Origin of the sequence: Acinetobacter junii CIP 64.5 (genome assembly GCF_000368765.1) — a bacterium.
GTDB classification, from domain to species: domain Bacteria; phylum Pseudomonadota; class Gammaproteobacteria; order Pseudomonadales; family Moraxellaceae; genus Acinetobacter; species Acinetobacter junii.
In genome coordinates, this window is sequence record NZ_KB849655.1 from 1,484 (window position 1) to 59,154 (window position 57,671).

Below are 57,671 nucleotides of genomic sequence, written 5' to 3' on the forward strand. Positions count from 1 at the left end.
CTAACTAAGTCCATATGTTGACTATATGGTTTATCTAAAACAGTATCATCAATACTGACTATAAGTTTGTTATTATTAATATGTTGAATTGATTCTTGATATAGGTCGTGAGGTGTGTAATCTTCACGCTCTAGAAAGCGATTTACACTATCATGCGAGATATTATAAGTCTCGGCAAGTTGTGTGCAGCTAATAGAGTTCGGTTCTGTCATGAGAAAGCCCATATAAATGGGTAGAGTACAAGTTGCTGTAGAAGCATGTTTAATTCGTCTGATCACAGATACTTTATAAAGTATTTTAGTACTTTTTTGAATCCGTCAATGCGTAAGTCCTATGACTGTAAGAGTAGTAGGTTAGCCTTTCGTTGTCCGGTAGATTTTAGGTATAGGCTTATTCATTTGGGAATTATATTGCTGAATAAGCTTTCAAGAATAGGTTTGTGCAACAAAACCATGTATTACTTAAGTTTTTAATAATGTATAAGATTTTAATAGATTCTAAAATTGGTCACACCAAAAAATAAATTAAAGCTTGTCTATTGCGTTTTTCGGCTAATATTTCTAATATAAAATGTACATTTTATCTCTTAATTACTAAATTGGTCATACCAGTTTAGTATATAAGTGTAATAAACTATTCAATCTAGTAGTTAAGCATTTCAAGGAGTAGACAATGCTTCAACAGTGGCAACAAATTTATGATCCCATGGGCAATATTTGGATTTCGAGTGTAATAGCGCTAGTTCCTATTGTTTTCTTTTTTTTGGCATTGGCTATTTTTCGTATGAAGGGGAGTGTAGCCGCGACAATTACCGTTTTTTTAGCCTTTCTGGTCTCATTATTTTTATACAAAATGCCAATCGGAATGGCATTGGCATCAATGGTCTATGGATTCTTCTACGGACTGTGGCCAATTGCATGGATTATTATCGGTGCAGTTTTTATATATAAGATTTCAGTAAAAACAGGACAGTTCGATATTATTCGCTCCTCTATTCTGTCAATTACAGAAGATCAGCGTCTGCAAATGCTATTAGTTGGGTTTGCTTTTGGTACGTTTTTAGAAGGTGCGGCAGGTTTTGGTGCGCCAGTCGCAATTACTGCGGCATTGTTGGTGGGACTCGGTTTTAAGCCTTTATATGCGGCTGGGCTATGCCTGATAGTTAACACTGCACCTGTTGCTTTTGGTGCAATGGGAATTCCGATCATTGTCGCTGGGCAGGTTTCAGGTGTTGACACTATGGAAATCAGTCAAATGGTGGGTCGTCAGTTACCCTTTATGGTGCCAATTGTATTGATCTGGATCATGGCAATTATGGATGGCTGGCGTGGGGTTAAAGAAACTTGGCCTGCTATTTTAGTCGCCAGCTTATCTTTTTCTTTAGCGCAATATTTAACATCAAATTTTGTTGGTCCTGAATTACCCGATATTACTGCTGCAATTGCAGCATTGGTCAGTTTGACAATCTTACTTAAGTACTGGAAGCCAAAACATATTTTTCGTTTTCAGGATAAAGATTTACAAGTAGATGAAACTATTATTGAGCAAGTTCGTAAGCAATACAGTGTGGGGCAGATAGCTAAAGCTTGGTCTCCATTTTTGATACTTACAGCAATGGTGACGGTCTGGAGCATCAAACCTTTTAAAGATTTATTTGTTAAGGACGGTGCACTAAGTGATTTAGTAGTTTCAATTAAAGTGCCGTATTTGCATCAATTGATTCAAAAGCTACCGCCTGTCGTGTCTGAAATTAAAGATTATGATGCGATTTATAAGTTTGATTGGTTATCGGCAACGGGTACGGCGATTATGTTGGCGGCATTGATCACGATCATTTATTTAAAAATGAAACCTAAAGAGGCAGTTTCGACATTCTTTGAAACCGTGAATGAACTAAAAACACCAATTTATTCGATTGGTATGGTGCTCGCTTTTGCCTTCATTGCAAACTATTCAGGTCTGTCAGCAACGCTTGCTTTAGCACTGGCACATACGGGTCAGGCTTTTACCTTCTTCTCACCATTCTTGGGTTGGGTTGGGGTGTTTCTTACAGGTTCAGATACTTCAGCTAACGCATTGTTTTCAGCGTTACAAGCCACTACAGCACAGCAAATCGGTGTGCCTGAAGTCTTGTTAGTTGCTGCCAATACCAGTGGTGGGGTAACAGGTAAGATGATTTCCCCTCAATCAATTGCGATTGCTTGTGCGGCAGTGGGTTTAGTTGGTAAAGAATCTGATTTATTTAGATTTACAGTAAAACACAGCATTATCTTTACGGTGATGATTGGTATTATTGTGGCCTTACAAGCTTATGTTTTCCCGTGGATGATTCCATAAACGGGTCAAGGAAAAAAATGAAAGTCTCCGACAAAGTGGTACAGCGTTTACGTCTATTGATTGAAAAAAATAATGTGCAAGTCGGAGAGCGATTGCCTGCTGAACGGCAACTCTGTGAACAGTTGGGTGTGTCTCGTAGCTCTTTACGTGAGGCGATTCAACAGCTGATTACCGCAGGGATTATTCAGAGCAAAGCGGGTGCAGGCACCTATTTAAAGCAGTTGCCTGCACATTGGTCACAGCATCAAATCGTTGAGCCATTATTCGGTTTGATAGATCAGGATCCTGAATATCGTTTTGATGTACAAGAAGCTCGTATGGTGCTTGAAGGTGGTACAGCATGGTATGCCGCACAACGTGCCACACCCAGTGATTTGATCAATATTCGTCAGTGTTTTGAGCAGATTAGCCATTTTCAGGCTTTAGGTGATGATGCCCACGCAGCAATAGCAGATGCGAAGTTTCATCTAGCGATTGCAGAAGCATCCCACAATTTAGTACTGATCCAAATGATGCGTAGTTTGTTTGATTTATTGCAAGACAACGTGATGTTAGGGCGACGTAAAGTCTACACTACACCACAACATTTTGAACAATTGCATGACCAGCACTTTGAGGTGATGGACGCAATTGAACGTCAAGACTCAGAGACTGCACGTAAAGCAGCTTGTGGGCATATTGAATTTGTTGTTCAACGCGTACGTATGATCGATGAAGAAGAAGCTCGTCGTCAACGTTCGAGTCGATTAAATAGGACATAAGTTATGATTATTTCTTCTGCAAATGACTATCGTGAAGCTGCGAAACGTCGTTTACCGCCATTTTTATTTGAATACATCGATGGTGGCGCCTATGCGGAATATACCTTAAAGCGTAATGTAGAAGATTTATCAAAAATCGCTTTACGTCAACGTGTGTTAAATGACATGTCTGAGCTGAGCTTAGAAACGCAATTGTTTGGTGAAAATTTGGCGTTGCCAGTGGCATTGTCACCTGTAGGTCTAACGGGTATGTATGCGCGTCGTGGTGAAGTTCAAGCCGCAGTTGCCGCAGATAAAAAGGGCATTCCATTTACCTTATCAACAGTTTCAGTTTGTCCGATTGAAGAAGTGGCACCTGCGATTCAACGTCCAATGTGGTTTCAACTGTATGTACTACGTGACCGTGGATTTATGAAAAATGCCTTGGAACGTGCTAAAGCCGCAGGCTGTTCTACCTTAGTATTCACAGTCGATATGCCTGTTCCAGGTGCGCGTTACCGTGATGCACATTCAGGAATGAGTGGTAAAAATGCTGCAATGCGTCGTTATATGCAATCGTGTATGCACCCACACTGGGCTTGGAATGTCGGTTTATTGGGTCGTCCGCATGATTTAGGTAACATTTCGAAATATTTAGGTAAGCCGACAGGTCTGGAAGATTATATCGGTTGGCTGGGCAATAACTTTGACCCTTCAATTTCTTGGAAAGATCTTGAGTGGATTCGTGATTATTGGGAGGGTCCCATGGTTATTAAGGGGATTTTAGATCCTGAAGATGCCAAGGATGCAGTACGTTTTGGCGCAGATGGAATTGTGGTCTCCAATCACGGTGGTCGCCAGCTTGATGGTGTTTTGTCTTCTGCTCGTGCGCTTCCTTCAATTGCAAGTGCGGTCAAAGGTGACATCAAAATTTTAGCAGATTCAGGGATTCGTAACGGTCTTGATGTAGTACGTATGTTGGCTATGGGTGCAGATATTTGCATGCTTGGTCGTGCATTTGTATACGCACTTGGTGCTGCCGGCGGTGCTGGGGTAAGTAATTTACTAGATTTGATTGAGAAAGAAATGCGTGTGGCAATGACATTGACTGGTGCAAGAACCATTGCAGATATTACATCGGATTGCTTGGTCAAGTTAGAGAAAGAGTAAGCGATTTAATTACTCACATTAGTAAATTTCTGCCAACTTTCCTTTGAAAAAAGAGATTCTTATCCGAATAATTTAGGTAAACAAAGCTTTCTTTTGAAAAAGGGGCTTCGATAGTTTAGAAAGAATCTCTTCTAATCTTCACTTGTGCTGAATTTTAAAGCCGTGTTTTAAAAGATACCTAGGAGAGAGAATTATATTATTTGGGCATTTATACAATAGAAGACTTAAAAATGATAAACACTCAATCCTCTTCTCGACAGACTATTCAAAAACTAATAGATATTGTTGGTAAAAACAATGTGCTGACTGATGAGAAAGATACTCGTTTGTATCGCCAAGGCCGCCGTTACGGTACAGGAAACGTCTTAGCTGTCGTTGTTCCTGGGACATTGGTCGAACAATGGAAAGTGCTTGAAATAGCGGTAGATGCTGGTTGTATCGTAATCATGCAAGCCGCTAATACAGGACTCACAGGTGGCTCAACTCCATTTGGCGATGATTATGATCGTCCAGTATTATTAATGAGTACCCGTCGTCTAAGGGGCATTCAAGTAATCAATGAAGGTAAGCAAGTCATTTGTTTACCAGGTGCGACTTTGGATCGTTTAGAAAAAGAATTAGCAGTTTTTAATCGTGAACCTCATTCAGTCATTGGTTCATCTTGTATCGGTGCTTCAGTTTTAGGCGGCGTATGTAATAATTCTGGTGGAGCATTGGTGCGTCGTGGGCCTGCGTACACAGAGCTTGCATTATATGCGAGAGTGAATGATCAAGGCTCGCTTGAATTAGTCAATCATTTAGGTGTGAATTTGGGTCATTCTTCTGAGGAAATCTTATCGAATTTGGAACAACAAAAATATCAAATTGCCGACATCGAAAATGAGAGTCAGTGCTGTGCATCAGACCATCGTTATATTAAAGATGTGGCGAAAGTTGATGAAAACACGCCGGCACGTTTTAATGCTGATCCATCCCGTTTATTCGAAGCATCGGGCTCAGCGGGTAAAGTCTGTGTGTTTGCAGTGCGTTTAGATACGTTTGAGAGAATTTCAAGCCAAGTGTTTTATGTGGGGAGTAATCACCAAGAAGATTTAACCAAAATCCGTCGTTTTTTACTGAAAGATTTGCCGCGTATTCCTATTGCTGGTGAGTATATTCATCGTGTTGCTTATGACATTGGTGCTGAATATGGTAAGGATACTTTTATGTTTATCGAGAAGTTCGGTACAGCCAAAGTGCCTGCTGCGTTTGCGATGAAAGATAAAATAGATGGTTATCTTGAAAAAATGAAAATGCGAGGTCTTTCTGATAAATTTCTGCAATTGCTGACAAAATTTCTACCGTCACACTTGCCGAAGCGTATGAATGCATTTCGAAATTTATATGAGCATCATTTGGTACTACGTATTGAAGATCAAGATGTTGCTGCGGTAGAGGCATTTTTAGAAAGCTACTTTGATCATCACGAAACTGGTGATTATTTCCTTTGTGATGAAGATGAAGGGCGAAAAGCATTTTTACATCGTTTTGCGGTCGCAGGTGCTGCAATTCGTTATCGAGATACGCACCGATCAGAAGTTGAAGATATTGTTGCATTGGATATCGCACTTCGCCGTAATGATCGTGAATGGGTAGAAACTTTACCTAAAGAAATGGATGAGCAGATTTTACATAAATTGTATTATGGACATTTTTTATGTCATGTATTCCACCAAGATTACATTGTTAAAAAAGATGTTGATCCTTTAGCTATGGAACATGCAATGTGGCGTTTGTTAGATAGCCGTGGCGCTGAGTATCCAGCAGAGCATAATGTTGGACATTTATATGTGGCTAAACCTGCGCTGAAAAATCATTATGAAAAACTTGATCCAACCAACAGTTTTAATGTCGGTATTGGACAGACATCTAAGCTTAAAAATTGGAAGTAACAGAAAATATTTTTAATGCATCGTATATTGGTAATAAACAGCCTAAAATAACGATATCTAGGATCTATAACCCTAAACCCATTTAAGCCAATGATTTCTTAATCTGAATGGTTGGCTTATTGTGAGAGCATATAGAGATGCACAGATACCGCTTAAAAAGCCCTTCATACTACGGACTCTACTCGTCATTAAATTGTATTACCCTTTTAATAAACTGAATGATATTGATCTAATTTATTTTTTAAATCTTCAATGATTTCAAACATTGCCTTGTCCCTGTATATGTCTAGGATCACCGACAAACCCGGTACGGTTCATCCATCGCATCTCTTGAGAAAAAACGAAGAACATACAGTGCTGAATTTAAACAGCAGATCGTTCAGGCTTGTAATGCACCGGACCTTTCAATTGCTTCGGTTGTCAACGGCATTCTAAAATTGCCCCCTTTGACCTCGTATTAAGTTTCAACCTGTGGCTGAATCCCTATTCTTTTTTTACCCTTCAAGCGATAACTCTCACCCGATATTTGTACCACATGACAGTGATGCAATAACCGATCTAACATCACAGCGGTCAACGTGACATCATCCGCAAAGGATTTGGACCATTGGCTAAATGGTAAGTTACTCGTCAATATAGTACTATAGCCAAGTTCTAAATGGGATATTCAAAAGATTTTAAAGACAAAGTCATTGAGATTTTGACTAGAAATAAAATGTCTGTGTGAAAAACAGCAAAGCATTTCAATGTTTCTACACGTACGATCCAACTGTGGCAAAAGTCCACAGAGCGAAAACCTCTTCTTAGACCCTATTATTTTTAGGGGGGGATTACCCAATGTACTATGATAAGATTAACCCGTTAGGTCAGGTGGCTTAACTTAAATAAAAAAAGTCTCAGACAAACCCGGTACGGTTCACTCAAAAAAAATAGGAGCTTAGAGCCACTGCTGTCCCATAGTTTGCTTTAAATAAAAAAACCTGAGTCTAAATAGTTAAAATATGAGTGCAAACAAACACTTTAACTATAAAGAACTCAGGTTTTGTCACATCAGAATACCGTATTTCATCAATTACTCAAACCCATTCTAAGACAAGATTTTGAACGTCTGGCTAAACTGCACCACTCTGGGCATGGGATCAGTTTGTTGCCATATTGATGTCCCAACTTTCTTGTCGGCAAAGCTTAAGAGACATTCAATCCAATCTCGAATCCCAGCAGGAAAAGCTCTATCATCTTGGCGCAAAGAGAATTGCGCGAAGCACCTTAGCAAGACTCAACGAAGAACAGCCCGCCAGCCTGTATCAGCAATTGTTCACACAGCTGCTTCAGCGCTGTGAAAACTCTAAAACTGCACATAAATTTAGATTCAAGAATCCGCTGTATTCACTAGATGCCAGTCATATTGATCTTTCACTGTCATTGTGCGCATGGGCAAAAGTACATGAATCCAAAGCCAGTATTAAACTCAGTGTTGGCTTAAATCACAGCAATACCATTCCTGAATTTGTAGCACTTGGGGATGGTATTGAAAATGATATGGTGCAAGGCAGAGCATTTAAATTTCCTGCTGGCAGCATTATCGTCTTTGATAAAGGATATGTTGATTATCAATGGTTTGCTCAGTTGACACTTCAGAACGTCAGCTTTGTAACCCGGCTACGCCCAAAGACAGTTTATCAAGTTAAATCAAGCCGCAGCGTATTAGAGACTAAAGGGATTATTGCGGATGAATGTATTGAATTGAGCAGTGCGCATGCCAAGAAAAGAGGCGCACCTGAATTATTAAGACGTATAGAGTTTTATGATACAGATAAGAAAAGAACATTCGAATTTCTGAGCAACAACTTTCATCTGGCAGCATCCACCATTGCTGCAATTTATAAAGACCGCTGGAAGATTGAGTTATTCTTTAAAGCCATCAAGCAGAATTTAAAACTGAAGTCATTTCTAGGTCGAAGCCGCAATGCGATACAAACGCAAATATGGATTGCATTAATTGCCTATTTGCTGGTGAACTTCGCTAAACACATGGCACAAGAAGGATGGAGTGTTCAGCGTTTACTGAGAATTATTCAGGTCAATTTATTTGAAAGGAAACTTTTAAGGTCACTCTTTGTGCCTGATAAAAAATGGCGAAAACAAGAAGAACCTCAATTGAGGTTCTTCTTGTGATATTTGTGGGACAGCAGTGGCTTAGAGCTCCCATTTTTATATTAACTTTCTAAGTCTCTATGTTAATTTGAAGAATACTTCATCATAACGTCCGAATACAGCTATATTTTTTTGATTTCTACAATATCACTTGATTCAATGAGCGATTGGATATTACCAAATAAACTTTGAATATAATCAGACGCTATATGGATATCTAAATCCTCTCTGCTACGCCATTCTTCTAAGAAGAAATATCTACTCGAGTCATTTTCGCTAATATAAAGCTCATATTTCAAGCATCCTTCTTCTTGAAGCGTAGGCTCTATTACACTTTTTAAAAGCGCTTCTAACGTTTCTTTTTGATCTGACTTTGCCTTAAAGTTCGCAATTATTGAAATAGTCATTATTTCACCTTGAATTTGTTTTAGAAGTTTTCTAGTACAATTTTGCCTTTTGACTTGCCTGATTCAAGCAACTTATGCGCCGTCTCCAAGTTTGCAGCGTTAATTTTGCCTAGATTTTGGTTGAGGGTACTTCTAATTTTTTGCTGGTCAACTAATTGTGCAACCTGTTGCAACAGTTCACCTTGCTTTTCAATATCATCGGTTTCATACATTGAACGAGTGAACATCAACTCCCAATGGATAGAAATAGATTTAGTCTTAAACGGCATAATATCAAATGTTTGTGGATCATCGATCAATCCAAGCTTGCCTTGTGGTGCAATCAGAGAAACTATTTGCTTGGTATATGTTTCTGTATGATTGGTAGAGAAGACGTATTTTGGTTTTTCAATACCTAGTGCTTCGATTTGTTCGTTTAAATCTTTGCTATGATCAATGACATGGTCGGCACCCAGTGATTCCACCCAAGATTTCGTTTCTTCACGTGAAGCTGTTGCTATAACGGTCAGATTTGTTTTTGCTTTTAGGAGTTGGATAGCGATTGATCCTACACCACCTGCACCACCAATAATTAAAATACTGCCAACTTCTGTTTCTGAAATTTGAAACCGATCAAACAGCATTTCCCATGCCGTTATTGCAGTTAATGGCAATGCTGCTGCTTCTGCATTAGATACTTTAATTGGTTTAAGACTGATAATTCGTTCATCGACTGCTTGAAACTCAGCATTACTACCATCTCGGGTTAAATCGCCAGCATACCAAACAGAATCTCCTACTTTAAACGAGGTAACTTTTGAGCCAACTTCAATAATTTCCCCAACGGCATCCCAACCTAAAATACGATTATTTGCTTCAGACGAATTTTTTCTCACTTTGGTATCAACTGGATTCACAGAGATTGCCTGAACTTTTACCAGTACATCACGCTCCTTAAGCGTAGGCTTCGCTTTTTCAATATCTACCAATGAATTTTTAAAATCATCATGGTTATTGATAACATACGATACGGCTTTCATAGATTTGTCCTTAACTTTAAAAATATAGTAAAAATGGGAGCGAGGTGCTCCCATTTTTTGTTATTCAATTATTAAAACTCTTGGCTCGTTGGGCGCAAAACAATTTCATTAATATCTACATCTGCAGGCTGTTCAATTGCATAAGCAATTGCTCGAGCGACTGAGTCAGCTGGTATGGCTTGTTTGTAGAAATCAGTAACAAACTCTGAACTTTCTTTATGAGAAGAACCAAATTTTAGTTCTGACTCAACTGCACCAGGCTCAATAGTCGTCGTTCTAATTGTTCCCCCAACCTCATGACGAAGTCCTTCAGAGATGGCTCTTACAGCAAACTTAGTACCGCTATAAACAGTACCTCCTGGACTAAATACTTTTATCCCTGCAACAGATGCGAGATTAATAAAGTGTCCAAAGTTTTGTTTTTGGAAAACAGGTAGGGTAGCTGCTATACCATAAAGAACACCTTTAATATTGATGTCGATCATACGATCCCATTCATCAACTTTTAGCTCACTTAATGGTGCAATAGACATTAATCCAGCATTGTTTACCAATACATCGATTTGACCAAATGCGCTTAATGCCTTTTCAATAAGTGCTTGTACTTCCTGTGGTTTGGTTATATCCATACCAATAAATTCAGCTTGACCACCTTCAGCACGAATGTCGTGAACAATAGCCTCTAATTTTTCAGTACGTCTAGCACCAAGTACAACCTTTGCACCTTTTTTAGCAAGGAAGCGAGCAGTAGCTTCACCTAAACCACTACTTGCACCAGTGATCACAACAACTTTATTTTCGATATTATTCATACAAGTAACCTTCAACCTATCTGTCAATCATATTTGATGGGTTAAGTATTACAGCCTTGTTGGGTATAATAAATGAATAATATTATCTTTCAGAATTCCTATTTACGGAATAATTACCATAACACAGGATTGGACATGCAGAACAAATTGGAAATGATGCGTATCTTTTGTGTCGCAGCAGAGTCTCGAAATTTTAAAGAGGCAGCAACTCAGCTGGGTATTTCCCCACAGGTAGTGACACGGGCAATAAAAGAGCTAGAAGAGCAGCGCGGAGAGATTCTGTTTTACAGGAGTACTCGACAAATTAAAATTACCGCTGATGGAGAGCGTCTGGCAAAGCAAGCACGTTTTGCGGTGGGATCGATCGATGCTTTGTTTGTAAAAGACACCAAGGAAAAACGAGATGAAATGCGTGGGACTGTCCGTCTTACTGTGTCGTCTGTGTTAGGGCGTAAATTGGTCGTACCCGCACTAGCAGAATTTGCCACACGTTATCCAGATATTGTCGTGGATTGTGTGCTCACAGATTCACACTCGGATGTGATCGATGAGCGGATAGATATCGGGATCAGATTTGGATTTTTGCCGGACAATCGATATGTAGCAAGGGAATTGGCGAAAGTGAACTTTTATTCTGTGGGTACGCCAGAGTTAATTGATAAGGTTGGAATGCCTAAAAAAATTATTGACCTTGATAAATACCCTCTAACAGCACTAGTCGATCATAAAACAGGGCGTTACTGGCCATGGACATTCACCGAAAGTCGAAGCTTTACGCCATCAAAGCCCCGTTTTATTACAGATGATCTAGAAGCTGAATTTCAAGCGATTCTCGCTGGAGTCGGATTCGGACACATGCCTGGATTTCTAGTTTTGCCGTGGCTTAGGAGTGGTAAGCTCATTCAGATACTTCATGAGGAAACCTCTCCCGTTTGGCGCCTGTATTTATATCGTCCACAGCGGGGCCCGACACCTTTGCGAATCCGAGCATTGTTTGATTACTTAGCGGAAGTGTTGGGCCATATAGAAAACTGAATCAGATAGAACTAACCTTTTTTCTAGGAAGTAGAAATCAGATAAGACCATCATGTATTTAGAGTAACTACAATTTTTCCTATTTGCTGATTTGATTCAAGATAGCGCTGAGCGTCATGCATGTCCTCAAAGTTAAAGCAACAGTCGATCACTGGATGAAGATATCCTGCACCTATACTGCTAAGAATAAATCGTCTGGCTTGCTCTCTTAGAACAGGGTCATGCAGAACCTCAAGGAACAAAAAACCTCGCATGGTTAAGCTCTTGCGTAATGCAACTTTAAGGGGAAATGGTGTGATCTCCGGGCTAAGTGCACCATGCATAACCATAGTTCCTCCCACAGACATCGCTTTTGCAATCTGTTCAATATGTGGCCCTCCTACAGCATCGAAGGCGACATCAAGATATTCTCCACCCAAACGTGAAACAAGCGCCTCATACAAATCTGGTTCATCTTCACTGGCTATAACATTTTTAACACCGAGATCCAGTAAACGTTGCTTTTTCTCTACCGTCTGTGTACTTGCAATGACCTTAGCACCCGCTGCTTCAGCTATCTGTATCGCAGCTAGTCCTACGCTACTTGAAGCTGCTGTGATCAAGATCGTTTTTCCTTTCGAAACTCCACCAGCATGGATTACACCACCCCAAGCCGTCAAATACTGCATCCAGATTGAAGAAGCTTCTTCCCAGCTTAAACTATCGGGTTTGTGAACTAAAAAAGTTTCTGGAATCAGAAGCTTGTCCGCATATGTCCCATATTTGGCTAGATTGTCAGTCGGAAGAATCGATACTGCATCTCCTGGAGAAAATTGGCGTACACCTTCACCTATTGCCAGAACTATGCCTGCTCCCTCATATCCCAGACGAGAAGGGAATACTGCTTTTTGAATATAAGTACCACGCCGAAACATTACATCAGCCCGGTTGAGTCCGATCGTTTTCATCTGGATTAGAACTTCTCCTGCTGCTGGTAAAGCAACAGGAAGTGTTTCTAATGTCAGAACGTCTGTATCTCCAATAGAATTGAAGCGCCAAGTCTTGGCCTGAAGTGCGTTAAATGACATCAATCACGACCTTAATATTGGCAGAGCGATCTTGAACAGCATCATGAGCCTCAATCGCCTGGTCTAGAGTAAAATGACGAGGATCAACAATAGGACGCAGTTTACCTTCCTCAACGAGACGAGTCGCGATCTTAAGGATATCACCATGATGAGAACGGCGATTGCCTGTTAACATCGGCATTAGGACGAATACGCCAGACACTGTGGCACACCGTAGAGATGAACTCGCTAAATTATGATGACCAAATGCAGCACAGCTGGTAATGTGGCCATAGTGAGTTGTCATTGAAAGTGAAGCTTCGAGTACTGGACCACCCACAGTGTCGTAAACAATGTTAAAACCTTGACCCTCAGGGCTTGCAGCAATAATGTCATCGGAAGATGCTGTTGTGTAATCGAGAGGTGTTGCACCGAGTTCTGAAATCAGTGATTGATCAGCTGTACGACCAGTCGCCCAAACATTTGCATCAAGTGCTTTTGCAAGCTGAACCACCATATAACCAACGCCACCAGCACCACCCTGAACCAGTACAGTTTGACCTGGTTGGACCTTCGCATGATCCACTAAACCTTCCCAAGCAGTGAGGAACGTCAATGGTAGTACTGCTGCCTCGCGCATAGAGATATTCCGTGGCTTTAATGCGATCAGATCGGCATCTGCTACAACATATTCTGCTAAAGATCCTTGAAGACCACGAACGCCACCAATCAGACCGTAAACTTCATCTCCGACGTTGAAGTCGGTGACACCTTCACCAACAGCAGTTACAACCCCAGCCATATCTGTTCCCAACACGGCAGGAAGCTCTGGCATAGCATATGGTGCTTCACCAAGACGAATTTTATAATCAATAGGGTTTACACCACTAGCATGAATACGTACTAGAACTTGCCCAGCCTCTGGTTGAGGTATAGGGAGTTCTACACGTTTAAATTCATGATCACCAAAATTTTCTAGGATAAGAGCATTCATCATCTTATTCATAGTTGTTCCTTATTCTTAACTGAGGGGATGATGTGCACAGTATCAAAGTAAAATAATCCAATAAATGATATTTATAGGATTTAATAATTCCTAAATAATGAATAATAAATATCATTCGCTCACTAAAGAAGTGGGGTTAAGCGGATGCTTACCGAAAAAGAGATCTACCCAGACCTCTTTTTTTGGGGGTTTAATATGTGAAATTATTGCTGAGTGTCATCTTCATTCAGAATTTGCCCTGTCTGCTTTGGTTTAATTAAAGGTGCAGTCGGACGCGGTCCTGTGTATTGCAAACCGATACCCGCATAGACATCATCTGCTGCAACTTCGGTTTCAAAACGTTCTTTGTCTCGTTCTCGGATTTCTTGGCTAATTTCTTCAACATCACTCTGGTCAACACCCAATTCTTCTAAAATCGCACCGCCAAATAGCATTGCCGACTCGAAGGTTTCTCGAATCATATAATCCACATTTTGTTTTGCTAAATGCAGCGCATGCTCACGGTCATAAGAGCGAACCAGTAACTTGGTTAAAGGAAATTCATGTTGCACCAACTCTACAATCTTATTCGTCGTTTCTTTGTGGTCTACGCAAACAACAATTGCTTCAGCCGTATCTGCTCCAGAGGCATGTAAAATATCTAAACGAGAACCATCGCCATAGTAAATTTTAAATCCAAATCTTTCAGCGTTTTGAATCATGTCGATATCATTATCAATGATGGTCACATCAATGCCTTGAGCAAGCAGTAATTGACTGGAGACTTGTCCAAAACGACCGAAACCAATCATCAATACTTTTCCGGAAAGTCCTTCGGCAATACGGATATTTTCTAAAGAAGTTTGTTCTGTAGTTTGGGTAAAACGTTTAAATAAAATGCCTATAATCGGGGTCAAAATCATCGACAAAACTACAATTGCAGTCAGGTTTGAACTTTCAGTAGCACTAATGATTTGAGCACTCATGGCGGCAGCAAAGAGTACAAAAGCAAACTCGCCCCCTTGAGCCATTAGTAATGCGCGATCGAGTGCTTCAGAGTGTGAACTTTTGGTCATGCGTGCAGTCAGATAAATTATGGATGCTTTGACAAACATCAGCGCAAGAACAGCACTTAAGATTAACCCCCAGTTATTTTTTACGACGTTAAGGTCTAATGACATGCCTACGGCTAGAAAAAATAATCCGAGCAATATGCCACGAAACGGTTCAATATCTGCTTCAATCTGATGGCGAAAAGTGGATTCGGAGAGTAATACCCCTGCAAGGAATGCCCCCATAGCCATCGATAAGCCAGTGACTTGCATCAGTAATGCTGCGCCGAGTACCACTAAGAGTGCTGCTGCAGTCATGACTTCACGGGCTTTGGCTAGGGCTAATAAGCGAAATAAAGGATTAAGCAACCAATAGCCTGCAGCGATTAAACCTGCAATCGAAATTAAACCAATTCCGATGCTCTGCAAACGCGTAGAAGTACTTTCAACAACATGATTCGGTGCGATAAAAGCGACAATTGCCAATAAAGGTACAATCAATAAATCTTCAAACAGCAGGATTGAGATAATTTTTTGTCCTCGTGGTTGAGCAATGTCTCCACGATCTCCCAAAAGTTGCATAACAATTGCAGTTGAGGTGAGTACAAAGCCTGCAGCACATACAAAACTCACTTGCCAAGAATAGCCATAGACCAGGCCTACCGCCGTTAACCCCAATGAACAGGCAATAATCTGTAATGCGCCTAATCCAAATATTTCTTTTCTTAAACTCCATAAATATGATGGACGCATTTCTAGTCCAATCACAAACAGATACATCACAATACCAAGCTCAGCAATATGCAGAATAGACGCAGAATCGTAGAAAAATGCTAGTCCAAATGGACCAATAATTAATCCTGCAATTAAATATCCCAATACCGAGCTTAATCCTAGGCGCTTGATTAAGGGGACTGAAATCACTGCCGCTGTGAGCAGTATGACAGGGGATAGAAGGCTGATAGATGTGGCTTCTGCACTCATATATTTCTCAGGTTTGTATAGAGTATGTTGACATTTCAAGTATAGAAAGTAGATTCAAAACACAAGTGCAACACGTTTGTAGTGAGTTGAAAATTGAGGTGTATTTGTAGAATCATTAGACTTTTCAAGGCTCAATTGGAAAGTACCCAATTAAGCAGTGCCCCCAACTTTAACAAGATGAAAGATAGGAAATTTATGCTACTTTGAAAAGTGATGTGTGCTGAAAAAACACGAGAAATTGTTACTCATGTTTGGGCTAAAAGAGATATAACTATAGTCCAATGACTGAAGGAAAAGTTGAAACAATTAAGTATTCACTATACCCGAATTTCAAGTAATCAATGGGATAGTTTTATCACTGCATTTAAAGCCTGTCAGCAAAGTATTGGTAAGTTTTTAACTGTAGGTATTGAGGGAAATAATTGCAAAAATAAGGCATCGGATTAGATGTATTAGTTCAGTATTGGGTGTGGCTTTAGCAAGAATAAGGATATTAATGCTTCTCGCAATATTCTAGCGGTAGGACACACCACTTTGTCTATGAAGGAAAGATGCGGTAAAGGTCGCTCTGTGAAGCAGAAAGCATGCCTAAATTCGTGAGTAAGTCGCCTAAGAGCTTTTTCTTTAAAATCCCTGAGAAACATGTTTCGTAAAGAGTTAGTCGAAAGTGGGGGGAGTATGTCAGAAGTTTATTTTTTTAAGTTATTGTAAAGATTTGGAAAATTAATTATGGCATCTAGTTGTAGAGCCAATAGTGATTTCATTTAATCTCAGCATACTTTTTGAAACACTACCTAAATTTTTAAGGTTTATAAAAAATATTGTTTTTTTTATACTATGGGGTAGTATAGTATTAATGCTAGCAAATAAGGAGGTCTGATGCCTAATCAGGTTGAAGACAAAAAAAAGATTCTTCTACGCGTCAGAAAGATCAAAGGTCAGACGCAAGCGATTGAAAAAGCGTTAGAAGACAATGTTGAATGTGTTGCAATTCTGCAACAAATTTGTTCTGTGCGTGGTGCTATTAATGGTTTGATGAATGAAATGTTGGAGGTTCATTTAAAGGACACTTTAGTATCAGGTGAAACCACAGAACAACAACGAAAAGAAGAATTGGCTGAAATCGCCAAGATTCTAAAATCATATTTAAAATAGATCTATATAAGGAATTATTCCATGAAGTCACGTGCTGCCGTTGCGTTTGGTCCTGGTCAACCTCTTCAAATTGTTGAAGTTGATGTTGCACCACCGAAGAAAGGTGAAGTATTAATCAAGATCTCCCATACTGGTGTGTGTCATACAGACGCATTTACTTTATCTGGCGATGATCCTGAAGGTGTTTTTCCGGCTATTCTCGGGCATGAAGGTGCTGGTGTTGTCGTTGAGGTGGGTGAAGGCGTGACTAGCGTCAAACCAGGTGATCATGTAATTCCACTTTACACCGCTGAATGTGGCGAGTGCTTATTCTGTAAATCTGGAAAATCGAACTTGTGTATTGCCGTTCGCGAAACTCAAGGTAGAGGCGTAATGCCAGATGGTACCACTCGTTTTTCCTACAATGGTCAACCGATTTACCACTATATGGGCTGCTCAACGTTCAGTGAATACACGGTAGTGGCAGAAGTATCATTGGCTAAAATCAATCCTGAAGCCAATCACGAACATGTCTGCTTACTGGGTTGTGGGGTAACAACGGGTATTGGTGCAGTACATAACACGGCTAAAGTACAAGAAGGTGATAGTGTTGCGGTCTTTGGTTTAGGTGGTATTGGTCTAGCAGTCGTACAAGCCGCACGTCAAGCTAAAGCAGGGCGTATTATTGTGGTTGACATGAATCCAGATAAATTTGCGCTGGCAAAAGAGTTTGGTGCAACGGACTTCTTGAACCCTAAAGATTACGATAAACCAATCCAGCAAGTCATTGTCGAAATGACTGGTTGGGGTGTAGATCATTCATTTGAATGTATTGGTAACGTGAATGTGATGCGTGCAGCCCTTGAAAGTGCACACCGTGGCTGGGGACAATCCGTAATTATTGGTGTAGCTGGCGCAGGTCAGGAAATCTCTACCCGTCCATTCCAACTGGTTACTGGTCGTAAATGGCTAGGTTCTGCCTTTGGTGGCGTAAAAGGTCGTACGCAACTTCCAGGAATGGTTGAAGATGCCATGAAAGGTAAAATTCAATTAGAACCATTTGTGACACATACGATGGGCTTGGATCAGATCAATGAAGCCTTTGATCTAATGCATGAAGGTAAGTCAATTCGTACTGTAATTCATTACGAATAATTCCGTCAGGCCTTATAGTTTTCCATGCATGTGCATCATGAATGACATGCATGGAATCCTCTAAAACGGCACATTATCTGTAAAACCGATTTCTCATGAAGTCTTGCTCAACATAGGTAATTGATTATGGAAATAATTGAGAAACATGCTTCTTTTGGTGGATCGCAAGAAGTGTATCGCCATCAGTCAACAGCATTAAACTGTTCAATGAAATTCTCAATATATCTGCCACCTCATGACAAAGATGAGCGCTTGCCAGTTTTATATTGGTTATCAGGACTGACTTGCAACGAACAGAACTTTATTACTAAAGCCGGAGCACAAAAGTATGCGGCTGAACATAAAGTCATTATTGTTGCACCAGATACCAGCCCACGTGGAGAGGATGTACCAGATCATGCAGATTATGATTTAGGCCAAGGCGCAGGATTCTATGTGAATGCAACACAAGCACCCTGGTCACAGCATTTCAAAATGTATGATTATATTGTGGAGGAGCTCAGAAATCTGATTGACCTGAATTTTCCGACCAATCAAGTCCAAAGCATTATGGGGCATAGCATGGGTGGTCATGGTGCATTAGTCATTGGGTTAAAAAACCCTGAGCTGTATAAAAGTATTTCTGCTTTTGCACCAATTGTTGCACCTAGCCAAGTACCTTGGGGGAAAAAGGCTTTTACACACTACCTAGGTGAAAATGAAACTTTATGGAAAAGCTATGATGCGATTGAATTAATCAAAAACGCTGAAGTTCATTTACCTATTTTAGTCGATCAGGGAACAGCTGATGATTTTCTTGAAGAACAGTTAAGGCCTAAGCTTCTTAGTGATATTTGTTTGGAACAAGAATATCCTCTTACACTTAACCTAAGAGAAGGGTATGACCATAGCTATTACTTCATTGCGAGCTTTATAGAGAAACATATAGAGTTTCACAGCAAATTCCTAGCTAAATAACTTTCATAGTTATAAGGATGTACATGTTGTTCTTGAATGCTTCTTGAGCAATATTTTTTGATTCAAATGTTAATGATATTAACTTGAATAAATTCATAGCATTATGCCGAAATAAACATCCAAATTTTGACTCTGCTATGGAAAATTGTTTTTAACCTTTGTACAACAAAACTTTCTGACATACATACATTAGTAATGTCAGAATGAGTTTGAATTTTAATCAATTGTGGAGTTTTAGTCATGCTTAAAACAGCTTTATATGTCCGTCTTGAAGCTAAACCAGGTAAAGAAGACGAAGTGGAAGCTTTCCTTAAAGGCGGTTTACCTATTGTAATGGAAGAACCTGCGACAGTTGCGTGGTTTGGCCTACGCCTTGGACCTACAACATTTGGTATTTTTGATGCATTTCCTGATGAGGCGGGTCGCCAAGCACATTTATCTGGTAAGGTTGCAGCTGCTTTGATGGCTCAGGCCGATGATCTATTTTCAGAGCCACCGTCTATTGAAAAAGTAGATGTTTTGGCGAGTAAACTACCAGGTTAAACCGACGCTTAAATGTATGAGTGTGCTGCCTGAAATTTTGAATGAAAGGCAGCACTTCAACCCTGTGAGGTTTGTCAGGGGCTTTTTATTCAAGTTGGGCTACTTTATTTAGTGGCTTAATCTCATCATTTAAATGGGTCAATATCCCAAACAGGGTAAATAAACGAATACAACTATTTACGTGCTTTATATTGAACCAATCTATCTAATTTACTGTCGCATTTGTACATCTGCTAAACCGTGCCAATCTGCTTTTAAAATATTTAATCATCGTTATTTTGTATGAGTCATTCACTGTTTTAGCCAATGCGTTCACGACCATGTCAGTAGTCATACATGTTGATACCTTCCATACAACAATCGCTCGTGAAAATACATCAATAATAAAAGTGTTATAGAACAAGCCTGAATGTGTTTAACCATCACTCAATTTGGCAAGCTGAAATAATTTTTTTAAAAAAATAGACGACTGGTCTATTTTTATGTATAGTTAGCACATGGTGCAGTCAAAAGCCGCAGTATTGTCCAATTTTTTAAAGTTTATTTGATGAATAACGGTGGTTTTTCAAATCAATTAGCTGATCATCCTAGGATAAAAATATGCTGAATTTTAACTTTTATAATCCGACCCGCATTATTTTTGGTGGCGATACAATAGCTAAAATCAATGACTATGTGCCTACAGATGCAAAAGTATTAATGTTATTTGGTGGTGAAAGTGCACGTAAGAATGGTACTTTAGCTGAAGTGCGTGAAGCATTAGGTGCAAGAGAAATTCATGAATTTGGCGGAATTGAGCCGAATCCGAGTTATGAAACCCTCATGAAAGCTGTAGAGCTGATTCGAGAACAAAAGATAGATTTCTTGATGGCTGTCGGTGGTGGATCGGTAATTGATGGTACTAAATTTATTGCAGCAGCAGTCAATTATACAGGGGATACATGGGAAATTTTAGAAACCCATGGTACTAAGATTACTCAAGCTTTGCCTTTTGCGAGTGTACTCACCCTTCCGGCAACTGGTTCAGAAATGAATAGCGGTGCGGTAGTCACCAGAAAATCGACCCAAGCCAAATTGTCATTTAGCAGCCCCTATGTTTTTCCGCAATTTTCCGTACTGGATCCGAATAAAACTTTTAGCTTGCCGAAGCGCCAGTTAGCAAATGGCGTGGTCGATACATTTGTTCATGTCATGGAACAGTACATAACTTACCCTGTCAATGCACAAGTACAAGATCGTTTTGCCGAAGGTCTATTGCAAACGCTGATTGAGATTGGACCGAAAATCTTGGACGATTCAGCAGATTATGACACGCGTGCGAATTTGATGTGGGCTGCTAGCATGGCACTGAATGGGCTAATTGGAGCTGGTGTACCACAAGATTGGTCAACCCATTTGATTGGACATGAGCTCACGGCTTTACATGGTATTGATCATGCTCGTACCTTGGCCATTGTGTTGCCCGCCAATCTACAAGTGCGTCGTCAAGAGAAGCGAGAAAAATTACTACAGTATGCAGCTCGTGTCTGGCAGATTGTCGAAGGTGATGAAGAACAACGTATTGATACTGTTATTGCTCGTACTCGAGCCTTCTTTGAGCAACTTGGATTGCCGACTCGTCTTAGCGATGATGGACTGGGGGAGACAGATATTGAGATCATCATTACGCAACTTAAATCACACAATCTTACACAGCTAGGCGAACATAAAAATGTTTCATTAGAGATCAGTCGTGAAATTCTCGAGACGAGTATCTAAGCTAAATGCGCGTATCTGGCATGATCACGCTACACGACAAGTGATCATGCAACAATGCTCCTCAATCCTGAAAATTATCGGAGAAATAACATGAAAATTTTAATCGTTTTAACCTCACATGATCAACTCGGCAATACTGGTAAGAAAACAGGTTTTTGGTTAGAAGAACTTGCGGCGCCGTATTACACCTTTATTGATGCGGGTGTTGAAGTTACCCTAGCATCACCTCAAGGTGGGCAGCCACCACTAGATCCGAAAAGTAATTTAGCAGAAGCACAAACTGAAACCACTCATCGTTTTGAAGCAGATCCAACTGCAATGCAAGCATTGGCACAGACGCATAAACTTAGCGAAATTTCTGTAGCTGATTATGATGCCGTGTTTTACCCAGGCGGGCATGGTCCATTGTGGGATTTGGCAGAAGATCCGATTTCAATTGCTCTGATTGAACAAGCGATTGAGTCAGGAAAACCTGTTGCGACAGTTTGTCACGCCCCAGGTGTTCTTCGTCATGTAAAAACCAGTGATGGCAAGCCTTTGGTCAGCGGTAAATCTGTGACAGGTTTTAGCAATACTGAAGAAGAAGCGGTAGGATTGACCGAAGTTGTACCGTTTTTAGTCGAAGATATGCTCAAAGAAAAAGGTGGTCATTATTCTAAAGCGGGTGACTGGCAAGTGTATGTCCAAGTAGATGGCTTACTCATTACTGGACAAAATCCTGCTTCTTCTGCTGCAACCGCCAGTGCACTCCTTGAATTGTTAAATAAGGAGTAGCCCATGTCTGCGTATGTGGTATTTACCCGTGAGCAAACTACGGACGCTGAGGAACTGGCGCAATATGCACAAAAGGCGCCGCTTGCTCGTGAAGGTCGTGAGCTAACACCCTTGGCTTTTTATGGTCAATTAGAAGTGCTTGAAGGCAATGAAATTGAAGGCGCTGTTATTCTACGCTTTCCTGATATGGCAGCCGCGCGAGACTGGTATCACAGTCCCATCTATCAAGAAGCATTACAACATCGCCTAAAAGGGGCAAATTATCGTGCCTTTATCATTGAAGGTGTTGAAGACGCTATTTAAAAAAAGCACTTTAAGAAAAAGCCTCGCTATCAGATGGGCCAACCTACAAGTTAGTACATGAGTGATACGCATTTTTATCAAATTAATGTAATAGCAGCCCAGTCATACATCATGATTGGGCTGCTATGACAATTTTTGCGGCCATCATTGTCGTGAAGCCAAGATAGTGAAGCTAAGTTACTAAGGTTAAGTTAGTGAGATTAAGCCAGCAAAGCTAACTTTTAAGACTTTCCACTTTTTAATAAAAACGCTGTCGCTTTTAGCGCTTGATGTAATGGTGTTTTATCTTTTTGCAACTTACTCAGTAATGCTGCACCTAACCACATTTGGTAAAGTACTTGTGCTAACGTCGAGGCCTCAGTATCTGCTTGGATAGATTGATCCTGTTTACCCAAATCAATTAAACCAGCAATACGTTGGATTACATCATCGACGCCAGCGGACATAATGGAGCGCATATCTTCAGATAGATCGGCAACTTCTGCGGCAAGTTTCACAATTAAACAGCTATCCGCCCAACCACACTGTGTTTCAGGATCTTCTATCCATAAATTAAAATACTCAATCAGCTTTTGATAAGGGGATTTATCGCTCCGCCATACATTATTTAAACGGACTTGATAATTATCCACATAATGCTGTACCAATTCACAGCCGAAAGCTTCCTTAGATTGGAAATAATGATAAAACGAGCCTTTAGGGATCTCACAGCTCTGTAAAATTTCCTGTAATCCTACACCGGTAAAACCTTTATGCAAAATCAGGTCTGAACTGGTGTTAAGAATGTGTAAACGCTTCGCTTCAGACTTCTTAATAGGGGTAGGCTTCATATTAATTATTTACTCTATTGTAAAAAATAGACCAGTCGTATTGTTTTATATTATAACTCATCTACAATTGATGTAAAGACGTTTTAATCAACAGTTTCAATTATCAATAGAAATACTTCTAAATAAAACATGGAGTTATGCGAGTGTAAACAGTTATTAACCAACGCATCGTTTTAGCTAAACGGCCAGTAGGTGAGCCAAAACACAGCGATTTTCGTATTGAGCAAGTTGAGCTCACTGAACTTAAACAAGGCGAGATATTGTTGAAAACCACTTACTTGTCACTCGATCCTTATATGCGTGGTCGCATGAGTGATGCTCCTTCATATGCAGCACCGGTTGAAATTGGCGAAGTGATGGTCGGTGGAACAGTCAGTCAAGTGGTGGCCTCTAAAAACCCAAAATTCAAAGAAGGCGAGTGGGTTCTTTCAGGAAATGGCTGGCAGAGCTACGCAATTTCTAATGGGACAGCATGTCAAAGCTTAGGTATGCAACCTGAACATCCATCTTGGGCATTGGGTATTTTGGGAATGCCAGGATTTACTACTTATATGGGGTTGTTGGACATTGGTCAGCCTAAAGCCGGTGAAACTTTAGTCGTTGCAGCTGCAACGGGACCTGTTGGTGCTACGGTTGGACAGATTGGTAAACTTAAAGGTTGTCGCGTGGTTGGCGTCGCAGGTGGGGCTGAAAAATGCCGTTATGCAGTAGAAGAACTCGGCTTCGATGCTTGTATCAATCATCATGATGAAAATTTTGCAGAACAATTACAACAAGCAGCTCCCAACGGTATTGATATTTATTATGAGAATGTGGGGGGTAAAGTGTTTGATGCGGTATGGCCATTGCTTAACTCTGCGGCACGTGTACCGGTGTGTGGTGTGGTTTCCCAGTATAACTCTACCGAGCAAGCACAAGGGCTAGACCGTTTACCGGGCTTTATTTCCACCCTTTTAAGAAAGCGTATTCGCATGCAAGGCTTTATTATTTTTGATGATTATGGCAGTCAGTATCCGCAATTTAATCAGCAAATGTCTGAATGGTTGAAAGAAGGAAAAATCAAATATAAAGAGCATATGGTGCAAGGTTTAGATAACACGATCAATGCTTTCAATGGTATGTTGAAAGGCGAAAACTTTGGCAAAGTGGTTGTAAAAATTTAAAAATTAGGAATTATCATGATTACACTACATCATTTAGATCAATCACGTTCTTTTCGCATTTTATGGTTACTTGAAGAAATCAAGCAGCCCTATGAGCTAAAACGCTATTATCGTGACTCAAGCACGCATTTGGCCCCTGACTCTTTAAAAACCATCCATCCTTTAGGGAAATCTCCAGTATTGGAATGGGATGGCAAAGTTATTGCAGAGTCAGGCGCAATCGTTGAGTTATTAATTCAGAAACTTGCGCCGCATTTAGCACCAGATATGGATGAATCTACCTATGTCGATTATCTACAGTGGATTCATTTCTCAGAAAGCTCTGCCATGCTGCCATTTTTATTAAAAACGTTTAATGCGATAGAAACCAAGCAGGGCACGAAGTTGGTATTTCTAGAAAATTATACTCAAGTTGAGTTCGATAAAGTATTTAGCTATTTAAATGAATATTTAAAAGATAAAGAATTTCTAGTGGCAGACCGTTTAACCGGTGCTGACTTTATGATGGGCTTTGGACTACATGCTTTAGTTTATCATATGGGACAAGGTGAAAATTATCCGCATATCCAACGTTATGTAGCAGGTTTAAGCCAACTACCTAGCTGGCAAGCCGCAGTACAAATTGAACAAAATGGTGTGAAAAGTCAAAAATAGCAAGATTGTTTTTTTAAGGCAATTGAGAAAAAGAATCGTGATTGACAAGTACATCTAGTTATAAAATAAGCTGACACTTATTTAAAGTAAACGCCTAATGAATTTCATCGGGCGTTCTCTATTTTAAAGATAAGGAATTACCATTGTTTAAGACAAGTTTCGCCTATTCTTTCACTGCAAATTCCTATCAGAAGAGTTTGAATATTACGATGGTTAGGTTGAAATATATAATCAACTTTTGAAAGAAAGAAACTTGACTAACGCACAGCAAGATTAAATTATTCCTCGGGGTATTAAACAAGTAAACTACATCATTTTACTAACATAAACACATACACGTAAAAAATCACGCCCCAGTTTAACTGACAATAGTTTTTGAACTTTGTATTAAAACTTAAACGAATCTTGCAATTCTTTATTTGATGTTAATACTCATCCAGTATTGAGGTTTTTTATCTTTTCTTGCTTGTGATCTAGGTTGAAATACTCTAATTTCATACTCACCTGAAGCAGGTAAAATATAAATACCATTATCATCAAGCTCTGGAGAATATTCTCCAAGATTGATGGAGTCTTTTAATTGATTACCCCATAAGTAAGTTTCAACATTTCCTCCAGTCAACTTAACTTTTAACTTTTGCCCTTTTTTAGCATAAAATTTGTAGGAATCATACTTGTATCCATCTAGCCTTCCGTAATAATTTGCAGAGTCAGCTTTTTTAGCAAACTTAACTACAACAGTCTTTCGTATATCATTGTTTGAATAGCCACCGATTTTGTAGACACCTTTTAGTTAGATATGGACTGCCACCACTCTCCTAGACAAATTTCGTCTATTCTTTTTGCATAGGAGAGAACATTATGAGTGGACAACGATACACCCCAGAATTTAAAGATGAAGCTGTTAAATTGATTACCGAACGTGGATATTCTGTCACTGATGTGGCTGAACGTTTAGGTGTATCACAGCACAGCATTTATAAATGGCTAAAGGCCGTACAGCCTTTACGCAACAACCCTGATGAACATGAACTACTCGAAGCAAAGAAAGAGATCCTTCGTCTTAAAAGTCAGCTTAAGCAAACTGAAGAAGAGCGAGATATCTTAAAAAAGGCCGCAAGGTACTTTGCAAGCCTGCCCGAGTAAAGTATCAGTTTATCCTTGAGTACAGCCATCAATTTAAGATTAAAACGATGTGTCGGGTTCTTAAGATTGCTCGTGCTGGCTATTACGCCTGGCTACATGAACCCGAATCAGGCAGAACAATTGAAGACAAACGGTTATTACAACTGATCCGCTCTTCTTATGATGCCAGTTATGGCATCTATGGTTATCGTCGCATCACGCTGGATCTTAAAGAGCTAGGTGAAAGCTGTGGCCCCAATCGTGTGCTGAAGATCATGAAGAACAATGGCATTGCCGCTGTTCGAGGATATAAAAAGCATAAAAGTTATGGTTGTGGCCGTCCTCCGATTGTGCCACCAAATCACTTAAATCGAGAGTTCGCTGTGAGCACCCCTGATACTTCCTGGGTGACTGATATTACCTACATCCGTACTTGGCAAGGCTGGTTATATCTGGCTGTGGTTCTCGATTTATATTCAAGGAAAGTCATCGGTTGGTCAATGAAACCTACGCTTGCCAAGGATATCGTTTTGGATGCACTTTTAATGGCGGTATGGCGACGCAGACCCAATGAACCTGTGATCATACACTCAGACCAAGGCTCACAATACAGTAGCGGAGACTGGCAGAAATTCTGTCAAAAGCATAATTTAGTTCCGAGTATGAGTCGTCGTGGAAACTGTTGGGACAATGCTGTTGCTGAATCCTTTTTTAGTAGTTTAAAGAAGGAAAGAATTAAAAAGAGGATCTATAAAACACGAGAAATGGCCCGTGCGGATGTGTTTGATTATATCGAGATGTTTTACAATCGAATCAGGCGTCATTCGCATCTCGATGGGATGAGCCCAGAAGCATTTGAGACAGCTTCAAAATGAGGCGGTCTCATGTCTAGGATACTGGGAGCAGTCCATACTAATAATTCAAAAAAACTCATCGTTCTAATTTCAATAACAACGCTTATGTATTAAATTAGCTACAAAATGTAAATTTATTTTTGGATGGTGTAATGCTAATACATAAAAGGATATGGCTAGGTGTGCTTCTTGCAACTGTTACAAGTTCAAGTTTTGCAGAGGTGTCTGGTACTCTCGAGAAAGATGGAGAGGATTTATTTTTCATAACAGAAGAAAGAATTGCTTATATCAAGTCTCCAGAGTGTCAGAAATTTGTGTCTGATAATAGTGCTATTTACAAAGTCAAATTTTTAGGTGTTGATCAAGAAATCAAGAAAACAAAGCTTAGTGGTCAAACTGAAATCGAATTTGAGTCTGGTGGTAGATGTAAAGTCAATTCTATCGAAAAAGTTCATACTGTTACTAGCCATGCAACTCATCCTGTTTCAGCACCAGCCCCGCCACCAGCAATGGTAATCACACCTATTAGTTCTACTGATTACATGTCTCGTCAGTTCACCACAACTTTAGCGGATTTACCTCCAGTTGCGAATAGTATTCGTCCTTCAGCAGCTATTTTCTTTAGAAATAGTGTAAATGCCAAAAAGTTGAACATGGCATTGTGTAAAGGCTTTGTACAGCTAGAGACAACCGAGGACGTATCTAACTATTATAATGCGACAATTGAGGAGCAAGTCGTTACCAAAGTACCAGTATCTCAAGAGATTCCTCAGGATACGACAGATTGTAATCAGATTTTAAAGGTCTATGATTATGCACTTGCCGCAAGTGAGTTAAGCAAGCTACATCCTAGTATTGCGTATTCAAATGGACCATTTATTGTTATTTACAGTCCTAACTCTACTCGTGTTGATCAAGTAATTGATCTCAGAGGGTACTCGGAAGCGCAACTTGAGGGATTTGGCCAAAAATGGAGTAGCATTTTCACGAATGCAGCGAACCAATATGCTCAAACTCAACGTAGTAGTTCACAGCAAGATACTCAATTTAATATTTGGATATTTGTGAGAGACTTATTCCAAGCATCAGTATGTGTTACAGATCCAAATCTAATTTATATTTTTAATGAATCTGCTGGAAAAATAGCGGATATTGTATGTAAGGGAACAAAGACCTAAATACTAAAAAAGCTCATCGCGTGATGAGCTTTTTTTTATTGAATAAAATAAATTAATAATAACTCACCATTAATACAGCTTTGTTTTGGTCATTTTCCTTCACTAAATTAATTTCAATAGTTTCGTTTTTTTGTGATTCACTTATCAGAGTTGATAAATTATGAGTATTTACTTTGATATTATCTTTAATATTGCTTAATCTTTCACAATCTTTTGTTTTTTGTGAAATTGAACAGGTTTCCTCTACAATATTTCCTTTGAATTGAATCATATTTGCTGCATTTGTAATTGAACCTAACCCTAAGTAAGCTATTATAAAACTGAGTTTATATATTATTTTATACATCTTTTATGCCTTTATTTAATGTATTCATTATTAAATATCATAAAAAACATATTTTAGGCAATATTAATTTAACTGTTTGATTAAATTGATTTTAAAAGTGTGTTGTATTTAGCATTTTTAATACGAAACTGTTTTTTAATTCAAATTTTAATTTATTGTGAGTTGTTTTTCTTATTTTAATTAATCTGTGATGTAGTAATTAAAAAATAAAAAAACCTCAAATTAAATTTACATAATTTGAGGTGAATGGAAACTTTAGATCAATCTAAATTAATCATACTCAATGGTCACAGTCGCCATTGCTCGTACAGTCCCAGCAGTGACGTTAGTGGCAGTTTGATAATATTGTGCAGTCATAGGAACATTGTATTGCAATGTTTGATTTGAGTTCACCGTGCCCAATTCAAGTTTGTCGCCTTTCTTAATGATTTGATTTTTATTGTTATAGTTCCAAAGTAACTGCACACCTACACCATTTGCTTTTGTAGATGCGGGTGCAGTATTTTGCATAACTTGATTGTTCGTACCATCTTGAACGTAATCAAAACTTAAACTAATGAGATTTTTTTCTTCATAACCCGTCGGATTGTCTCCACCATTACATAAGATATTCATATCAAATGTTTGTGCGCCTTGTGTAGAGCCTACACCTGTGAAACTAGATTTTGTTACGGTTGGAAGAGTAACAACTTTATTGATATTACCTTGTATCTCGCAAGAAGATGATGCAATTGTAATAGCATCACCATAAACATGACTAGTTAAAATCGGTTGATTGGGGTGTGAGGTTAGGTAATATCGACTGTATTGACCAGGGACTAATGCACCAGAACCAGTTTGTGAAGCTGTCTTAACGATTTCAACAACAAAATATCCAGTATCTAATGAATAATTAGTGCCTCCCCAAGAAGAACCACCACTGATATTTCTCGAATAAGGATAATATCCAGAAAAATTTGAGTTATTTTGTGCTTCACGATATAAACGAATTCCAATACCAGGAATATTTGTACTATAAATATTATTGCCAAGAGGACCGACTGGATAACTTTGAGTTAAATCTGCTCGAACAGTTCCACTTGAATATCGGGTGCAATTAATTGTCGAATTATTTGGATCAATTGCAAAAGTTGCTTTACGTAGGATCTTGCCAACTTCATCGCTAGGACGAACAACAACACGTCCCACAGCCATACTGATTATTTTTGTTGTGAAGCCAGCTGTAGGTGCACAAGCTGCATTTGCTAAACTTGTAAAACCAAGACCTGTTGTCAACAAAGCACCAGTGATTAGTATTTTCTTCATTTACAAACCGCCTCAGTCATAATTAAGTTGTTTTGATCTTTCTCTAATTGAGATGAAACATCGTAAGTTATTTCACATTGTTCAGTACTATCGTCACCCCATTTTACAACGAGACGATCAGTTGCTTTTTGTGTGCGAAGATAAACCATACTACCTTGTGCAACTATTCCAACAGACTCATTATTTTGATCAAAAACTTGAGCTGCAAATGGTAGGTTTCCACCTTTAGCTGTTTTAGTCGCAATATAAATTGCATATCCCGTTTTGGTTGCGAAATCAACCTTTGAAATAGCTCCTGCAAATGGTGCTATTCGTTGGCTAGACTCTTCTAACTCAACATTGGTCGACATTTCTTGAGGATCTAAAGTGATGTCATTTAAGCGGTAAGGTATCACATAAGGTATTACGGCATAACCTTTCTTGTTAATACTTAATCCAGTCGTATTATTAACCTTAGCACCTGTTGCATCAGGGGCATAGACAAGAACCATCGTTTGACCCTGTTCTGACCCAAATAATACGCCATCTTTGTGTGCAAGAATATTACCTGAAACGCTAACCATGGCTTGTTCATATGAATCTGCAACACTATAAGATCCACCCACTGTTGCGTAGTTGGTTTTATACCGGCCATTTACATTAAGCGTTGGATTGCTACGATCTTGATGTGTGACTGATGATCCATAACTGAAACGATCACCTACAGTTCCACTCACGCCTACAGTTCTGGAATCTTCTGATGCATTTGCATTCACATTCATTGAATGTTTTTTGAAACTTAATGGGAAGGACAGTGTCATCAAGTATTCTGTATCAGTTGTTTGATTACTAGGTCCATAATCTACTTGGCGGTTTATCGCTGAGATACCATAGGTTAATCCTTGGTAATTATTACTATAACCAATTTGGTATTGCTTACTACTTTCGTTGCGATTCCAATAATCCACCCATGAGCCGACCATATAGACATTACCCCAACCATCAGGTAAGCCTTGGTTTAAGGTGATTTGAAATTCACTACGCTGTTTGCCCACAGCGTAACTATTCAAACCGCGATCTTCCAAATCACGAATTAAAATTGCATCACGTAATTTGTAGTAATTCTCTGTCGAATAACGATAGGCCGCAAGTGTGAGGTTTGTATTCGTTGATGTAATCAACTTGCTGTAGCTCAGTCGATAACTTTGCCCAGTTTGTGATTTTTTTCTTTCAAAATCAGCATCAGAGTGGGTGACGTCTAATGAAATTGCTCCGATTGGCGTTGCAAATGCGGCACCAGCCAATACTGAAGCATATTTTTCAGTTGCTTGAAAACCTGTATAACCAGTGAGGTAATTATTTATACCTCTTTGGTATTTACCTTGTACAACCCATGGGTCGAGATGAATATCATTATCTCTAAATTCACCTGCAGTAACAGAGTAGCGACTCATACCAGGGCGCAACATTTGCACTACAGATGCATAAGGAATAGCGAATTTTTGTATTTCACCATTTGATTCAATAATCGATACTTCTAACTCACCGCCAAAACCTGTTGGGTAGAGGTCATTAATTTCGAAACTTCCTGGTGAAACTGTGGTTTGGTAAATCAGTTGACCTTGTTGACGTACTTCAACTTTAGCATTGGTTTTTGCATTTCCGCGAATACGAGGGGCATAGCCGAGCATGCTATTCGGCAACATTCGGTCATCACTTGAAAAATCTACACCTCGATATCCGAAAGAGTCAAAGATTTCACCATTTGTGAAACTATCACCTAAGGTAAGTACGCCACGATATTTAGGAAAAGCACGTTGTAAGTAGGTGCTTGTCGCTTGATAGTCTGATTTACTTTCATTATCGGGCGGGCGATCTTGCCAGCGCCATTGACCATTATGGCGTAATTGCCAGCCAGCAATGTTTATACCAGCTGTTAAAGCCATAAATGCATTAGTTGTTTCTTTATTATCACTATTGTTGTTGAATGTTTTATAAGCACTACCACTATATGATAGAAAACCAGCATTAATCCCACGATCCCAAATACTTGGATCTACATAGCCTTGAGCATTTTTTTGTAATGCAACTTGTGGGATTGAAATATCTACACGTAATTTTGAAGTATCAAATTCATAAAATGCATCGTCAACCCATTCTTGAATTTTCATACAGCTATTAGCTGATTGAATAGATTGAGTCTGTTTCAAAATTTCTTGTTTAACACCGTATTCGAGTAACGTACTTGTATTGAAGCATGTTGTTGCATTTTGCTTAGGATCAATCGCCTTGAACATCATACGGCGTTTACCGAACCATTGACCGTTCACGTAGACATCAACGTTGTATTCACCTGGTAGAACAGGGTTACCATATTTAAAGCGTGAAATATCAATTTTCTGAGCATCACCAATCAAGAAGGATGAGTCAAACTCAGCCTCCATAGCATTATTAGGAGCAGATTCATCTGCGTAAACCATGATTGGCATAGTCATGCTGATTATGCCGGATGTAAGGTAAAAACAAATATGACGCTTTAATAATCTGTATGGTGCGTGCCGTTTTGACATAATAAAATTCGCCTATATGGTATAGGTACTTAAAATTATTGGTTATAAGAAAGAATGATTATTGGAGCTTAATTGGTCTTTCGAAGCGTCCACCGTAATCATTAACATTGATAAAACTCATTTTTTCAGTAGATGACGTTTTTAATTGAACACGATCTTCTGAAAAAGGTTTTAACATTAGGCCTTGAGGCAATAAATCGACTTTTTTATCGCCATTCACTTGGAAAATAGAAGTCATCGTAATGTGGAATGGGGTCGGATTTTTAATCACAAGACTTTGCCCAGACTTTTGCCATTGCAATTTATCTATTGCTAAATTGGCATCTTCTTTGATCGTTGAAGGGCGATAAAAGAATTTAATTCGAGAACGAATTGCGAGCTGTAAAAAATTATCAGGTACTGTTTCTCCGCCTTTAGCCGTTGGCTTTGGTGGGATGTCTAGTACGTTTAACCAGAGTACAGATTCTTGTTGTTGATTTAACTTAGAGGCATTTGGCAGAGCTGTAATTCTGAGCGTCTGACTTTTTGTCGCTTCAACACGTGAAATAGGTGGTGTAATCATGAAAGGTACTTTTGATTGATCAGGCGTACTTTTAGGATCACCTTCATCAATCCAAGCTTGGACCAGAGCAGGTTTAGAGCCATTGTTACTAAGTTGTAATGTTACTTCACGGGCATCAGAAGGATAAATGACACGTGTACCATGAATAACAATTTCTGCGTGCGAAGCTGTGGCAATCATCGAACAGAGTGCTAAGCCAGACAAAAAATTACAACCGTGAAATGACATGTTTTACATTCTCTGAAAAAGCGGAAGATTATAAAAATTAAAGAGTTTCTATGTTCTGAAACATAGAAACTCAGCGATCAATAATTATTGATAAATAATTGTATATTGAACGTTTGTCGTTACTTCACCAGCTGTAGATGCACCAGTTGCGTAGTATTCAGCATAGTAGTTCAAGTCGGCAGTACCGCCATCAACAACATCAACCCATTGAGAGTTAGCTTGAGCACCGCTAGCGCCAGCAGCTAAAACTGGAATCACTTGGTTGTTACTACCTAATAATTGGACATCAACATTTTGAGCACCAGCAGTAGCTTGGTTGATTAAGCGACCAGTGTTGAAGTCAACAGTTGCACCTGGTTCGAAGTAAGTTGCAACTTTACCTTCTGAACAATCTTTTAAGTTGATTTGGAATGGAGTACGACCTGCAACATCGCCAGCATTTGCTAAAGTTTGTCTAGAAACTGTTGGAAGTGTAACAGTAAAGTCTTTACCAGCAGGAGTATTGATAGTACAAGTTTTGTCAGTTACTAGACCATTGATTGTAATTGTGCCGTCAGCAGCTTGAGCGTTTGCGATGCCTACAACTGAAAGTGCAGCGATCAAAGCAAGTTTTTTCATAATGATTTCTCTAATACATCAGCTAAAAGTTTGAATTAGATTACTTTTCCAGTTAAATTCTTGCGCTGAACAAGTAATGCGCGAAATATACCATTCATTATAAAAAATGCAAACTTCGTCACATAAATTTAATACTTAAATTTATCAATTGTTATAATTTGAATAACCTATTGTTTATTTATTAGTTTTTATTAATAAACTTTCGTTATTAAGTGAATTTTATTTAAATAATCTCAGGGTGACTGTTAAGTTTTGTGATTAAAATCAAATCATTTAGTTGTTTTTTGATCAAGGTGTTCATTTTTTCTTATCAATAACTATAAAAAATCAGTTCAGCTTATTTTTAAAAAATCTAAATATAGGTGGGGAAAATTACATAGATTACAAAAACACCTAACTTGTTTTAAGAATTTTTTAAGATTCAATTCTTAGTGTTTTAGTCATGATTAGATGAAAAAATCAGCTAAGGAGTTTTCAATGAATATGCTTTATACTCATAAACCGAACTACTATTTTTTTGCTCATAAATTTGTTTTATTTCTTGAAAGTTATATTAAAAATCATCCTCAAGAATTGATCACAAGCTTTAACTTGCAAACGATCTACGACTTGTTCAGTCATGACCGAGCTTCGAGTACAACAAATCTTGAAGGTATTTTAAATATCGCCGATGAATACATGCTTGAGACAGATGAAGGGCAGCAGCCATTAATTCACGCATATCATGTTCATCTTGATAACCATGTTTTAACCTTAGAGTTTAATGCTAAAGCGATGATCAGCTTGAAGTCAGGACAAAGTCTTATTAGTCCTCAAGCTGCATAATCTAGAAATTCCTCTTGATACACTTAACCACGAATCTCCTTTGGTTAAGTGTTTTTTTTATATAGCTGTTTTAAGTAAATTTATTCGTTATGATATTTTTAATTTAGTTGAAAATATTGAATCTCATGAATAAAGACTTCAATTCTGACACTTATACGGTTGATGAAAATATTGCCAATACTATTTTTTGGCTTATGCAACATCAAGATATTTTTGATTCATTTCATTTTGATGTACATACACAGGAATTATCCGTAACACATGCTGCTGGCGTAGACATTATTCGTCAAGGCATGTTTCTAAATGCAAAATATGGAATTTTAGTTACTTCGATCTAATCTCAACAGTACAGAAAAAAACCTTGTCGATTGACAAGGTTTTTATATTTTATGCACTCATTGCATCTATAGATAGTTCTGCCACCGTTGGTTTAGGTTTTTCAGCAGTTAAACCTAATTTAGCAAATAAGACTTGATCTTTACCTTCACCAGCGTTTGGTGTTGTTAGTAATTTATCACCAGAGAACAAAGAGTTTGCTCCAGCCATAAATGCTAAGGCTTGATCAGAATCACTGAGGGATTCACGTCCAGCAGATAAACGGATATAACTGTGAGGCATAATAATACGTGCAACAGCAATAGTACGAATCCATTCAGTAACATCTAACTTTTCTACATCTGCAAGCGGAGTACCTTCAATTGGAACAAGCATGTTAATTGGTACGGATTCAGGGTGAACGGGCATAGTAGAAAGCTCATGTAATAAACCAATACGGTCATTACGAGTTTCACCTAGACCAACAATCCCACCACTACAAACTTTCATCCCAGCCTGACGCACGTGATCAAGTGTATTTAAACGGTCATCAAAACTACGTGTACTGATGATGTGTGAATAATATTCACGAGAAGTATCAAGGTTGTGGTTGTAGTAATCTAAACCAGCATCTTTTAAGCGTTCTGCTTGAGATTGGTTTAGCATCCCCAAAGTCATGCAAGTTTCTAAACCTAATGCTTTTACTTCACGAACCATTTCGAGAACATAAGGCATATCACGTTCATGTGGATTACGCCAAGCAGCACCCATACAAAAACGTGAAGAACCAGATTCTTTTGCTGAAATAGCTTCACGAATAACTTTATCAACAGCAATGCGTTTTTCCGCTTCTAATTTAGAATCGTAATGAGCAGATTGAGAGCAATACTTACAGTCTTCAGGACATTTACCTGTTTTGATTGAAAGTAGTGTGCTTACTTGAATGGTATTTGCTTGGAAATGTTGACGATGAACGCGTTGTGCTTCAAATACTAAATCTAAAAAAGGTTGGTCATATAAGGCTTGGATTTCATCACGAGTCCAGTCATTACGTAGGGTCATTGTTATATCCATGATGATTGATTACAAAGATTGAGATTAATCATACAGAAATCATGCCAAAGCCAAAGGGCAAAAAACATCATTTTTCTATTTGATGGACAATTGGTTGTCGCAATTGTTGTTGAATTGCCCAATCAATATGTATGTTTACAATCTCATCGTGCCAAGGTTTTGCTTCTTGCAACTTAGCAACGATTTCATTCGAGTATGGCGCATTTCCAAGTCCGATTGCAATATTACGTTTAAATGATTGATACCCTGTGCGACGTATCGGGCTGCCTTCAGTGTTGGCTAAAAATGTAGCTTCATCCCACTGCCAAATATCGAGTAAGCTAATATTGTCTAAACTATGTCTTGGATCAAAATCAGGAATTGTGGCTGTTTTAGCAAAGCCATTCCAAGGGCAAATTAACTGACAATCATCACAACCAAAAATTCGATTACCAATTCCAGCGCGGTATTCTTCTGGGATTATGCCTTTATATTCAATGGTTAGATATGCAATACATTTTCGAGCATCTAACATATAAGGTTCAACAATCGCTTGTGTAGGGCAGATATCAATACACGCTGTACATGAGCCACAATGTGCTGTCGCAGGTTGATCAAAAGGTAGATCGAGTGAAGTAAATAACTCACCTAAAACAAAAAAGGAACCTGATTTTTTATGAATGAGTAAAGTATGTTTCCCTGTCCAACCCATACCTGCACTTTCAGCAAGCGATTTTTCAAAAATTGGTGCTGAATCAGCAAATGGACGTGATTCGAAATCTCCAACTTTTTCTTTGATGCGAGTAGCTAAAGTTTTAAGTCGACCACGCATAACTTTGTGATAATCGCGACCACGTGCATAACGTGCGATAATGGCTGAATTTGGTTCAAATGGTACATAACGGGGCTTTGGCGATGCTACAAGATAGTTCATACGCACACAGATAATACTTTTTGTGCCTGGCACGAGCAAAGTTGGGTCGGCTCGTTTATCCAAGTTTTCCTCTAAATAGTGCATGTCAGCATGATAGCCGCGTTTTAAATATTCTTTAAATCTCGGCATTTGATCTTGAGCATCTGGTTTGGCAATGACACAATCAGAAAAACCCAATTCCAAAGCTTGTGCTTTTATCCATGTTTTAAGTTCTTGAGGATCAAGCTGCTGAATCTCAATCTTTTGAGAAGTGTTGTGAGATGAGGAAGTGGAAGCCATAAACCAATAATAAGGAGAAAATCATGCAACGATCAGTTTACCATAGCCAAGTTTATGATAGTCAAAGTATACAAGCATGGGAGCGTCGATGGTTTGCTCAACGGAATTCCTCTTTAGGTTTAATGCAGCAAGCAGCTTGGGCAATAGCGCAAAACTTAAATAAACAATTTCTAGCTAAAAAAATTAAACATATCGCGGTCTGGAGTGGTCAGGGCAATAATGCAGGTGATGGCTATTATATAGCTGCATTTTTAAAGCAGCAGGGATTTAAAGTAACCGTGTTTGCTACAGAGCTAGGTCATTCTAAGGATTTACAACAGGCATTTCATTACGCACAAAGCCAACAAGTTGATACACAAACAATTGACTATTTATTGTCTGAACATGAGATAAACCAAGACTTACCCATATTCGATTGTCATATAGATGCTTTATTTGGGATCGGATTAAATCGAATGCTGGATCAAAAATGGCAAAATATTATTCACCTCTATAATTTGCAAACAGGTTTCAAAGTGTCGGTTGATATTCCTAGTGGAATTCATGCTGATACTGGTCAGGCTTTACCTTGTGCAATTGAAGCAGATCAAACTTTTACCCTATTGGGATACAAAGCTGGATTGTTTACAGGTCAAGGCAAGGAGTATGTGGGAAAACTGCATTTAGTCAGCTTGATCCCAATTGATGCAGAATTAAAACCACTTGCTTATTTATCTCCTGAACGAATTGCTTTACCGAAGCGCAAAGCCTTTGGTCATAAAGGAAGTTATGGACATGTGCTAGTCGTCGGTGGACACGCCGATATGGGGGGGGGCAGTCATTATGTCTGCTGAAGCTGCTTTTCATGCTGGTGCAGGCAAAGTTACAGTGGTTTGCCATTCTAAACATCATCAAGCAATTCTAGCGCGTTCACCTAATATTATGGTGAGAGATATTAATGGGCTTGATCAAGGGCTTATTCAACATTTATTAGCACAAGTCGACGCAGTCTGTTTTGGAATGGGTTTAGGACGAGATGAATGGGCTGAAAATATCTATCAATTATGGTTTGATTTACTTAATAAAAATTCACATTTAGAAGTTGTATTGGATGCTGATGGATTATGGTTTTTGGCACGATATCCGCAGCAATTAAGTGCACATGTTTATGCAACTCCACATTCAGGTGAGGCAGCAACTTTGTTGGGTTGTAAAGCAGCAGATATTGAACAAGATCGAATTGCCGCGATTTATCAGCTACAACAAAAATATGCAGGACAATGGGTGCTTAAAGGTGCAGGGAGTCTGACATTAGATGATCAATTATGGATTTGCACTCAAGGTAATGCGGGGATGGGAACGGGTGGAATGGGGGATGTACTGGCAGGCATGATTGCGAGTCTAAAAGCGCAATTTCATGAGCAAGTCTCATTACATGAAATTGTCAGCTTACATGCACAGGCAGGGGATTTACTCGCTGAACAAGGAATCAGAGGTTTGCAAGCACATGAAATGGGGAAGGTAATTTATCAAGTTGTAAATCAGTAAATCTTAACGCCGTCTACTACTCGAACGACTGCGTCCACGAGCCATCCCGCCTAATGCATTTAAAACAGCCATTTTGCTCATACTTCCCGAAGCGTGGGCATGGCAAATAGCAGCAGCTAGGGCATCGGCTGCATCGGCTTGCGGTTGAATAGTAAGGTTAAGTAATTTCATCACCATCATTTGCACTTGTTCTTTTTCGGCTGCACCATAACCAACTACAGACTGTTTAATCTGACGTGCTGTGTATTCAGCTACTTGTAAGTCTAAATTCACCAAGGCAGCAATCGCAGCACCGCGTGCCTGACCGAGTTTCAAAGCTGAATCAGGATTTTGAGCCATAAATACTTGTTCAACAGCAGCTTCGGTAGGACCGTGAAATTTAACAATACGCTCAATACCTGCGAAAATTCTTTTTAAACGCTCAGGCATTTCTTGTGTTTCTGTACGAATGGTACCCGCATCGACAAAGCGTAGCTTATTACCATCCTTTTCGATAATCCCGTAACCTGTTAAGCGTGAACCAGGATCAATACCAATTATGAGTGACATGCAGCACTATAAAAATAAAAGAATGTTGATATTGTTACATATAGCCTTTTGCCTTGTACAATTTTTTGTTGGATAAAAATTTCAGTCATTTAAAGAGTCGATTTAAAAGATTTTGACTAGTAGGAGTGTGATTTAAAAAATTTGTTTGAATTATTTGAATGACGTAAAGAATTTCCTTTTTTGTATTAAATATGAGCAAGTATTTTAGTTTTTAAAGATTTATGGAGAAAAAGTTTGCATTAAATTAGCTAAGGGCGTATAAAGCTAACTCGCTGATGCGGGGTGGAGCAGTCTGGTAGCTCGTCGGGCTCATAACCCGAAGGTCGTTGGTTCAAATCCAACCCCCGCATCCAATTTATTTTGCTCTGTGATCTATAAAAACGTTGTTGTTTTCTTAAACAGTAACGAGTTAGCTGAAATAAACCTAAAAAGCTAAAATTATTATTAAATCCTAGTTATGCTCTGTTTCCTTACCTAGTGTTGTAGTAAATCCAAGTTGTCACTTGAGCTCAGTCATGAGTATTTAAGTTTTGAAAATTATCAATGAATGGCATATTGCCACAGCCACAAATGGCAATGAAATTAATGTACAAATTATTCCCCTCAAACGTCAGCAAAGCACGCTTAATGGCTTTAAATGGGTTGAGGTAGGAAAAAAAATCCTTTTACAATCTGGTCAAGAAATTGAATTTAATCTTGATGGTAGAAGTTTTTATACATCACCAAACCAGTTGTATCGACTAAATTAGTCATATTTGAGCCTAACATAGAAATATTGTTACATTTTTAGGTTGGGCTTTATTTGATTATTCTCTTAGTTATAATTGTTTTTTTAGCTTTTTTATGAATATAAAATCCTTACAATTCAATAATTAAATATAAAAAATCTAATTTTTTAAATAATAATTGAAAATTATCTATATAAATAAGCAGATATTTATTGCTTGTAAAAAGCAAACTCGTGTATAGTGGTTCTTAACTAGAAGAATAACACTGTTGATTCAGCAAATCTTTAATTTCGTAGTTTAGTTAAACCTCTCGTTTTATCAGATTTTAGTCTCAAAGTTTTATTACTCCAAGTTATTTGCTGCTAAGCATCCCGAATTTTTTAAATAGGTTAAAGATATGTCTAACACTGCGACTGGTACAGTTAAATGGTTCAACGAAACTAAAGGTTTTGGTTTCATCCATGCTGATTCTGGACAAGATGTTTTTGCTCATTTTAGCGAAATCCAAAGCAATGGTTTCAAAGTTCTTCATGAAGGACAACGCGTGTCATTTACTGTTGCTCAAGGCAAAAAAGGCCCACAAGCAACTGGTATTACTGTAGTTGCTCAAAACTAATAGTATACCGCAGAAAAAAGCTCACTTTGGTGGGCTTTTTTTATGGTAAAAAAACCATAAATCTATCAAATTTCTTCTTCTGCTAAATTAGGGTCTGTTGACATTTACTGTTCATAATTAAACCTATAAAGGTAGCCATAAAAATATACAGGCTAAGGCAACAGCACTTTGATAATTTCTTTTGAGCTTGTCATATCGAGTAGCTATCCCTCTAAATTGTTTTAATCTACAAAACATATTTTCAACTAAATGCCTGATTTTATATAAATACCAATCCATATGATCATTGTTCGATTGGCTATTTATTTTCTTTGGTATATTCGCTTTTGTTCCTGTTTTTCTGATCTGCTCACGCAGTGGTTCTGAATCATAGCCTTTATCTGCGCATACCACTTCTGTCTCTTTTAAATCTAATGTTGCTATTAAATCAGATGCAACTTTGATGTCATGTGTAGTGCCATCGGTAATCATGAAATCAATAGGATTGCCATGTGAATCAACAATCAAATGTATTTTTGAGGAGTTTCCTCCTACACTTTTAGAAATGGATTGATTCGCTATACCGGCAGAATGTTGATGAGCACGTACGTGAGAGCCATCAATAAAAATCCACTCCATATCGGGGCATGATGCTAATAATTTGAATAATCTAAGCAACTTACCGCTGCTTGACCAACGATTAAAACGTTTGAAAATAGAGTTTGATTGACCGAAATAGGAAGGAATATCTCGCCACGGACAGCCTGTTCTAATTCTATAGAGAATAGCTTCAATAAAATTACGTAAATTTGAGTTGTGATGAATAGATAAATTACGCAAAATAGTTTTCAACTTTTGCCAGTGTTGATCTGTCAGCATGGTACGAGGCATAGCGAATAGTAAAATTAGGTTTGGCGATTTGATTTTACTACTTCGCTATTTTTTTAAGCTAAAAGTGTCAACACACCCTAATTGTTTAAACCCAATGTTAAAAAAGTATTGCATGCTCTACGACTTTTTGCTAATTTCAATTCGACGATTATTTCGGCAGATTAAAGATTAGCGTACATTTGATGAGCATGCGGTTATGGATAACATAGAGCAATACACTCAAGGGTTTGAACATGAAGTTCACGTGCAGTGTAAAAGATCATTAGGGACATTGTTATTTAGCTTTGTTGTCTTGCTAGTAACAAGTTTGTAATTAAAAAGCACCTAAGGGTGCTTTTTTATGCGTTATGAAAGTGACTGTTGAGGAAAAATTTTATCTTCCTGACCGTGTTTGCTATGTGATAGGCTTTATAAAAAAGGATAAGCCTATGGATGCCATAGAAACAAAAGATTTTTCTGCTATTGCTGGTTACACGCTTGCACTTCTAGAGATGGATGAGTGGATTAATACTCGGCCTTTTTTTTATCAAATAAAGACGCATTATTTGGTTGATCAAGCGATTAGGCTTGAATACATCATTATCCAGTAGAGATAATTTAGAAACTTTAGCCTGGTAAGAATGAACTTTGAATGGCATAGATCATAAATACATCTAAAGTATATTTTTTTTAATAAGTTGTATTGCTGAGCTAAAATCCTACAAATATTCAAACTATTTTTCTGTTTCAAATCATCGACATAATTTGTAAATTTTTTTGATATCTTTAATTTTTTACACATAAGAATTTATTTTCATGAAAAAGTTATTCATCATCAGTACGGTATTCCTTTCAATATCAGCATGCTCATCTACTCCAAATAAAGATGTGTCACCTCCTAAAATTGGTATGCCTAATCCAGCCAGCCAATATTGTATAGAGCAAGGTGGGCAATTAGAAATTAGAAATGAAGCGAATGGTCAGGTCGGATACTGTAAATTTCCGAATGGTAAAGTTGTAGAAGAGTGGGAGCTTTTTAGAGCAAATCAACCTAAATGCGATGCGGAAGAGGCTCAAAAATTAATTGGTCAGTCTAGGTTAAGTGATCAACAAATTAAACAAAAAACTCAATCAGAAATTGTTCGCACAGTTGCACCAAATCAGCCCGTAACAATGGATTATCGTGAAAATCGAGTTACTGTTACGATAGACCCAAGCTCTAAGAAAATCTTAAATGCGAGCTGTGGCTAACATTTATAAAAATTATAAGCTCTCATCTTGAATGTCTTCAGATGAGAGTGTTTCTGAAAATAGGGTAAGCCGTAAAACTTGATAAATTCGAAATTGTACCCATATCTTAATTTATTGAGTTCGTATTGATTAATATGTAAGAATGATCAATTGAACTGACACAAGTTTTTATTTTTTGAGATTTGAGATGAATCTACTTCTTATCGTGGTTTTAGGTACTATTGCTGAGGTTTTAGTATGGATTGGCGTGGGTGACCTCGTTGGAAGTATGTGGTATGTCTTCTTCTGGTTTGTGCTTGCTTTCTTTATTGGTTTAAACCTTTTTCGATATAGTACTGCTAATATCATGCCTCAATTGCAGCAGATGCAAATGACAGGGCAATTAGGTGCAGATCCTGCTGTTACTAAGAAACTTGCATTAGCAATGTCTGGTTTCTTTTTAATGATTCCAGGATTAATTTCTGATGTACTTGCTTTATTGGTGTTGATTCCTTCTGTACAAACAGCTTTTCGTAATGCTTTGATGAAAACAATGGCCAAACGTCAGCAAGCGATGATGGATCAAATGATGGGTGGTATGGGAGGCGGCGGAGCTGCTGGACAAAATCCTTTTGCTGATTTGATGCGCCAAATGCAAGAAATGCAAAATCAACAGGGCGGTGGTCAATACCGCGATTCAACCATTATTGATGGTGAAGCGAGAGAAGTGAAACCAGATCAAAAGAAAATCGAATTTAAAGATGTAAACTAAGTTGTAATTTTTTAAAAAAGCACGCTCTTCTAAAGCGTGCTTTTTTATTTTTGTTTGCTTGTATCTGTATCTGTATCTGTGCTTTGTTCTAAATTTTCAGATAGATTTTGTGTTTCAGCAGTTTTTTTATATTGTGTCGGAGCTAATGTCGTAACTTGATTTTCTGATTGTTTGTATTTTCTACTGCGATTTGCTCGTTCGCGAAATCCACCTTTAGTAATTAATTGAGTCATGATATTTACTCTTTGATCCTAGCCCAATATTTTAGCAAAATTATGTGAAAGATCAAAATAATGACTAATTACTGAATTTACCTCGATTGTAATGATTTCATAAAAATGACATATTTTTTTTGTTAAATGAGCTGGTACGGTCATAAATCAAGATTGAAATCTTGATTTATTTCTCATAGGATAAAAGTGCGACGGTAAAAATTGTTGTAAAAAGAAAATAAAAAATAACAATCGGGAGGAAAAAATGATGTTATATCAATATCATTGTGCATGCTGTGACAAGGTTGTTGCTTCAACTGATAAAGAGTGTCCACATTGCGGTTCGCAACACATTAGGAGTCCTTATGGGCTTTGGATGTTTTGTGTGGCAGCATGTTTGGCTGTAGTTGTTATTGTGAAGCTTGCGCATATGTATTCGCAACATCATCAAGAAGAACAGCCTGTTCAAAATACGTCTATTTTTGAAGTTCTAAAGCAAGACAATATGAATTCGGGAAATTAAAAATTGGGGAATAAAAAAGCTCGCATGATGCAAGCTTTTTTATATGTGGGTTTAAAGTCCAGCAGCATCCTTAAGGATCTGAACTTTATCTGTCTTTTCCCATGTAAATGCAGTGTCAGAACCTTCGCGACCGAAGTGACCATATGCTGCAGTTTGCTTATACATCGGTTGAATTAGATTCAACATACGCGTAATACCATACGGACGTAAGTCAAAATGTTCACGTACTAGCTGAACAATAAGCTCATCTGATACTTTGCCTGTATTAAATGTATTAATTGAAATAGAAGTAGGTTCTGCAACACCAATTGCATAACTGACTTGGATTTCACATTTGTCAGCAAGACCTGCAGCAACGATATTTTTCGCAACATAACGTCCAGCATAAGCTGCAGAGCGGTCTACTTTTGATGGGTCTTTACCAGAGAAAGCACCACCACCATGACGAGCCATACCACCGTATGTATCAACAATAATTTTACGACCAGTTAAACCACAGTCACCTACAGGACCACCAATCACAAACATACCTGTAGGATTGATGTGGAACTTGGTTTCAGCATGAAACATTTCAGCAGGAATAATTGGTTTAATAATTTCTTCGATAATTGCTTCTTTTAACTGAGCTTGGCTGATTTCAGGATCGTGCTGAGTTGATAATACAACTGCATCTAAACGAACTGGCATACCATTTTCATAAGCAAATGTAACTTGGCTTTTTGCATCTGGACGTAACCAAGGTAAAGCACCTGAACGACGTAATTCTGCTTGACGTTCCATGAGGCGATGAGCGTATGAAATAGGCGCAGGCATAAGAACATCAGTCTCACGGCTTGCGTAACCGAACATTAAGCCTTGGTCACCAGCACCTTGATCTTCTGGTTTTTGACGGTCTACACCTTGAGCAATCTCAGGAGACTGCTTACCAATCATATTGATGACAGCGCATGTAGAGCCATCAAAACCTAAATCAGAATGATGGTAACCGATTCCGTTAACTGTTTGACGTACAATCGCTTCAAAGTCCACGTTTGCTGTAGTCGTAATTTCACCAGCAAGAACAACAGCGCCTGTTTTTACTAATGTTTCACAAGCGACACGCGCATACGGGTCTTCTTTTAGGATTGCATCTAAAATAGCATCACTAATTTGGTCAGCCATTTTGTCTGGATGACCTTCGCTTACAGATTCTGAAGTAAAAACAGCATACTCGCGCATGAACGTCCTATCATGGTTATTTTCAAAAAGACAGAGTATGTTACATCGACTTGGCGTATAGGACTAGCACAAGCTGACTAAAAAGCATGAAATTATTTCATTTTCATCATGTTTTTATTGATATGTGTATAAGTAAAACTAATATTAATGCTTTAATTAATAAAGTTTTTCTGAATTGTAAATTTTCATATTTGACTGATTGTATTTTACATGTTGTTTACACGGTGAACATTTACATAAAGAATTGTATTTGAATGATCAAAATATAAGAAATATCGTGTATTGCACTTTACCCCATCTTGTTTTTTTAAGACAATAGTCGCAGTTTTTGAAAGATGATTTCTCATCTTCTCTCATCTTATTGATTTAATCGGATTCTGACTTATGACAACCCCTTTAAATGAACGTCGTATTGCAAATGCAATTCGTGTCTTGGCTATGGATGCTGTGCAACAAGCAAACTCAGGGCATCCTGGTGCTCCAATGGGGATGGCAGATATCGCTGACGTAGTTTGGCGCGAATTTTTAAATCATAACCCAACAAACCCACAATGGGCGAACCGTGACCGTTTTGTATTGTCTAATGGTCATGGCTCAATGTTGCAATATGCATTATTGCATTTGACTGGTTATGATTTGTCTATTGAAGATTTAAAACAATTCCGCCAATTACACTCTAAAACTCCTGGTCATCCTGAATATGGCTATGCACCAGGTATTGAAACAACAACTGGCCCATTAGGTCAGGGTATTGCGAATGCAGTAGGTTTTGCTTTAGCTGAAAAAACGTTAGCTGCTCAGTTCAACAAAGACGGTTTAGATGTTGTTGATCACTTCACGTACTGTTTCCTTGGTGATGGCTGCTTGATGGAAGGTATTTCGCACGAAGTATGTTCACTTGCAGGTACTTTAGGTCTTGGTAAGTTGATTGCTTACTACGATGACAACGGGATTTCAATTGATGGTGAAGTAGAAGGTTGGTTTAGTGATGATACTGAGCAACGTTTCAAAGCTTATGGCTGGCAAGTGCTTCGTGTAGACGGGCATGACGCTGATGCGATTCGTCAAGCAACTGTTGAAGCGAAAGCTGAAAGCAATAAACCAACGATCATTATCTGTAAAACGATTATTGGTTTAGGTTCTCCAAATAAGCAAGGTAAAGAAGATTGCCACGGCGCTCCACTTGGTAAAGACGAAATCGCTTTAACACGTGAAGCATTAGGTTGGAAAGAAGAAGCGTTTGTTATTCCAGAAGATGTGTATGCAGCTTGGGATGCAAAAGCTAAGGGTCAAACTTCTGAAGCCGCTTGGAATGAATTGTTTGCACAATACCAAGCAAAATATCCAACTGAAGCAGCTGAATTGTTACGTCGCATCAACGGTGACTTACCTGCAGAATTTGCTGCACAAGCCGATGCATTCATCGCTGAAACAAATGCAAAAGCTGAAACAATTGCAACTCGTAAAGCAAGCCAAAATACGTTACAAGCGTTTGGTCCATTACTGCCTGAATTATTAGGTGGTTCGGCTGACTTGGCTGGTTCTAACTTAACACTTTGGAAAGGTTGCCAAGGCGTACAAGATAATCCTGCGGGTAACTACGTTTATTACGGCGTTCGTGAATTCGGTATGACCGCAATTGCAAACGGTGTAGCTTTACACGGTGGTTTTGTTCCTTACGTTGCAACATTCTTAATGTTTATGGAGTATGCGCGTAATGCGGTACGTATGTCTGCATTAATGAAGCAACGCGTGATTCATGTATATACACATGATTCAATCGGTTTAGGTGAAGATGGTCCAACACATCAGCCAATTGAGCAAATTGCATCATTACGTGGTACGCCTAATTTAAATACATGGCGTCCATGTGATACGGTTGAAGCGGCTGTTTCTTGGAAATCTGCTCTTCAGCGTAAAGAAGGTCCAACAGCATTAATCTTCTCTCGTCAAAACTTGCCATTCCAAGCACGTAATGAAGCTCAAATTCAAAACGTTGCAAAAGGTGGTTATGTACTTGCTGAAGAAAAAGGCGAGTTGAAAGCAATCATCATTGCGACTGGTTCAGAAGTTTCATTGGCGATGGAAGCATATGCGCAGCTTGAAGGTGTGCGTGTTGTGTCTATGCCATGTGCTGAAGAATTCATGAAGCAAGATGCTGCTTACCGTGAAGAGGTATTACCAGCACATATCCGTGGACGTGTAGCAGTTGAAGCTGCCCATGTGGATTACTGGTGGAAATTTGTTGGTTTAGATGGCAAAGTGATTGGTATGACCACTTATGGCGAATCTGCACCAGCGAAAGATTTGTTCCAATTCTTTGGTATCACGACGGAAGCAGTTGTCGCTGCTGTTAAAGAATTGACTGCTTAATTGAATTAAGAGTTAAAAAGCGTCCTGAATAGGGCGCTTTTTTTGTGAATGAAATTAAATGCTAAGTTCAGTTTGAATTGAAATATTCGACGTCAAAAATTTATGAACAGGGCAGCTTTCTGCTACCTTTAACAGACGTTTGTGCTGATCTTCGGTAAATTCACCTTTAAGCATGATCTTACGCTCAATGTTATTTTGACCAGACTCTGGTTGACCATTTGGATTCAATGAAAGATCTACTTGAACGTGTTCAAGTTTAATTCCTTTGTGATTGGCGTACATTTCTAAGGTGATCGTCGTACACGCGCCCAGAGCAGATAATAATTGTATTGGATTTGGTGCAGTATCTTGACCGCCTTTATCTGCAGGTTCATCAGAATACCAAGTGTGCCCAGAAGTGTTCGTCAGTGTAACGCGATAGGGAGTTGATGTGCTGAGTGCTTGGGTAGAATAAGTCATGATTTACCTTGTTGTGAATCTTTTAAAATAAAAAAAATCATAGATCAATCGAGAATACGAATGAACTATCCAATTGTCTAGTATCGAATCTGTATAATCATATTGAGTTTAATACGCGCTGTAACCCTTTTATTGTTGCACTGATGAAACATATCGTTTTATAAAGAATAATGAATAAAAATACTTGATGTATACACTAATCACTATATCAAACAAGGATACGAAAAATGCAATTTAAAACATTAAGCTTAGGTTTAGCGGTTGCCATCGCAAGTTCTGTAACTTTAGCTGCGCCAGTAGACTATAAAATTGATCCAACACATACAGCAACAGTATTTAGCTGGAATCACTTTGGTTTTTCAACTCCGAGCGCGAATTTCACTGATATTCAAGGCGTGATTAAAGTTGATAATGCTAAACCATCAAACTCTTCTGTAGATGTGATTATTCCAATCAGCAGTGTGAATACAAATGTTCCTGCTTTGGATAAAGAGTTCCAAGAAGAAGCTTGGTTTAACGCAGCTAAATATCCGAATATCACTTTTAAAAGTACTAAAGTAGAAACTAAAGACAAGAAACATTTCAAAATTACGGGTGACTTAACCGTTAAAGGTGTGACAAAGCCTGTGGTTTTAGATGCTGTGCTGAATAAACAAGGTGAGCATCCAATGGCAAAAGTACCTGCAATTGGATTTAATGCAACGACTTCATTTGATCGTTCTGCATTTGGTATCGGAAACTATGTTCCGAATGTAGGGGATAAGATCACTGTAAATATTACAACTGAAGCAACTGCTGCTAAGTAATACCGAAGTACTCAAACTTCAAAAAAGCTCACGCTCAATAGCCGTGAGCTTTTTTATTTGCTCATTATCTAGAGAAAATGACTATGTGGTAGCATTAAATGCTTCTGAATAAGTGACATAACCACTTGGTATGTGGTCGGTAAAAGCAAGAATTTGAAAATAGTCTGCTGGAACATCTTCTAGGATCAATCTAGCATCAGCCTTAAAGCCAAATTTACCATAATAATTAGGATCACCGAGTAATACGCATCCTTTTGCATTTAGTGCCTTGATCTTATTCAAACCTTCTTTGATAAGTTGAGAGCCTATACCATTTGCTTGATATTCTGGTAGAACTGAAATAGGACCTAAACCATACCAATCTGTCGCACCATCTGAAATAGAGACGGGTGAAAAGGCAATATGCCCAACAACTTGATTGTTAATTTCAGCGATTAAAGAAAGGGTTAACTGATTGTTTTCTCTCAGCGCATTTACAATGAATTGTTCGGTGTGGCTTGAATATTCGACTTGTGAGAATGCTGATTGTGTTAAATCAAAAATGGCTTGGATGTCAGTGTTCTGTTCATTACGGATTCGAATGTTCATTTTAGTTACCTAGTATTTTTTTAAATCACTGATGAAGCAAAATCATGTTATTGCTTCATCAGATGATGATTAAGGATGTTTATTGATTATCGAGTTGAGGTCGTACGTTTCTAAGCCCATTCAAATTGATTTGATAGGGTTGACCTTCCTGTGATTTGATCAATCTTTTCTTTTTAAGTTTTCGAAAAACATCGAGTGTGCAATCAGATAATACAAAACCTTCACGGCTATAACATTCTACAGCAATGATTTGTCCTGATTCATTTTTGAGTTTTACGATTTTTCCGCCTTTTGCTAAGACGTGTAAAGTCCTTTGTTCAGACTTGGATAGGTTCATGTTGGAATCCAGATATTAAGTAATCAAAAGCAAAGATAGGCATGAAGCCTGAAAATTCGCGTTGATAACCCATTTCAAATTTTCATTGAAATATGGTTATCAGATTACTGCTATCTCCAACATAAAATCCTCGATGTAGATTGGATATGAAATTTGCTAATCAATATATAGCTTGTGATATAAAAAGTAAAATATTATGTGAAATATACTGTGTTTTGGGTGCGAGAGTTAAGGTGTATAGCCTTATTTTTATGATTAACTTAAGATGCAAGTATCGATGTATTTCCAATATTTGAATGCACAGCACAAATATTCTTTTCAAGGTAGGATAGGATGGATAATCAGAAATTCATACAGCAGGCCGTCGATTTAGCACTAGAAAATGTAAAACGAGGCGGTCGACCATTTGCTGCTTTGGTTGTAAAAAATAATGAGATCATTTCAACAGGTGTAAATCAGATTAAGTTGACGAATGATCCGACAGCACATGCTGAACTGCTCGCATTACGAGAAGCAGGTCGTTTATTATCTACTCCAAATTTAGAAGATTGTACGGTTTATGCAAGTGGGCAACCTTGTCCAATGTGTCTAGCTGCAATAAGAATGGCTGGAATTTCAAAAGTATTTTTTGCATTTTCCAATACAGATGCTGAACCATTTGGTTTATCAACTGCGAAAATTGCCGAATTATTGAGAGTTGAACCTCAATTTCAAGAGGGTTTAGAGTTTACTCAATTAAAATCGAATCACTGCTCAGATTTGTATGCAATTTGGCAAAGACAACAGTAGATTGGATTGCGAAGAGTTACTTTTAGATTAGTAACTTATTGAAAATCTATATTACTTTTTTGCATGCTTTTCTTTTAAAAGTAAGTATGCGGGAAGAGATTTTTTCGCTTGACGGCGAATCATGATTTTTATGTATAAAACGATCGCAAAGCAGGCTGTAGCAATTGTAAGCATCAGGCTATTCATATAACTCATTAAAGAGCTAACATAACCAATCGTAGCAATACGCCGTTGCATCCTTTCAACTTGCGTACTGGATTCAATACCTGTAATCGCCCATGTGCAAAGGTGTTCACAATTATTGATAATCAAATGGTAGTGATTTTCATGCATACGTGATCGCATGCGACGTACAACTGCCTTAGCTTTATATTTCGGTGATTCATAATAACGAATATGAATAGGCTTATCACGAGCAAAACGTTCTAGTGTTGTTATTTCAATAGGATGTTTTTTGAAAATATGTGCAAAGCCTGAGTAGTGAATAACTCTTCCACGACCTGCATAGATGCCATGATGGCTATAACCAAAGTGTTTGACGATGAGATGAGCGCCAAGATAAAAACGTTGATGTTTTTGCTGCATGCCTATTCAAGAATATTGCATTTTACCTAGCTATTTTAGTGAAAAAAGATGAATCTATCGAGCATAATTCATCAATCAATTATGTGAATATGTGTTGAGTTTGTATCTGTCATCTAAATCGAGGTTATATTCTAGCGTAGGTACTTTTGTGATGGTGAGGAATTTGAAATTGTTGTTGAATCGATGTCTATTACTATCATGTATGGTATTTCAAGCTACCACAGTTTTTGCATTTGAATATCAGAGTATAAAATTCGAGGATGTTCAATTTGAAGTGATAAAGGTCGACGACTTAAAGGATTTGCAATTATTTTTAAAAAATCCTCGAACAGGTGATTTCTATCAAAAGTTTTCGAATATTCAAAGCGACTTAGCTGCATGTAAAGAATTACGTTTTGCGATGAATGCTGGGATGTATCATCCCAACTTTGAGCCTGTGGGGTTGTATATAGAAAAAAAGAAAAAGCTTTCTGAATTAAATGAATCAACTGGTTTTGGTAATTTTTTTATGCAACCAAATGGTGTAGTAGCGTGGAATGATCATGGTGCTGTCATTCATTCAACAGCAGACTATAAGAGAGCAAACTTTACAGCAAATTTCGCGACACAATCAGGACCAATGTTGGTGCATAAAGGACTAATAAATTCTCAATTTATAAAGGATTCAAATTCTTTAAAAATTCGTAATGGTGTTGGGGTACGGGATGATCATTTATATTTCGTGATTTCAGAACAGCGTATAAATTTTTATCAGTTTGCAAAGTTCTTTAAACATCAGTTGAGAGTAGATGAAGCTTTGTATTTAGATGGATCGATTTCTAGCTTGTATTTAAAAGACATTCAACGTAATGATAGAAAATATAATTTAGGACCAATCGTTGGATTAACACATCAAATGAATTGTAAGTTATAGAACCCTAATCCTCTCGTTCAGAAAAGATTAGGGTATTATTTTTATTGGATTGGTGGGTTGATCATCGCAAGTAATTCTTTACGACTATAACCACGAGAAATCAGGACTTTTTTGATGCCTTTAATCACATCTTCATCTGTAGCTTTTACTAAAGCCTCAAGAAGTTGTTCATTTGATTTGCAAGAGCAATCATTTTCAACACAAGAGGTTTGATTCTTGTGTTCGTTATATTGTTGATCAGCATTCAACAATTTTTGCCAAAAACTCATAGAGCCTTCATATACAACCTAACATAGATCGAAATATAGTCACTTTAAAATAAAATACAAGTCAGCATAAGTGATAAAAGCAGCAGTTGAACTTCAATTTTTTCGATGATTTTTAATGTTATTAACGAAATTATGACAACTTAATGACTTGACCGTTGATATTTCAAAGTTTTTTTATAAAAAACTCAAATAAAAAATAGAGAGTTATAAAAACTCTCTATTAAAAATGCTTACATTGAAATAGTTTGTTTAAATTTTTTCAAGTAATACACCAGACTCAACATGATGCGTAAAAGGGAATTGATCAAACATAGCAAACTTCTGAATGCGGTGTGTTTGTGTCAATATTTTTAAGTTATCGTGTAGCGTGTCTGGGTTGCAAGATATGTAGATAATACGTTCAAAACCTTGTAACAGCTTGAGCGTTTCGTCATCAATGCCTGCGCGTGGTGGATCAACAAATACAGTGTCAAAGTCATAGCTTTGAATATCAATTTCAGCTTCTAATAAACGTCTAAATGTACGTTCACCTTGATAGGCTTGGGTAAATTCTTCAGCTGATAAACGTGCTACTTGAATATTATCAATTTGATTCTGCTCAATATTCCATTGCGCTGCATGAACTGATGATTTAGCAAGTTCAGTTGCAAGAACGCGTTTAAATTTCAGAGACAGTGGTAGAGTAAAGTTACCATTACCGCAATACAGTTCTAGTAAATCTTTTTGAGCACCTTCCGCAGCATCACAAGCCCATTCAAGCATATGTTGGCAGACTTGAGCATTAGGCTGGGTAAAGCTGCTTTCAATTTGTTTGTATTTGAAAGTACGTCCATGAACATTAAGTTGCTCAACAACGTAATCATCTCCAATAATGACCTTTTGACCGCGGCTACGTCCCATAATTTTAATATTTAATTTATCAGCAAGTGCTTTTGCTGCACTTTCCCATTCTGCATCCAAACGGCGATGGTAAATCAGCGTTACCAACATTTCGCCACTTAAAGTGGATAGGAAATCTGCTTCAAAAATACGTTGCGAAAGAATCGGAGTTGCTTTTAATTCTTCTAGTAGTAGTGGCATTAAATTATTGATACTGCTATCAGCAATCGGGAAATCATCGATACGAATAACAGCTTTTTGCTTACCATCTTCAGCACGTTCAAACATGGCATAAAACAAATCATCTTCAGTGTGCCAAATACGGAATTCTGCACGCATACGAAAATGTTGCTCAGGTGATTGAAATACTTCTAAAGCAGGGGGATTGAACGGTGCAAATTGTGCGGTGATTCGTTCAACTTTCTCTTGAAGTTGCTGTTGGTAAGATACGGTCATAAAAAAGAAAACTGTAGGTAAAAACTAAAGGGGAATGGTATCAAAAAAAGCAGTAAAAGGTGCAGGGAAATTATGATTATCCCTGATTTAAACGAATTGGTTTCATTACATGATGGTGTGGAAATTTTTGTAAAAACCATTTGTCTTAAAAGTAGAAAATAAAAACCCGAACCATGTAGAACATGGTTCGGGCTGGGATGAGGAACGACTGAAGTTCCGCAAGAGACTTAAATTAGTCTTCAGATAAAGTCATTAAACTCGCATTACCGCCGGCAGCAGCGGTATTTACACTAATAGCTCGCTCAATGACTAGACGTTCTAGAGGAATCTGCTCATCTGTCTTGAGATGAGTAATGCTCACGATTGCTCCAGAACGGTTCGCAATTTTCGTTTGCAGTTCAGTTAATTGTTCAACTGAACCATGATGTAAAACAGCATCAAAAGCATCTTTTTCGATGTCTGAAATCACTTTAATTGCTGCTAACACATCTTTGGGTAAAGATTTCTGATGCTTAGCCAAGAAAGCATTATCTTTAGTAACAGCAGCAGTACTGCTTACTGCGAAAATCGCTAGTAACTGCTGTAACTGGCTCACTTCATCATTTGCGATAGAAAGCACACGATGACGAGGTAAGATAATGTATTGGTTACTTTCACCAGTAGGACCTTGCAACTCATAGAATTTACCAACGCCAAATGCAGGAATCGTTGGAATTGCTTGAGGCATATTTTGCTTAGCCCAATTTAATAAGTTTTGGTAAGCAACATTTGAAACTGCTTCAAATGTTGAAACTTCTGATTTAACAGCAAATGGTGTTGCTAAGACTTTTTCAGAACAATGTTCCATCAAACGATACATATATAATGGACCGCCTGCTTTAGGACCTGTACCAGATAAGCCTTCACCACCAAATGGTTGCACGCCAACAACTGCACCAACGATATTACGGTTGATATATAAGTTGCCTACTTCTGCGCGTTGAATGACAGTATTAATCGTTTCATCAATACGTGTGTGTAGACCCATCGTTAAGCCGTAACCTTTTGCATTGATGCGATCGATCAATTGCTCAAGTTCACCATACTTATATGTGATGATATGCAATACAGGACCAAATACTTCACGCTCTAAATCATCAAGGTTTGGTAATTCGATCGCAGTTGGTGGAACAAATGTGCCTTGAGCAAGTGCTTGTTGGCTTACAGCATCGTTAAACATCAATTGATGAACAGGGTAGCCCTTTGATTTCATCTTTTGAATGTGATTATCAATGGTTTGTTTTGCTTCAGTATCAATTACTGGTCCAATATCAGTTTTTAAGATAGCAGGATTACCTACGATCAACTGTTTCATTGCACCTTTCAACATTTTCACAACTGTTGCAGCACTATCTTCTTGAACACATAAGATACGAAGAGCAGAACAACGTTGACCTGCACTATCAAATGCAGAACTTACCACATCCAATACGACTTGTTCGGTTAATGCAGATGAATCAACGATCATGGCATTTTGACCACCTGTTTCCGCGATTAACGGAATTGGTTGACCATTCGGAGATAAGCGTTTTGCCACAGTTTTTTGCAAGATTTTTGCAACTTCTGTAGAACCTGTAAACATGATGCCTTGGATACGATCATCTTGGCTCAATTGCGCGCCAACTGTTTCACCGCGACCAGGTAAAAGTTGAACCGCACCACGTGGTACACCAGCTTCCCAAAGCATTTGAACTGCTTGAGCTGCAATCAATGGAGTTTGCTCAGCTGGTTTTGCAATCACACAGTTGCCGCTTACTAACGCAGCTGCAATCTGACCCGAGAAAATCGCAAGAGGGAAGTTCCATGGGCTGATACATAAAACTGTACCTAATGGCTTCACTTGTGCATTTGCAGGTAAGTTTTCAATTTGAGTTGCGTAGTAACGTAAGAAGTCTACTGCTTCACGCACTTCTGCAATCGCATTGGCATAGGTTTTACCACTTTCACGGCAAAGTAATACCATCAATTCTTTGATGCGAGCTTCCATCAAATCCGCAGCGCGTTTTAAGCAAGCTGCTCGTTCAGTTTTGTTTGTCGCAGCCCAACTTTGCTCTGCTTGTACAGCTGCTTCTAGTGCAATTTGTACATCAGCGCTAGTTGCCTCGTTTACATAGCCTACGATTTCACTATTTTGTGCAGGGTTTGTAATTGCAAGAGCATTACTTTGATCATGGACTGTTGATTCAAATCCAAGTAATGGCGCACTTTTCCAGACGTGATTACGAAGTTTTTGGGCTGTAGCATCTAAGTCTGCAAGCGGTGTATCGTTGTTTAAATCGAAACCATTTGAGTTTGGACGCAACGGATATAAATCATGCGGAAGTGGAATCGCAGGATGTTTTAAACCAAGCTGACCTTCTTCTTTTGCAGCAGTTTGAATATCTTTGATAGGTGATTGAATTAAATCATCTACTTTTAATGTTTTGTCTGCAATGCGGTTTACAAATGAAGTGTTTGCACCATTTTCAAGTAAACGACGAACTAAGTAAGCCAATAGAGTTTCATGATTACCAACTGGCGCATACACGCGACATGGAATACCAAGTTTACCGTCTTCTTTTGAACCCACAACTTGTTCATACAGTGGTTCACCCATGCCATGCAAGCATTGGAATTCATATTGACCAGGATAGTATTTGCTTGGATCAGCTAGATTGTAGATGGTTGCAAGTGACTGTGCATTGTGTGTTGCAAATTGCGGATACACTTGATCAGGTGCAGCTAGAAGTTTCTTCGCACAAGCAATGTATGACAAATCTGTATGTACTTTACGTGTGAACACAGGGTAGTCAGTCATACCTTCAATTTGAGCTTTTTTGATTTCGCTATCCCAATACGCACCTTTCACTAGACGAATCATAAGACGTTTGTTGCTGCGTTTTGCGAGATCAATGATGTAATCGACAACGAAGAAACAACGTTTTTGGTAGGCTTGGATAACAAAGCCAATGCCTTTCCAGTTTGCAAGTTTAGGTTCGAAGCATAGACGCTCTAACATTTCCAAAGAAATTTCTAAACGTTCCGATTCTTCAGCATCGATGTTTAAACCAATATCATAATGCTTAGCTAAACATGCGAGTTCGAAAACTTTGTTATAAAGTTCATGATGAACACGACTGATTTGCGAGCGTTGGTAACGAGGATGCAATGCTGAAAGCTTGATAGAAATACCAGGACCATCATATACGCCACGACCATTAGATGCTTTACCAATCGCATGAATCGCTTGGGTATAGTCGTTGTAATAGCGTTCAGCATCGTGATCTGTGAGTGCAGCTTCACCTAACATGTCATAAGAGTAACGGAAACCTTTATGTTCAAGTGGCTTAGCATGTTCAAGTGCTTCTTCAATAGTTTCACCAGTAACAAACTGTTCACCCATCATACGCATAGCGACGTCAACCGCTTTACGAATAATACCGCGACCACTACGTGCCAATAAGCCCGTTAATACACTCGATAAACTTGTTTGTTTTGGAGTTTCCATTAACTTTCCAGTTAACATCAAACCCCAAGCAGCAGCGTTTACGAACATGAGGCTACTTTGACCTACGTGCTCTTTCCAGTTGCCTTGGTTGATTTTGTCACGAATCAAAAGATCACGTGTCGCAGTATCTGGAATACGAAGCAATGCTTCTGCTAAACACATGAGTGCCACACCTTCTTGAGAAGAAAGTGAGAACTCCTGAAGTAAACCTTGCACGATACCTGCTTTACCAGCAGAACTTTTGCGTTCACGTAGATTATTCGCTAGATCAAATGCAAGTTCATAAATTTTTTGATCGAGATCTGGAGAGATATTTGCAGCTTCAGCAAGTTCAGTGACAGCTTTAGGTTCAG

General features: G+C 38.4%; 54 protein-coding genes, 1 tRNA gene and 6 pseudogenes (1 of these 61 cut by a window edge). 32 read left to right on the top strand and 29 right to left on the bottom strand.

Going from position 1 to position 57,671, the window contains the following annotated elements:
- Window positions 1-278: pseudogene (locus F948_RS05735) on the bottom strand (IS701 family transposase); the annotation flags it as partial.
- Window positions 279-672: 394 nt separating this feature from the next.
- On the opposite strand from F948_RS05735, the gene lldP reads away from it, so the two are divergent.
- The 4 genes from lldP to dld all read left to right on the top strand — a co-directional run bounded on the left by lldP (window position 673) and on the right by dld (window position 6,178).
- Window positions 673-2,337, top strand: coding sequence for an L-lactate permease (gene lldP / locus F948_RS05740; protein WP_004961405.1), 1,665 nt, complete (start codon window positions 673-675; stop codon window positions 2,335-2,337).
- A 17-nt stretch (window positions 2,338-2,354) separates the two neighbouring features.
- Window positions 2,355-3,098, top strand: coding sequence for a transcriptional regulator LldR (lldR, locus tag F948_RS05745; RefSeq protein WP_004961408.1), 744 nt, complete (start codon window positions 2,355-2,357; stop codon window positions 3,096-3,098).
- A 3-nt stretch (window positions 3,099-3,101) separates the two neighbouring features.
- Window positions 3,102-4,247, top strand: coding sequence for an FMN-dependent L-lactate dehydrogenase LldD (gene lldD, locus F948_RS05750; protein WP_004961411.1), 1,146 nt, complete (start codon window positions 3,102-3,104; stop codon window positions 4,245-4,247).
- A gap of 230 nt (window positions 4,248-4,477) precedes the next feature.
- The gene (gene dld, locus F948_RS05755) at window positions 4,478-6,178 is read left to right on the top strand and encodes a D-lactate dehydrogenase (protein WP_004961414.1); all 1,701 of its coding nucleotides are present in this window, start codon (window positions 4,478-4,480) and stop codon (window positions 6,176-6,178) included.
- A 457-nt stretch (window positions 6,179-6,635) separates the two neighbouring features.
- Here dld and F948_RS15985 read toward each other — a convergent pair.
- Window positions 6,636-6,821: pseudogene (locus F948_RS15985) on the bottom strand (ATP-binding protein); the annotation flags it as partial.
- 399 nt (window positions 6,822-7,220) lie between these two features.
- Between F948_RS15985 and F948_RS05760 the strand changes: the two are divergent.
- Window positions 7,221-8,353: pseudogene (locus tag F948_RS05760) on the top strand (IS4 family transposase).
- Window positions 8,354-8,454: 101 nt separating this feature from the next.
- Here the strand turns inward: F948_RS05760 and F948_RS05765 are convergent.
- The 3 genes from F948_RS05765 to F948_RS05775 all read right to left on the bottom strand — a co-directional run bounded on the left by F948_RS05765 (window position 8,455) and on the right by F948_RS05775 (window position 10,570).
- Window positions 8,455-8,739, bottom strand: a complete 285-nt coding sequence (locus F948_RS05765; RefSeq protein WP_004961419.1) for a putative quinol monooxygenase — start codon at window positions 8,737-8,739, stop codon at window positions 8,455-8,457.
- Window positions 8,740-8,759: 20 nt separating this feature from the next.
- Window positions 8,760-9,758, bottom strand: a complete 999-nt coding sequence (locus F948_RS05770) for a zinc-binding alcohol dehydrogenase family protein (RefSeq protein WP_004961421.1) — start codon at window positions 9,756-9,758, stop codon at window positions 8,760-8,762.
- A 71-nt stretch (window positions 9,759-9,829) separates the two neighbouring features.
- Complete coding sequence (locus tag F948_RS05775; RefSeq protein WP_004961424.1) at window positions 9,830-10,570, bottom strand: SDR family oxidoreductase; 741 nt, start codon at window positions 10,568-10,570, stop codon at window positions 9,830-9,832.
- Between the two features lie 135 nt (window positions 10,571-10,705).
- Between F948_RS05775 and F948_RS05780 the strand changes: the two genes are divergently transcribed.
- Window positions 10,706-11,605, top strand: coding sequence for a LysR family transcriptional regulator (locus tag F948_RS05780; protein WP_004961426.1), 900 nt, complete (start codon window positions 10,706-10,708; stop codon window positions 11,603-11,605).
- Window positions 11,606-11,655: 50 nt separating this feature from the next.
- Here the strand turns inward: F948_RS05780 and F948_RS05785 are convergent, their stop codons facing one another.
- The 3 genes from F948_RS05785 to F948_RS05795 form a co-directional block, all read right to left on the bottom strand.
- The gene (locus F948_RS05785; RefSeq protein WP_004961429.1) at window positions 11,656-12,672 is read right to left on the bottom strand and encodes a zinc-dependent alcohol dehydrogenase family protein; all 1,017 of its coding nucleotides are present in this window, start codon (window positions 12,670-12,672) and stop codon (window positions 11,656-11,658) included.
- Window positions 12,662-13,657, bottom strand: a complete 996-nt coding sequence (locus F948_RS05790) for a zinc-dependent alcohol dehydrogenase family protein (RefSeq protein WP_004961432.1) — start codon at window positions 13,655-13,657, stop codon at window positions 12,662-12,664. Before F948_RS05790 ends, F948_RS05785 begins: the two co-directional genes overlap by 11 nt.
- Window positions 13,658-13,860: 203 nt before the next feature.
- On the bottom strand, window positions 13,861-15,672 hold the full coding sequence (locus tag F948_RS05795) for a monovalent cation:proton antiporter-2 (CPA2) family protein (RefSeq protein ID WP_004961436.1): 1,812 nt from the start codon (window positions 15,670-15,672) through the stop codon (window positions 13,861-13,863).
- Window positions 15,673-15,897: 225 nt separating this feature from the next.
- Between F948_RS05795 and F948_RS15990 the strand changes: the two are divergent.
- The 5 genes and pseudogenes from F948_RS15990 to F948_RS05815 all read left to right on the top strand — a co-directional run.
- Window positions 15,898-16,120 (top strand): annotated as a pseudogene (locus F948_RS15990) (IS1 family transposase); the annotation flags it as partial.
- Between the two features lie 431 nt (window positions 16,121-16,551).
- Entirely contained in the window at window positions 16,552-16,827 is a 276-nt protein-coding gene (locus F948_RS05800) for a metal/formaldehyde-sensitive transcriptional repressor (protein WP_004799251.1), read from the top strand.
- A gap of 21 nt (window positions 16,828-16,848) precedes the next feature.
- A complete protein-coding gene (locus F948_RS05805; RefSeq protein WP_004961439.1) occupies window positions 16,849-17,961 on the top strand; it encodes an S-(hydroxymethyl)glutathione dehydrogenase/class III alcohol dehydrogenase in 1,113 nt (370 codons plus the stop codon).
- Window positions 17,962-18,087: 126 nt separating this feature from the next.
- Window positions 18,088-18,918 (top strand): S-formylglutathione hydrolase, encoded by an 831-nt coding sequence (gene fghA / locus F948_RS05810; RefSeq protein WP_004961440.1) that lies wholly within the window; start codon window positions 18,088-18,090, stop codon window positions 18,916-18,918.
- A 240-nt stretch (window positions 18,919-19,158) separates the two neighbouring features.
- Window positions 19,159-19,461, top strand: a complete 303-nt coding sequence (locus F948_RS05815) for a putative quinol monooxygenase (RefSeq protein WP_002050969.1) — start codon at window positions 19,159-19,161, stop codon at window positions 19,459-19,461.
- 85 nt (window positions 19,462-19,546) lie between these two features.
- Here F948_RS05815 and F948_RS16860 read toward each other — a convergent pair.
- Window positions 19,547-19,876: pseudogene (locus tag F948_RS16860) on the bottom strand (IS3 family transposase); the annotation flags it as partial.
- Between the two features lie 185 nt (window positions 19,877-20,061).
- Here F948_RS16860 and F948_RS05820 point away from each other — a divergent pair.
- The 3 genes from F948_RS05820 (at window position 20,062) to F948_RS05830 (ending at window position 22,296) form a co-directional block, all read left to right on the top strand.
- A complete protein-coding gene (locus F948_RS05820) occupies window positions 20,062-21,219 on the top strand; it encodes an iron-containing alcohol dehydrogenase (RefSeq protein WP_004961446.1) in 1,158 nt (385 codons plus the stop codon).
- Between the two features lie 90 nt (window positions 21,220-21,309).
- The gene (locus F948_RS05825) at window positions 21,310-21,993 is read left to right on the top strand and encodes a type 1 glutamine amidotransferase domain-containing protein (RefSeq protein WP_004961450.1); all 684 of its coding nucleotides are present in this window, start codon (window positions 21,310-21,312) and stop codon (window positions 21,991-21,993) included.
- Between the two features lie 3 nt (window positions 21,994-21,996).
- A complete protein-coding gene (locus F948_RS05830; RefSeq protein ID WP_004961451.1) occupies window positions 21,997-22,296 on the top strand; it encodes a DUF1330 domain-containing protein in 300 nt (99 codons plus the stop codon).
- A 221-nt stretch (window positions 22,297-22,517) separates the two neighbouring features.
- Here the strand turns inward: F948_RS05830 and F948_RS05835 are convergent, their stop codons facing one another.
- Window positions 22,518-23,126, bottom strand: a complete 609-nt coding sequence (locus tag F948_RS05835) for a TetR/AcrR family transcriptional regulator (RefSeq protein WP_004961455.1) — start codon at window positions 23,124-23,126, stop codon at window positions 22,518-22,520.
- Between the two features lie 155 nt (window positions 23,127-23,281).
- On the opposite strand from F948_RS05835, the gene F948_RS05840 reads away from it, so the two are divergent.
- Both F948_RS05840 and F948_RS05845 read left to right on the top strand, forming a co-directional pair.
- Complete coding sequence (locus F948_RS05840; RefSeq protein WP_026057436.1) at window positions 23,282-24,289, top strand: NADP-dependent oxidoreductase; 1,008 nt, start codon at window positions 23,282-23,284, stop codon at window positions 24,287-24,289.
- A 15-nt stretch (window positions 24,290-24,304) separates the two neighbouring features.
- The gene (locus tag F948_RS05845) at window positions 24,305-24,943 is read left to right on the top strand and encodes a glutathione S-transferase family protein (protein ID WP_004961461.1); all 639 of its coding nucleotides are present in this window, start codon (window positions 24,305-24,307) and stop codon (window positions 24,941-24,943) included.
- Window positions 24,944-25,358: 415 nt separating this feature from the next.
- On the opposite strand, the gene F948_RS05850 is transcribed toward F948_RS05845, so the two are convergent.
- The gene (locus F948_RS05850; protein ID WP_026057435.1) at window positions 25,359-25,718 is read right to left on the bottom strand and encodes a PPC domain-containing protein; all 360 of its coding nucleotides are present in this window, start codon (window positions 25,716-25,718) and stop codon (window positions 25,359-25,361) included.
- Between the two features lie 86 nt (window positions 25,719-25,804).
- On the opposite strand from F948_RS05850, the gene F948_RS05860 reads away from it, so the two are divergent.
- Window positions 25,805-26,943 (top strand): IS3 family transposase gene (locus tag F948_RS05860; protein WP_100223103.1). Its coding sequence is split into 2 segments (ribosomal slippage): window positions 25,805-26,063 and window positions 26,063-26,943, totalling 1,140 coding nucleotides; the frame shifts between segments, so codons are not numbered across the junction.
- A gap of 131 nt (window positions 26,944-27,074) precedes the next feature.
- Window positions 27,075-28,100 (top strand): hypothetical protein, encoded by a 1,026-nt coding sequence (locus F948_RS05865; protein WP_004961466.1) that lies wholly within the window; start codon window positions 27,075-27,077, stop codon window positions 28,098-28,100.
- A 52-nt stretch (window positions 28,101-28,152) separates the two neighbouring features.
- On the opposite strand, the gene F948_RS05870 is transcribed toward F948_RS05865, so the two are convergent.
- The 5 genes from F948_RS05870 to F948_RS05890 all read right to left on the bottom strand — a co-directional run bounded on the left by F948_RS05870 (window position 28,153) and on the right by F948_RS05890 (window position 33,708).
- A complete protein-coding gene (locus F948_RS05870; RefSeq protein ID WP_004961469.1) occupies window positions 28,153-28,446 on the bottom strand; it encodes a hypothetical protein in 294 nt (97 codons plus the stop codon).
- 270 nt (window positions 28,447-28,716) lie between these two features.
- Window positions 28,717-29,751, bottom strand: a complete 1,035-nt coding sequence (locus F948_RS05875; protein ID WP_004961471.1) for a fimbrial protein — start codon at window positions 29,749-29,751, stop codon at window positions 28,717-28,719.
- Window positions 29,748-32,300: a fimbria/pilus outer membrane usher protein gene (locus tag F948_RS05880; RefSeq protein WP_004961473.1), complete on the bottom strand. Its 2,553-nt coding sequence runs from the start codon at window positions 32,298-32,300 to the stop codon at window positions 29,748-29,750. The genes F948_RS05875 and F948_RS05880 overlap by 4 nt, the downstream gene beginning before the upstream one ends.
- 58 nt (window positions 32,301-32,358) lie before the next feature.
- Window positions 32,359-33,090, bottom strand: coding sequence for a fimbrial biogenesis chaperone (locus F948_RS05885; protein ID WP_004961478.1), 732 nt, complete (start codon window positions 33,088-33,090; stop codon window positions 32,359-32,361).
- 84 nt (window positions 33,091-33,174) lie between these two features.
- Complete coding sequence (locus F948_RS05890; protein ID WP_004961480.1) at window positions 33,175-33,708, bottom strand: fimbrial protein; 534 nt, start codon at window positions 33,706-33,708, stop codon at window positions 33,175-33,177.
- A gap of 477 nt (window positions 33,709-34,185) precedes the next feature.
- Between F948_RS05890 and F948_RS05895 the strand changes: the two genes are divergently transcribed.
- On the top strand, window positions 34,186-34,533 hold the full coding sequence (locus F948_RS05895; RefSeq protein WP_004954754.1) for a hypothetical protein: 348 nt from the start codon (window positions 34,186-34,188) through the stop codon (window positions 34,531-34,533).
- 125 nt (window positions 34,534-34,658) lie between these two features.
- On the top strand, window positions 34,659-34,871 hold the full coding sequence (locus tag F948_RS05900; protein ID WP_004915346.1) for a hypothetical protein: 213 nt from the start codon (window positions 34,659-34,661) through the stop codon (window positions 34,869-34,871).
- 49 nt (window positions 34,872-34,920) lie between these two features.
- Here the strand turns inward: F948_RS05900 and bioB are convergent, their stop codons facing one another.
- Both bioB and queG read right to left on the bottom strand, forming a co-directional pair.
- On the bottom strand, window positions 34,921-35,910 hold the full coding sequence (gene bioB, locus F948_RS05905) for a biotin synthase BioB (protein WP_004961484.1): 990 nt from the start codon (window positions 35,908-35,910) through the stop codon (window positions 34,921-34,923).
- 79 nt (window positions 35,911-35,989) lie between these two features.
- Window positions 35,990-37,114, bottom strand: coding sequence for a tRNA epoxyqueuosine(34) reductase QueG (gene queG / locus F948_RS05910; protein WP_004961486.1), 1,125 nt, complete (start codon window positions 37,112-37,114; stop codon window positions 35,990-35,992).
- A 23-nt stretch (window positions 37,115-37,137) separates the two neighbouring features.
- Between queG and F948_RS05915 the strand changes: the two are divergent.
- Window positions 37,138-38,641: pseudogene (locus tag F948_RS05915) on the top strand (NAD(P)H-hydrate dehydratase).
- Window positions 38,642-38,644: 3 nt separating this feature from the next.
- Here the strand turns inward: F948_RS05915 and ruvC are convergent.
- Window positions 38,645-39,190 (bottom strand): crossover junction endodeoxyribonuclease RuvC, encoded by a 546-nt coding sequence (ruvC, locus tag F948_RS05920; protein ID WP_004915352.1) that lies wholly within the window; start codon window positions 39,188-39,190, stop codon window positions 38,645-38,647.
- Between the two features lie 276 nt (window positions 39,191-39,466).
- Here ruvC and F948_RS05925 point away from each other — a divergent pair.
- The 3 genes from F948_RS05925 (at window position 39,467) to F948_RS05935 (ending at window position 40,534) form a co-directional block, all read left to right on the top strand.
- Window positions 39,467-39,543: transfer RNA gene (locus F948_RS05925), tRNA-Met, on the top strand.
- Between the two features lie 177 nt (window positions 39,544-39,720).
- Complete coding sequence (locus tag F948_RS05930; protein ID WP_004961495.1) at window positions 39,721-39,939, top strand: hypothetical protein; 219 nt, start codon at window positions 39,721-39,723, stop codon at window positions 39,937-39,939.
- A gap of 376 nt (window positions 39,940-40,315) precedes the next feature.
- Window positions 40,316-40,534 (top strand): cold-shock protein, encoded by a 219-nt coding sequence (locus tag F948_RS05935; RefSeq protein ID WP_004915353.1) that lies wholly within the window; start codon window positions 40,316-40,318, stop codon window positions 40,532-40,534.
- A 123-nt stretch (window positions 40,535-40,657) separates the two neighbouring features.
- Here the strand turns inward: F948_RS05935 and F948_RS05940 are convergent, their stop codons facing one another.
- Window positions 40,658-41,404 (bottom strand): IS5 family transposase, encoded by a 747-nt coding sequence (locus F948_RS05940; RefSeq protein ID WP_004960399.1) that lies wholly within the window; start codon window positions 41,402-41,404, stop codon window positions 40,658-40,660.
- A 347-nt stretch (window positions 41,405-41,751) separates the two neighbouring features.
- Here F948_RS05940 and F948_RS05945 point away from each other — a divergent pair, with 347 nt between their 5' ends.
- The 3 genes from F948_RS05945 to F948_RS05955 all read left to right on the top strand — a co-directional run bounded on the left by F948_RS05945 (window position 41,752) and on the right by F948_RS05955 (window position 43,385).
- Window positions 41,752-41,994 (top strand): hypothetical protein, encoded by a 243-nt coding sequence (locus tag F948_RS05945; RefSeq protein WP_004961500.1) that lies wholly within the window; start codon window positions 41,752-41,754, stop codon window positions 41,992-41,994.
- A 205-nt stretch (window positions 41,995-42,199) separates the two neighbouring features.
- Window positions 42,200-42,634: an I78 family peptidase inhibitor gene (locus F948_RS05950; protein WP_004961503.1), complete on the top strand. Its 435-nt coding sequence runs from the start codon at window positions 42,200-42,202 to the stop codon at window positions 42,632-42,634.
- Between the two features lie 187 nt (window positions 42,635-42,821).
- Window positions 42,822-43,385, top strand: a complete 564-nt coding sequence (locus F948_RS05955; protein ID WP_004961505.1) for an FxsA family protein — start codon at window positions 42,822-42,824, stop codon at window positions 43,383-43,385.
- Between the two features lie 44 nt (window positions 43,386-43,429).
- Here the strand turns inward: F948_RS05955 and F948_RS05960 are convergent, their stop codons facing one another.
- The gene (locus tag F948_RS05960; RefSeq protein ID WP_004961508.1) at window positions 43,430-43,618 is read right to left on the bottom strand and encodes a hypothetical protein; all 189 of its coding nucleotides are present in this window, start codon (window positions 43,616-43,618) and stop codon (window positions 43,430-43,432) included.
- Between the two features lie 244 nt (window positions 43,619-43,862).
- Between F948_RS05960 and F948_RS05965 the strand changes: the two genes are divergently transcribed.
- Window positions 43,863-44,120 carry a hypothetical protein gene (locus F948_RS05965; RefSeq protein WP_004915370.1) on the top strand — a complete coding sequence of 86 codons (258 nt, stop codon included), beginning with the start codon at window positions 43,863-43,865 and terminating at the stop codon, window positions 44,118-44,120.
- Between the two features lie 51 nt (window positions 44,121-44,171).
- On the opposite strand, the gene metK is transcribed toward F948_RS05965, so the two are convergent.
- A complete protein-coding gene (gene metK, locus F948_RS05970; RefSeq protein WP_004954738.1) occupies window positions 44,172-45,338 on the bottom strand; it encodes a methionine adenosyltransferase in 1,167 nt (388 codons plus the stop codon).
- Window positions 45,339-45,722: 384 nt separating this feature from the next.
- On the opposite strand from metK, the gene tkt reads away from it, so the two are divergent.
- Window positions 45,723-47,711: a transketolase gene (gene tkt, locus F948_RS05975; RefSeq protein WP_004961512.1), complete on the top strand. Its 1,989-nt coding sequence runs from the start codon at window positions 45,723-45,725 to the stop codon at window positions 47,709-47,711.
- 54 nt (window positions 47,712-47,765) lie between these two features.
- On the opposite strand, the gene F948_RS05980 is transcribed toward tkt, so the two are convergent.
- Window positions 47,766-48,170 (bottom strand): OsmC family protein, encoded by a 405-nt coding sequence (locus F948_RS05980; RefSeq protein ID WP_004961515.1) that lies wholly within the window; start codon window positions 48,168-48,170, stop codon window positions 47,766-47,768.
- A 227-nt stretch (window positions 48,171-48,397) separates the two neighbouring features.
- Between F948_RS05980 and F948_RS05985 the strand changes: the two genes are divergently transcribed.
- Window positions 48,398-48,976 carry a YceI family protein gene (locus F948_RS05985; RefSeq protein WP_004915385.1) on the top strand — a complete coding sequence of 193 codons (579 nt, stop codon included), beginning with the start codon at window positions 48,398-48,400 and terminating at the stop codon, window positions 48,974-48,976.
- 81 nt (window positions 48,977-49,057) lie between these two features.
- Here F948_RS05985 and F948_RS05990 read toward each other — a convergent pair whose 3' ends face one another.
- Both F948_RS05990 and F948_RS05995 read right to left on the bottom strand, forming a co-directional pair.
- Window positions 49,058-49,564 carry a GNAT family N-acetyltransferase gene (locus F948_RS05990; protein WP_004961520.1) on the bottom strand — a complete coding sequence of 169 codons (507 nt, stop codon included), beginning with the start codon at window positions 49,562-49,564 and terminating at the stop codon, window positions 49,058-49,060.
- A gap of 79 nt (window positions 49,565-49,643) precedes the next feature.
- On the bottom strand, window positions 49,644-49,901 hold the full coding sequence (locus F948_RS05995) for a YjhX family toxin (RefSeq protein ID WP_004961522.1): 258 nt from the start codon (window positions 49,899-49,901) through the stop codon (window positions 49,644-49,646).
- Between the two features lie 333 nt (window positions 49,902-50,234).
- Between F948_RS05995 and F948_RS06000 the strand changes: the two genes are divergently transcribed.
- Complete coding sequence (locus F948_RS06000; RefSeq protein ID WP_004961526.1) at window positions 50,235-50,690, top strand: nucleoside deaminase; 456 nt, start codon at window positions 50,235-50,237, stop codon at window positions 50,688-50,690.
- A 51-nt stretch (window positions 50,691-50,741) separates the two neighbouring features.
- Here F948_RS06000 and F948_RS06005 read toward each other — a convergent pair whose 3' ends face one another.
- Window positions 50,742-51,275 carry a lecithin retinol acyltransferase family protein gene (locus F948_RS06005; RefSeq protein ID WP_004954724.1) on the bottom strand — a complete coding sequence of 178 codons (534 nt, stop codon included), beginning with the start codon at window positions 51,273-51,275 and terminating at the stop codon, window positions 50,742-50,744.
- A gap of 151 nt (window positions 51,276-51,426) precedes the next feature.
- Here F948_RS06005 and F948_RS06010 point away from each other — a divergent pair, with 151 nt between their 5' ends.
- Window positions 51,427-52,188, top strand: coding sequence for a phosphodiester glycosidase family protein (locus tag F948_RS06010; RefSeq protein WP_004961530.1), 762 nt, complete (start codon window positions 51,427-51,429; stop codon window positions 52,186-52,188).
- A 41-nt stretch (window positions 52,189-52,229) separates the two neighbouring features.
- On the opposite strand, the gene F948_RS06015 is transcribed toward F948_RS06010, so the two are convergent.
- The 3 genes from F948_RS06015 to putA form a co-directional block, all read right to left on the bottom strand.
- Entirely contained in the window at window positions 52,230-52,457 is a 228-nt protein-coding gene (locus F948_RS06015; RefSeq protein WP_004954718.1) for a hypothetical protein, read from the bottom strand.
- Window positions 52,458-52,706: 249 nt separating this feature from the next.
- Window positions 52,707-53,792: a tRNA (uridine(54)-C5)-methyltransferase TrmA gene (gene trmA / locus F948_RS06020; protein WP_004961537.1), complete on the bottom strand. Its 1,086-nt coding sequence runs from the start codon at window positions 53,790-53,792 to the stop codon at window positions 52,707-52,709.
- Window positions 53,793-54,024: 232 nt separating this feature from the next.
- On the bottom strand, window positions 54,025-57,671 hold the 3' portion of the coding sequence (gene putA, locus F948_RS06025) for a trifunctional transcriptional regulator/proline dehydrogenase/L-glutamate gamma-semialdehyde dehydrogenase (RefSeq protein WP_004961542.1). 118 nt of this gene lie beyond the right edge of the window; only the last 3,647 of its 3,765 coding nucleotides appear in the window; its start codon lies beyond the right edge, outside the window — the gene reads right to left on this strand; its stop codon occupies window positions 54,025-54,027.

Coding starts and splice junctions, on each gene's coding strand:
- F948_RS05960 (WP_004961508.1), bottom strand. CDS start 43,618: ATGACTCAATTAATTACTAAAGGTGGATTTCGCGAACGAGCAAATCGC.
- F948_RS05830 (WP_004961451.1), top strand. CDS start 21,997: ATGTCTGCGTATGTGGTATTTACCCGTGAGCAAACTACGGACGCTGAG.
- F948_RS05870 (WP_004961469.1), bottom strand. CDS start 28,446: ATGTATAAAATAATATATAAACTCAGTTTTATAATAGCTTACTTAGGG.
- F948_RS05985 (WP_004915385.1), top strand. CDS start 48,398: ATGCAATTTAAAACATTAAGCTTAGGTTTAGCGGTTGCCATCGCAAGT.
- F948_RS06015 (WP_004954718.1), bottom strand. CDS start 52,457: ATGAGTTTTTGGCAAAAATTGTTGAATGCTGATCAACAATATAACGAA.
- F948_RS05835 (WP_004961455.1), bottom strand. CDS start 23,126: ATGAAGCCTACCCCTATTAAGAAGTCTGAAGCGAAGCGTTTACACATT.
- F948_RS05780 (WP_004961426.1), top strand. CDS start 10,706: ATGCAGAACAAATTGGAAATGATGCGTATCTTTTGTGTCGCAGCAGAG.
- F948_RS05795 (WP_004961436.1), bottom strand. CDS start 15,672: ATGAGTGCAGAAGCCACATCTATCAGCCTTCTATCCCCTGTCATACTG.
- F948_RS05880 (WP_004961473.1), bottom strand. CDS start 32,300: ATGTCAAAACGGCACGCACCATACAGATTATTAAAGCGTCATATTTGT.
- F948_RS05805 (WP_004961439.1), top strand. CDS start 16,849: ATGAAGTCACGTGCTGCCGTTGCGTTTGGTCCTGGTCAACCTCTTCAA.
- F948_RS05895 (WP_004954754.1), top strand. CDS start 34,186: ATGAATATGCTTTATACTCATAAACCGAACTACTATTTTTTTGCTCAT.
- F948_RS05815 (WP_002050969.1), top strand. CDS start 19,159: ATGCTTAAAACAGCTTTATATGTCCGTCTTGAAGCTAAACCAGGTAAA.
- fghA (WP_004961440.1), top strand. CDS start 18,088: ATGGAAATAATTGAGAAACATGCTTCTTTTGGTGGATCGCAAGAAGTG.
- F948_RS05945 (WP_004961500.1), top strand. CDS start 41,752: ATGAAAGTGACTGTTGAGGAAAAATTTTATCTTCCTGACCGTGTTTGC.
- queG (WP_004961486.1), bottom strand. CDS start 37,114: ATGGCTTCCACTTCCTCATCTCACAACACTTCTCAAAAGATTGAGATT.
- F948_RS05980 (WP_004961515.1), bottom strand. CDS start 48,170: ATGACTTATTCTACCCAAGCACTCAGCACATCAACTCCCTATCGCGTT.
- F948_RS05890 (WP_004961480.1), bottom strand. CDS start 33,708: ATGAAAAAACTTGCTTTGATCGCTGCACTTTCAGTTGTAGGCATCGCA.
- F948_RS05820 (WP_004961446.1), top strand. CDS start 20,062: ATGCTGAATTTTAACTTTTATAATCCGACCCGCATTATTTTTGGTGGC.
- F948_RS05950 (WP_004961503.1), top strand. CDS start 42,200: ATGAAAAAGTTATTCATCATCAGTACGGTATTCCTTTCAATATCAGCA.
- F948_RS05955 (WP_004961505.1), top strand. CDS start 42,822: ATGAATCTACTTCTTATCGTGGTTTTAGGTACTATTGCTGAGGTTTTA.
- F948_RS05765 (WP_004961419.1), bottom strand. CDS start 8,739: ATGACTATTTCAATAATTGCGAACTTTAAGGCAAAGTCAGATCAAAAA.
- F948_RS05965 (WP_004915370.1), top strand. CDS start 43,863: ATGATGTTATATCAATATCATTGTGCATGCTGTGACAAGGTTGTTGCT.
- F948_RS05775 (WP_004961424.1), bottom strand. CDS start 10,570: ATGAATAATATCGAAAATAAAGTTGTTGTGATCACTGGTGCAAGTAGT.
- F948_RS05900 (WP_004915346.1), top strand. CDS start 34,659: ATGAATAAAGACTTCAATTCTGACACTTATACGGTTGATGAAAATATT.
- F948_RS05875 (WP_004961471.1), bottom strand. CDS start 29,751: ATGAAGAAAATACTAATCACTGGTGCTTTGTTGACAACAGGTCTTGGT.
- trmA (WP_004961537.1), bottom strand. CDS start 53,792: ATGACCGTATCTTACCAACAGCAACTTCAAGAGAAAGTTGAACGAATC.
- F948_RS06005 (WP_004954724.1), bottom strand. CDS start 51,275: ATGCAGCAAAAACATCAACGTTTTTATCTTGGCGCTCATCTCATCGTC.
- F948_RS05940 (WP_004960399.1), bottom strand. CDS start 41,404: ATGCCTCGTACCATGCTGACAGATCAACACTGGCAAAAGTTGAAAACT.
- F948_RS05825 (WP_004961450.1), top strand. CDS start 21,310: ATGAAAATTTTAATCGTTTTAACCTCACATGATCAACTCGGCAATACT.
- F948_RS05935 (WP_004915353.1), top strand. CDS start 40,316: ATGTCTAACACTGCGACTGGTACAGTTAAATGGTTCAACGAAACTAAA.
- bioB (WP_004961484.1), bottom strand. CDS start 35,910: ATGACCCTACGTAATGACTGGACTCGTGATGAAATCCAAGCCTTATAT.
- F948_RS05785 (WP_004961429.1), bottom strand. CDS start 12,672: ATGTCATTTAACGCACTTCAGGCCAAGACTTGGCGCTTCAATTCTATT.
- dld (WP_004961414.1), top strand. CDS start 4,478: ATGATAAACACTCAATCCTCTTCTCGACAGACTATTCAAAAACTAATA.
- F948_RS05770 (WP_004961421.1), bottom strand. CDS start 9,758: ATGAAAGCCGTATCGTATGTTATCAATAACCATGATGATTTTAAAAAT.
- F948_RS05990 (WP_004961520.1), bottom strand. CDS start 49,564: ATGAACATTCGAATCCGTAATGAACAGAACACTGACATCCAAGCCATT.
- metK (WP_004954738.1), bottom strand. CDS start 45,338: ATGCGCGAGTATGCTGTTTTTACTTCAGAATCTGTAAGCGAAGGTCAT.
- F948_RS06010 (WP_004961530.1), top strand. CDS start 51,427: ATGGTGAGGAATTTGAAATTGTTGTTGAATCGATGTCTATTACTATCA.
- F948_RS05790 (WP_004961432.1), bottom strand. CDS start 13,657: ATGAATAAGATGATGAATGCTCTTATCCTAGAAAATTTTGGTGATCAT.
- lldR (WP_004961408.1), top strand. CDS start 2,355: ATGAAAGTCTCCGACAAAGTGGTACAGCGTTTACGTCTATTGATTGAA.
- tkt (WP_004961512.1), top strand. CDS start 45,723: ATGACAACCCCTTTAAATGAACGTCGTATTGCAAATGCAATTCGTGTC.
- F948_RS05995 (WP_004961522.1), bottom strand. CDS start 49,901: ATGAACCTATCCAAGTCTGAACAAAGGACTTTACACGTCTTAGCAAAA.
- lldD (WP_004961411.1), top strand. CDS start 3,102: ATGATTATTTCTTCTGCAAATGACTATCGTGAAGCTGCGAAACGTCGT.
- ruvC (WP_004915352.1), bottom strand. CDS start 39,190: ATGTCACTCATAATTGGTATTGATCCTGGTTCACGCTTAACAGGTTAC.
- F948_RS05845 (WP_004961461.1), top strand. CDS start 24,305: ATGATTACACTACATCATTTAGATCAATCACGTTCTTTTCGCATTTTA.
- F948_RS05885 (WP_004961478.1), bottom strand. CDS start 33,090: ATGTCATTTCACGGTTGTAATTTTTTGTCTGGCTTAGCACTCTGTTCG.
- lldP (WP_004961405.1), top strand. CDS start 673: ATGCTTCAACAGTGGCAACAAATTTATGATCCCATGGGCAATATTTGG.
- F948_RS05865 (WP_004961466.1), top strand. CDS start 27,075: ATGCTAATACATAAAAGGATATGGCTAGGTGTGCTTCTTGCAACTGTT.
- F948_RS06000 (WP_004961526.1), top strand. CDS start 50,235: ATGGATAATCAGAAATTCATACAGCAGGCCGTCGATTTAGCACTAGAA.
- F948_RS05800 (WP_004799251.1), top strand. CDS start 16,552: ATGCCTAATCAGGTTGAAGACAAAAAAAAGATTCTTCTACGCGTCAGA.